Genomic DNA, 57671 nt, shown 5'->3' with positions numbered 1-57671 from the left:
TTGGCAGTGGCATAAAGGCATCCGCCAAAGGAAAGACACAGAGCACAAACGCTGCGATCCAGTTGATCGAATCAGTCTCGGTACCACCAAAACGGCCTGAAGCCCAAATGATCAAACTAACAACGATCGCTAAAAAGATAAATTGTCCCACTAGATCACGGCGACGTTCAAATTTTCGCATCTTTTCTTGCGTCGTGAGCAATTTTGCTTCATTTTCCTCGTGTCGTTTAAGATAATCATTGGCACGTTCCGAAAAGATCCAATCCGAGACCCCCAAGACATTATCGGTAAGATCAAGATACAATGCATTTTTGATCTGCTTTTCGTACTCTTGCCGGGCCCCGTTAACAATAACTGACCAAAGCGGGAGCGCAAAGATCAAAAGGCCATATAACACAAGCATCCATAAGGCAAACAGAGGTGAGATCACACCTAACCCAACAATGATAAAAACGTAAAGCCCACAGACCGTAAAATATGGGAAAAGTGTTCGCAAATATAGATTTTGGATGTGGGCAACGTCTTCTGATAACAAGCCTAAGATATCTCCTAAGCGATATTTGTTATTGAAAAAGACCGCATCCCGTTCCAAAGCATCATACATCTTGCGCCGAAACTCTGAGGTCATCTTAAAGACCCAGTTATGGCTGGTCAACCGTTCTAAATAGTGCAATAATGGGCGAAAGATCCCAAATGCTCTCGTCAAAACGATCGGAACATAAACTAATAAGATATTTTCCGGTGGTGTTGCTGATTTTGTGATCAGATAGCCACTAGTAAACATCAATCCCCCTGCACAGATAAAAGTTAAAACGCCGAGGAAGATCGCTAACCAAAGCGTTTTTTTGTAGTGCTTCAAAAACGGTTTGACCCAGCTATCATGTTGCGAAGCTTTAAAAAATGATAACTTATTTAGCATCTGTATCCCCCCTCATTTCACTTAATAACTTACAGAAGTAACCATTCTTAGCTAAGAGCTCACTATAGGTTCCACTTTCAACCAATTTACCTTCATCCATGACTAAGATATAGTCCATTTGGTGCATCCAATGCAGACGGTGTGTAGCAAAGAAAACCAACCGATCTTGCATCAGTGGCATCATTTTTTCTTTCAATTCCAATTCAGTCTCGATATCTAAGTGCGCCGTCGGTTCATCAAAGATCATGACCTTGCGTTTTTTATCCAAGAAGGCACGCGCTAAAGCGATCCGTTGCGCTTGACCACCTGAAAGTGCGCGTTTCCCGCTCCCAATCTTAGTATCCAAGCCTTCAGGTAACTCAGCGACTAAACGCTCAAGGCCGACCACTTTGATTGCTTCGTAGATCTCCTCATCCGAAACATCAGGCGTATAAAATGCGATGTTGTTTCGTAAAGTATCTGAGAAAACATAAGGCGACTGTGGGATATAAAGTACCTGTTTACGCCAGTCAGCTAGATCCAAGTTAGGTAACTTATGTCCTTGAACAGTAAACTCACCCGAATCAGGTGTATAGAACCCACTTAACAAATTGATCAAGGTCGTCTTACCTGAACCACTCATACCAATGATCCCAACTTTTTGATAGCCTTTGACTGCAAAGCTCACAGGTGCGATCCCATTTTGTTCATCGTAGCTAAACCCGATCTGTTCAGCTTTAAAACCATCTGTGGCTTGCCATGAAGTCAACTCGACCTCAGGTGCTTGAGGTAATGGCGCATGGATGATCTTAGCGATCGCATGAAATGAATTCTTACCATTCAGTGTGGCATGATAGTCATTGGCAAAATTTCTGATCGGCAAGAAATATTCAGGGGCTAAGATCAAGATCGAGAGGCCATAGAAAAGCGACATTTGCTGATCGATCAATCTCAAGCCTAAAAAGACAGCCAAAACAGCGATCGATAAAGTCGTGAAGAAATCGAGCGCAAAAGTCGATAACATAGCTACGCGCAAGGTCTGCATCGTAGTCTTACGAAAGTTTTCACTTGAGCGATAAACACTCTTAGAATATCGCTTACTTAAGCCAAAATACTTTAAGGTATCAATGCCTCGCAACGAATCGATAAAATGATTGGACAGACGTTGAAACGTCGAAAATTGACGATCAGCTTTAGCTTTAGCCGCAAAGCCTAAAATGACCATGAATAAAACGATCAAGGGATATACCAATAACATGATGACCCCAGAAGTGATATCCATCCAAAATGTCACTAACAAGATCAAGACTGGCACGATCGCCATGCTCATCATTTTACTCAATAATAATTTGATGTAATTTTCTACCTGAAAGATACCATCCAAAGTTAAAGTCACTAAATTACCTGTTCCTTGCGTTTGGACCACTCCAGGCCCTAGAATGAAGATCTTCTCTAACAATCGTTTACGCATTTCTTTGGCACTTTGCCGCGCATAGTTATCTAATAATTTGGCATCGATCAGATCTATTCCCTGACGCAGGATAAAACAGACCGAAAAAGCACAAATATTGAATACCTGACTCCTCAGTGGCTTTCCCAACCACAGATCGGTCAAAGTAGCACTTAAAAATAAAGCTTGCCCTATGATAAGTAAAGCTTGCAGAAACGAGAGTCCTGCAAGCTTTACCATGATCTGTCTTATTCCTGCTAGTTTAAATAGCAGTTTATCGACCATTATTTAACTACCTCCGCTGTTTGTACAACTGGGAGTGCAATCCGTTTTCTAAAGATCCAGTATGACCAGATCGTGTATGCCAAAACAAATGGCAACAAGCAGATCGTTGCGATCGTCATTACCGTCAATGTATATGAGGTCGACGAAGCATTTTGGATCAAGAGGTCATACTTATCACTGATGCTAGAGATCATTACCCGTGGGAACATGCCAACAAAGATCATTGCGACCAATGAGACCATTGTCAAACCACTAGAAATGAAAGCTAACATTTCGTTGCCCTTGAAAGTTGCGATATGACCTAAAACAGCAAAGCAAACGATCAAGGCTACTATGATCAAAGTTCCGACCGGACGAACTTGGAAGAAGTCTGTCTGGAAGAATAACAAGATCGCAAAGACTACTAGTCCAGCATATAAGACCCAGTAGAGAAAAGCAGCGTAATTGCGTGCACGTTCACGAATATCGCCAAGTGTCTTTAATGCAATGTAGTTAAGGCCGTGTAAGTAAGTCAATAAGACTAATGCCACACCACCAACAACTGACATCACATTGAAGTAATCAAAGAAACCAGCGCTCATGTTACCATTAGCATCGATCGGCATACCTTGGATCATCGAAACAAACATCACGCCCAAGAAAAATGGTACGATCAAACTACCTAATGCCAAAGCTGAGCTCCAAATATGTTGTTTCTTTGGATCACTAGCTGTTCTAAATTCAAAAGAGACACCACGAATGATCAAGCCAAACAAGATCATCAACAAGATCAAGTAGTAGCCACTAAACAATGTTGCATACCAATATGGGAACGAGGCAAACATGGCACCACCAGCAGTGATCAACCAAACTTCATTACCATCCCAAACTGGTCCGATCGTTTCAATAATTTGTGAGCGTTCATCTTCATTGTGAGCTAATGACCGCGTCGCCATACCGACTCCAAAGTCAAAACCATCAAGGAAGAAGAAGCCTGCAAATAGGACGCCGATCAAAATAAACCATAAAATTTGTAAGAAACTCATTTAAAACGCCCCCTTATCGAATGGATCCAAGATCTTGTCCGCATAGCCGTGGCCTTGCATTTGCGATGGATCGTTTTGCAATTGACGTTTTACCAAACCGATCATTACGATAGCAAGTGTCGTAAAGAGCGTGAAGTAAACAATATTCGAGATCAACAAGGAAGTTACAGAAACATTTGGTGAAACACTTTGTTGGATCGTGAACAGACCATAAACGGTCCATGGGTAACGACCAAATTCAGTGATAAACCAGCCCGCTGTATTAGCGATAAACGGTACAAATGTCGTTAGTGCTAAAGCCCACAACATCCAGCGCCGTTGGTACAATGTTTCTTTTTTCTTGCGTGTCATCAGTAAGCCGACAAAGGAAACTAAGATGATCCAAGCACCAAAGCCAGCCATCACTCTAAAACTCCAGAAAAGTGTATTTACTGGTGGAATATAATCCATCTTGGTCCCATCGATCGTGGTACCATATTTTTCCTTCATTTCAGCGTTGATCTCATCCATCCCTTTAACTGAACCAGATGGCTTATTGTATGACAATAAACTCAAAAGAACTGGAATATCGACCTTGTACTTGACCGTATGATTCTTAGTATCAGCGATCCCCACAGCTGTCCATGGTGCAGGGTCTTCTGTAGTTTCATAAATTGCTTCTGTTGCAGCAAATTTCATAGGTTGTTCAGTAACAAGATATTTCATTTGGAAGTCACCGACTAAGATCGTCCCAACTGAAAAGATCATTGCCATCCACAAGCCTAAACGCATTGATTTCTTATAGAGGACCTTAGCTTCTTTGGTAGTATCTTTCTTCAACATTTGGAACGCTGTTAAACCAGCGAGTACTACCCCACCCATAGTTAAAGCAGCTAGGATAACATGCCCATATTCGAACCAAAGTTGTGGGTTCTTCAATAAGGCAAAGAAGTCGATCATTTCGGCACGACCGCCTTTGATCGCATACCCAACTGGATGTTGCATAAATGAGTTAGCTGCCAGGATCCATAACGCAGACGTTAAAGTCCCAAAGCAGACCATCCACATAAAGAATAAGTGCGTGCCCTTCTTCACTCGATCCCAAGTAAACATCCAAAGACCGATAAATGTAGACTCAATGAAAAATGACAATAAAGCTTCTAAGGCTAAAGGTGCCCCAAAAATATCCCCCATGAAACGTGAGTAGTCAGACCAGTTCATCCCAAATTGGAACTCTTGGATCAAACCGGTAACAACACCGACTGCAAAGCTCAACAGGAAGATATTACCCCAGAACTTGGCTAATTTTTTATAAGCCTCATTCTTGGTACGGACGTAGAATGTTTCTAAAATTGCAACTACAAAGGCCGTCCCGATCGAAAATGGTACGAAGAAGAAGTGAAAGACCGTCGTCATCGCAAATTGGAAACGCGCTAGATCTACAATATCCATTTCTATCCCTCCATTCTAAAAATTGTTCCATAGTAAAGCCTATACACCTTAAGTTTACTCTTGCGACTAAGCGTTTTCAATTATTTAACTCTTTAAATACAGAATAATTTGGTTTTTTTTTGTATTTTTACGTTTATAAATTTAAAAAGATCCTAATAGGAAATTCCTACTAGGATCTTTTCGTTAACTAACTATTTTGCTTCGTCATCTTTTTTCTTACGCTTAGTAGCTCCAAAACCAAGAATTCCCGCGAGAACGGTCAGCATAGATCTCATATACGATCTGAGCTACTGCCGGACGATCTGGTCCTATCACACCTGCAAATCTGTATTTGCGGTACTAGAGTCCGTTTCCGTTGTTGCTGGTGGTAGCGCGGAGGCTTACTTCTGTTTCTTAGGCTGCTACGTAGCCTTTTTTGCTGGTAGCGCTTCTTGTGCTAAGAAAGTGGCTTCAGAAGCACCACTATCAGCTGAAACAACTGTATTTCCAGGATAGATGGCACATGTTGTTCCGATCAAAACAGAAATTACCCCGACCGTGAACCTTTTAATAGTAAACCGTTACTGGAGCGGTTCCATTTTTTGTGCTTGGAGATTCTTATTATTTTTTTGAAAGCATATCCTCATCTACTACGTAAAAGCGTTATGTTATTTAATTTTCCCAAAGCCTTTTTCTAATCTAAAAAAATCCTAGTAATTTATAAAACGCTCTTTTAAAAGACCATTTCATTCAATTACTAGGATCAATTATTTATATTCTATTTTTGAATCAGTAAAAACTAACTCTTATCAATGCTTCTTCTTATCGTAACTTACTCCAAAATTAAACAATCCTAACAACATTAGCAGTACTAAGCCTAATAGAGAAGTGTTCTTTGAAGTAGTTTCCCCGGTTTGTGGTAAAACTTGCTTGTTGTTTCCAACAGTAGCAACAGCATGTTGCTTATGACCTACTTGACGTGTCGAAACTACCTTCTTAACCACCTTAGCTTGCGGATGATCCACTTCATGCGTCATCTTAACAGCCTTGGTTACATCAACTACTTTCGCAGATACATTTACTTTATCTTTAGAACCGTCCGCATACATAACTTCTAACTTACCAAGTTGTGTACCAAGCTTTTCAGTATCAACTGGTACTGCCCAGTTCAATTGAGAACCAGCTGGAAGTGTTCCCGTCACTAAGTCAGCCAAAACTAATTTAGTCCCTTTAGTAACGACTAGATTTTTAACAGCCGTTGGCGTGAACTGATCGGCAACAGACTGAACTTTGACTGTCACATCCACTACATCACTAGACTTATCTGGATATACGACCTTAACTTCACCAGTCTGGTTTCCAGTTACATCCGCATCGACCGCTTTTGCCCAAACAAATTGAGTTCCTTTAGGTAGTTTGTCAGTTGCAACCAGTAGTTGTTGTGGTGCTACTTTTTCATGAAGTTTAATGACTACACCTACTTTAGCCAATAAATCGTTCAAATCTGCATCTGTGCCGACTTTCACTGAAACTTTGACTAAGTCCTGCGAGCCATCTGGGTAGGTTACTTCCAATTCACCTGTTTGATGACCTGCTTTGGTTGTATCTACTGGTGTCTTCCAGTTCAATTTAGTTCCGGTTGGCAACGTTACGCTCGGATCTAAAACTTCTTCTGGGGTCAATTTAGAGCCTAGGGATACTTCTAAGTTTGCTTTAGCTTTTGGTGTCACTGCTTGTCCATCTGTTCCTACTTTTACTGGAACCTTAACTAGGTCTTTCGAACCGTCTGGATATGTTACTTCTAACTCGCCTGTTTGGTGACCCGCTTTGGTTGTATCCACTGGTCTCTTCCAGCTTACTTTAGTCCCGGTTGGCAACGTTACGCTCGGATCTAAAACTTCTTCTGGGGTCAACTTAGAACCTAAGGACACTTCTAAGTTTACTTTAGCTTTTGGTGTCACTGCTTGTCCATCTGTACCTACCTTCACTGGAACCTTAACTAAATCTTTCGAGCCATCTGGATAGGTCACTTCTAATTCACCCGTTTGATGACCTGCTTTGGTCGTATCTACTGGCGTCTTCCAGTTTAACTTGGTCCCTGTTGGCAACGCTACACTTGGATCTAACACTTCTTCTGGTAACAACTTACCACCTAAAGCTACTTTTAAGTCCGATTTTACTTTTGGCATTGTTACCTGTGTGTCTGTACCTACCTTCACTGGAACTTTCACTACATCTTTCGAACCATCTGGGTAGGCCACTTCCAATTCGCCTGTTTGATGACCCGCTTTGGTTGTATTCACTGATGTCTTCCAGTTCAACTTAGTTCCGGTTGGCAATGCACTTGGATCTAGCACTTCTTCTGGGGTCAACTTAGAACCTAGCTTCACTTCTAGATTGTTCTTTGCTACCGGTGTTAACGCTTCGTCATCTGTGCCTACTTTTACTGGAACTTTCACTACATCTTTCGAGCCATCTGGGTAGGCCACTTCCAATTCGCCTGTTTGATGACCCGCTTTGGTTGTATCCACTGATGTCTTCCAGCTTACTTTAGCCCCGGTTGGCAACGTTACATTTGGATCTAGCACTTCTTCTGGGGTCAATTTAGAGCCTAGAGATACTTCCAAGTTTGTTTTTGCTTTCGGCGCTGTTGCTTGCGCATCTGTACCCACTTTCACTGAAACCTTGACTAAGTCTTGCGAACCATCTGGATATGTTACTTCCAATTTGCCTGTTTGATGACCTGCTTTGGTCGTGTTTACTGGCGTCTTCCAGTTCAACTTAGTTCCAGTTGGCAATGTTACACTTGGATCTAAAACTTCTTCTGGGGTCAATTTAGAGCCTAGGGATACTTCTAAGTTTGCTTTAGCTTTTGGTGTCACTGCTTGTCCATCTGTACCTACCTTCACTGGAACCTTAACTAAATCTTTCGAGCCATCTGGATAGGTCACTTCTAATTCACCCGTTTGATGACCCGCTTTGGTCGTGTTTACTGGCGTCTTCCAGTTCAACTTAGTTCCAGTTGGCAATGTTACACTTGGATCTAACACTTCTTCTGGCGTCAATTTAGAACCTAAGGAGACTTCTAAGTTTGTTTTTGCTTTCGGTGTTGTTGCTTGCGCATCTGTGCCGACTTTCACTGAAACTTCGACTAAATCCTTAGAGCCATCTGGGTAGAGCACTTCTAGCTCGTCGTTTGGGTGACCCCGCCTTTGTTGTATCTACTGGTGTCTTCCAGTTTAACTTGGTCCCAGTTGGCAATGTTACACTCGGATCTAACACTTCTTCTGGAGTTAACTTAGAACCTAATGCCACTTCCACGTTTGCCTTTGCTTTTGGTGTTAAACCTTGGGCATCCGTACCCACTTTAACTGGTACAGATACCTCGTCTTGCGAGCCATCTGGATAGGTCACTTCTAGTTCACCAATTTGATGACCCGCTTTGGTCGTATCTACTGGCATCTTCCAGCTCAACTTGGTCCCTGTCGGCAACGCTACACTTGGATCTAACACTTCTTCTGGTAACAACTTACCACCTAAAGCTACTTTTAAGTCCGATTTTGCTTTTGGCATTGTTGCTTGTGTGTCTGTACCAACTTTAACTGGAACTTTCACTTCGTCTTTTGAACCATCTGGGTAGGTCACTTCTAATTCTCCCGTTTGATGACCCGCTTTGGTCGTATCTACTGGTGTCTTCCAGCTCAGCTTAGTTCCGGTCGGTAACGCTACACTTGGATCTAACACTTCTTCTGGTAACAACTTACCACCTAAAGCTACCTTCAAGTCCGCTTTTGCTTTTGGTGTTAATGCTTGTGCATCTGTCCCGACTTTTACTGCAACTGGAACTAGATCTTTTGATCCATCAGGATACGTCACTACTAGTTCGCCAGTTTGATGCCCTGCTCTAGCCGTATCCACTGGTGTCTTCCAGCTTGCTTTAGTTCCGGTCGGCAATGATACGCTTGGATCTAATAACTTGGCTGGTTCCAATACTTCCGACACTTTGGCAGTTAGATCTTGCTTAGCTACTGGAGCATATTTTTCAGCTTGCGAAACGACTCTAACCGTCAATGGAAGCTTAGTTGTCGAACCATCGGCAAAACTTACTGTTGCAGTATAATCCTTTTCACCAACTTTACTTGTGTCAACAACTTGATCAAAGCTTGCAGCGGTGACTGAATATTTCTGCTTGGTTCCTGCCGTTAATCCTTTGGCTGCATCCGTAGCTGGAATATTTGTGTTCAGGTCTTCTTCCACCAATTGGGTTTGAAGCACTTTAGCAGCTACTTCTGCCATTGATAGAGCTACTGTTAGACTTACAGGCACCTCTTGCTTAGCCCCATCAGCAAAGGTCACTTGTAAAGTTCCCGTTGTTTGATGACTTTGTTCTGGAGTCGGTGTAGTTACCGGCGAAGCCTTCCAAGTATATGTCGGACTAAATTTAGTTAATTCTGCTGGATCAGAGACAACTGTGCTGGCATCAGGCAAAACACCCCAAGTAGTTTTAACTACTGGTTTCACTTGAGCTCCGACCACCTTAACTGGAAGCTGAGCCGTCATATTCGAGCCGTCTGTAAAGCTCAATGTAGCAGGATAATTCTTAGTCCCCAATTCCGTCGTTTGAACAGGTACTGTAAACTTAGCTGTAGCCAGCTTGAGTTGTTGTTGCATCTCAGCAGAAACTTCAGAGAGTGCCTGGGTTGGATCTACCTTAGCACCATAATTGACCGTTAGCGGAACATATACTTGCCGAGTATTTTCCATCAATTTTTCAGCAGCTGAAGGTTCCACTGCAAAGCTTACTGGCAATTGTTGTTTTGCTCCGTCACCATAAGTTACGGTAACGACCACTGAGACAGTATGATTTTGTTCTTTAGTAGGCGTTACAACCGGTTCGGATAACCACTGATACATAACTGGATGATCTTTTGACCCAAATTGAGCTAAATTATCTGCATTAGCGACTAGCTGTTTGGCAGCAACTTTAGTCCCCCACGGTGTACTTATGCCTTGTTTGGCTACAGCTCCAACTACTTCGACTGGAACATTTGTCTCTAGCGTAGAACCATCAGTAAATGATACCTGAACAGGCTGTAAACTCTCCCCAACAGTTAACGTATCGACTGCATTCTTAAAGTTAACATCAGCTACTTTCAAATTAACTTTTTCCGTCGGAGTCAAAGCTTTATTGGCGGCATCAGCCATAACTGTCGCACCATAGTTGACCGTTAATGGCTGTAATACTAAATGATCCCTAGCCGCCACAAATTCCTCACCGGCTGATTTTTTGACCGTTACCGTTACTGGCAATATTTGTTTGGCACCATCGCGGTAAGTTACCAAAAGTTGCCCCATCACTTTATGATCTTCTTTAGCTGATGGAGTTGTAACTGGAGCAAGCCCCCAACTATAAGTTGCACCAAATGGCTGTAGTTCAGCAGTATCAGCAACTACACTTGCAGCCTCCGGGACCTTACCCCATTCTGTTTCGACTGGTGACTTCACCGTAGCCCCGACTACTTTAACTGGAACAGCAGCGGTTGTCGTTGAAGTATCTGCAAAAGTTAAAGTAGCAGGTACATTTTTAGTTCCATCTGTTGTCGTTTCAACGGGTGTGGTGAATGTTGCTTAAGTCACTGCAAACTGCTTACGACTTTCAGGCGTCAGTGCTTGTAAAGCATCTGTTGTTGCCACAGTAGCTCCATGGTTGACAACTACTGGGACTATTTTTCCAGTAGTTGCTTCATCGAATACTGTTGCTTGTGATCTACCGACCTCCAATGTCACTGGAACTGCTTGAACAACTTTATCTGGATAGGTTACGTTAACGACCCCTGAAACTACATGGGGTTGATTTTTACCAGGTGTCACATTTGGCTGTGATTGCCAAGTATAAGTCGGAGTATATTGAGCTAAAGCTGACACATTATCCACTAACGCCTGAGCTGCTGGCAAAACGTTCCACGCCGTCTTGACACCTGTTTTAGCGGTTGCACCCAGAACTTGAACTGGAAGTAACATAGAAGCGGTCGAACCATCTTCAAAGGTCAAAGTTGTTGCCACTTGTTTATTGCCAAGACCTGTTGTTACGACCGGGGCATTAAAAGTAACTTTTCTTACTTTTGCTTGAGCCTTTTGCTCCGAGGTCAATACAGTAGCCGGATCTAAGTTTTGTCCATAATGAACAGTAACTTGATCCAAAGGCGCTTTGAACTTACTTGCCAATGAAGCACCGACCGTTACTGTGACTGGAACTTCTTGCATCGTTTTATCGCCATAATCCACCACGACCGTATTGTGCACAATGTGAGCTTCATTTTCAGTCGGAGTTACGTTTAATGGTGTCTTCCAAGTATAGGTAAGTGGCGTCACTTTACCAAATTGTGCTAACTCAGTTGTATTAGCGATCATATCCTGAGCTTTTACACTAGTTCCCCAAGGTGTCTTCATCCCTTGTTTGGCAGTTGCTCCAATAATATTTACCGGTACATTCGCTAAGGTAGTCTTATCATCTTTGGTAGTAACTATTACGACTCCTTGTGCCGTTCCAGCTAGCTTAGTAGATGGACTTTGACTCCAAGTTACACTCTTGACTAAGGACCATAGCGGTTCCCCACTAAGTGTCTTTTTACCACCTGTTTCCTGCCAACTTTGTAGCTCTTCTACTGGCAAAGGTCGCATATCATCATTTACTTCATTGACGTGCATCACTAATGGTTTAAGTGTAAATTTACCTGCTTTTAGATCAACATCTTCCACATTGACAGGAACATTGACTTCCATTTCGTGATGATAATTAGGATCATATTCGTCAGGGAAACTTACTTTAACGACTGCGTTTTTCATCCCACTTGTACTTAGATCTGGTTTTTTGACAAAAGTATAGGTCGCATTGGCAGGTAGTTCCTTAACATTAGCGATCAATTCTTTAGGATCTTGTAGAAAAACAGCATTTAATGGATACGTAAATCCACTCGCAGCAACCGGTCCGACCTTGACCTTCAAAACGGTTTCTTGCGGGACTTCATTTTCAGTTGATTCACCATTCCCATCAAGTTTACTTGCAACACGCACCACTAAATTACTATTAGCTGCTAAAGCATTTCCTGTTAATTCCACCTCAAACGGCAAATCTTTAGCTAAGCCATTGAAACGAACAGGTTGGACATCTGTCTCACCTAAAACTTTACCTGTCTTATCCTCAACTGTTACATGTTGTGTATTTTTTTCAACATTACTAAAGACTAATTGGCCGTGTACCCTATTTTCCGTTCCATATGCATTGGAAACATTAGGCATCGACACATGCGGATTAGTGAAAACTGATTCTTCCTTTAAATCCGGTAAAGTGTCACCATCAGAATCATTGAAAGTAAGCATACTTGTCGCTAAAGAATAATTTTGCATTGTATCACTGGAATCCCCGTAATACTGGCTAAACAGCAAGTTTCCACCTGCAGTTCCTTTTTTTAGCATATCCGTGTAGATATCTTCAGGCTTTTTGTTCAAATGATAGACTAACCGAACCATCACTGGACGACCAGCGATCGACACTGAACTGTTAAATTGAACATAGTCAGCCATATTGGTAGGATCAAACACACCCGTTCCGTCCAAATTCAGCGGAAGATCTGCCACTTTGTGCTCAAGTCTAGACAGATAAGCTATCCGCTTCCACAAAGACTTTCCGGTTTTAGGATCTGTAACTTGTTCAAAACCATAAGAACCATCTGCACCCCAACCATCTGCAGCTTTATCAAGCTCTACCGTATATGCCCCGTTATTTTTTTCAATATAAGGAAGTAGTGCACGGTCGATCGCATAATGTAATTTGAATTTCCAGTCACTATTATACGACCACATACTGCTTTTTTCGGCTTGATAATAGACAACCAAAGCACCATTTTTTCCAACACTAGGATCATAACTGACCGTCGAATTGGCCCCCATGAACTTGCCACCAAAATCACTCGTAACTGGGACCTTAGCTAATGGATCATTAGGTCCAACGATATAACCTTCATTGTTAGTCGATAACAACGCCGTACGACTTGAATTATCGTAGACATATGCATTATATACGAGCGGGCTCTTAGCGATATTTGGCAGTTTTAGGATAGATGTTATCAAGAGTATCATTTAACATGATCTTCCCATTGCGCGCCATCGTAGCCTTACCTGCGCTGGTAAATAAACCGCCAAAGATCCCACCTTGCTTATAAACAACATTAGCTTCCCAAATATTAGTTGGTTTTTGGGCATCATTGTATACCCGCTTAAAATGGACGACTTCATTTACAGTATCAGCTGGACTGATCGAGATATCGGCTACTTTATCGACTAAACGATCGTCTAATTGGATCCTAAACTTATAATCTGCTGATAGAATAGCAGTGGCATTGCTCCGGTGATTGACCGCTGTAAATGGGATCGAATTGCCTTTCATCACATCAGGTGTCAATCTTCCTGGATCGACCGACATTGAATACCACTTAGCGTTATAACTCAATTGTGGCGTATATAGCCCCGTCTTATTATCGACCGCTTTAGTTGCATCAGCTTGCCACTGCGGTGATTTTTGCGTCTGGACGGCTGGTGTTACTTGAGTTGGTGCAGTTTGGGTCGGTTGAGCCACGGCATTTTCAGTTGCTTTAGGTGCACTGCCAACAGGTGTCGTTGTTACCGTTGGTTTACTTTGTGGCTGAACATTGGCATTTTCCTGTGGTTTGCTTACAACTGCACTAGAACTCGCCGTAGTTGCAGGTTTAGCCTGTGGTTGACTTTCTACCTGAGAGTGCTCAGTTTCAGTCGCCTTAGCAGTGGACGCAGCAGCAACCGGTTCTGTACTTGATACCTCAGCTGTAGATTTGGCCGGCGTTTCCCTAGTCGTCTCTGGCTTAGCGCTATTTAAAACGACTTCTTTTTTCATATTTTGCTTGTTACTATCAGTTTTTTCACTTGCTGTATCGGACTGTGGAGCCGTTTCAGCAGCCATTGCAGTGTGTGATCCTGCATACATAGCAAAGGTCGAGCTGATCAAAACTGAGGCCACACCGATCGTTAGTTTTTTGATTGCAAAATGCTGTTGCTTGGCTTCGAGTTTTTGCGCTTGAAGTTGATAATTGTTTTTCGAAAGCATACGCTCACCCTCCATTGATTATTTGAAATCAAGTATCTATTTCAGAGATACTCAACAACTTGAACATACTTTATCCCTAAAATAAGAAATAATCAATAGATTCAATCACTTTTTATTAATTATATTCAATAAAAACTTATTTATTCATTAAAAATATTATATAAATTTAAATAGATTTTGTATTACAAAAAAACACTCCAGTCTTCACTTAAACTGGAGTGTTTTAAGACACTTAATTAATCTTTAGTTCTGATCGTAAAGCTACGTTCGCTATTTTTTTTGGAAAAACGTTCGCGCGAATCGTTTCTCCGCTTCTTTTTATTATCACGATAAGATTTTGATTTACCATAGTCGCGTTTATTATTAAATTTATTGTTACGACGACTACCGTAACGCTTATACTTACCTGTACTACTGCTCTTACGTCTTGGTAATGGACGTTCAGGCGTGATCTTGACCGGAACTGAGCTAGCATCATCTTTAGTCATGTTATTGAGTAAAGCGGCTACTAGATCAACATCGTCATATTCCGCCAATAATTCCTTAGCTTGTGTTTCATATTTAGACGTTTCTGTTTTAGCAACTAATTCTTTGACATCGTCTAAAGCTGATGAAACTTGACCAACAAAAGCTTCTTCTTCTGTTGGTGGACGCAATGGATCCATGCGTTTCTTAGTCAAACGTTCGATCACACGTAAATAATCCATCTCATTAGGTGTTACAAAAGTCACCGAAACACCGTGGCGTCCAGCGCGTCCTGTACGTCCGATCCGATGAACATAACTTTCTGGATCTTGTGGGATATCGTAGTTGTAAACATGGGTCACACCTGAGATATCTAGCCCACGAGCTGCCACATCAGTTGCAACTAAGATATCTAACTTACCTTCCTTAAAGCGCTTAAGGATACTCATTCGACGTTGTTGCGAAAGATCACCATGGATCCCAGCCGCGTTATATCCTCGTGCTTCCAAGCCCTTGGATAATTCATCGACCCGACGTTTTGTCCGCCCAAAGACGATCGTTAATTCTGGGGCTTGAACATCCAAGATCCGTGTCATGATATCAAATTTTTCATAATCACGTACTTTAACAAAATATTGATCAACTAGATCGGTCGTCAATTCTTTAGCCTTGATCTTAACAACTTCTGGTTCAGTCATGAATTTTTCGCCGATCCGCAAGATCGCTTTTGGCATGGTTGCTGAGAATAACAATGTTTGGCGTTGACCGGGCACATTAGAAATGATCTTTTCGATATCATCTAAAAAGCCCATATCTAACATTTCATCAGCTTCATCGAGGACCAACATCTTAACCTTGCTCAAATCAACAGTTTTACGGTTGATATGGTCCAATAAACGACCTGGTGTACCCACTAAAATTTGTGGTGGATTCTTCAAGAGTTTGATCTGACGACGAATATCAGCACCGCCATAGACAACTTGGACGCGTGCGCGCTTATCTTTTCCTAAGCGATAAAGTTCTTCTTGTGTTTGGATCGCCAATTCACGCGTTGGTGAAATGATGATCGCTTGAATAGCATGTTCCTTAGGATCAACATGCTCTAAGATAGGCAAACCAAAAGCTGCTGTTTTACCAGTCCCTGTTTGAGCTTGACCGATCACATCTTTACCTGCAAGAACCAGCGGGATCGTTGCCTCTTGAATTGGCGTAGCTTCCTCAAAGCCACTACGCTTAACAGCTTTCAACAGGTCTTCTGAAAGACCGAGTTCATCAAATTTCAAAAATTATTTCCTCCTAGTTTCGGTGGTCAGGCCACCTGTCTGCACAAAATAACAGACCACTAAACTTCGCCAAAGCCCGCCAGCCCGCAAAGTTCATCTCATACTTATTCATTTTGTACGTATCATAATAGCATATCACTATTATTCACTCTTAGCAATCTTAGTTAGAACTTCTTCTAAATGGATCCCATGACTAGCCTTTAATAAAACTGCATCATCAGGTGTCAATTTTGCCAATAGATCTGTAGCTAACTGTTCTTTTTGCTCTGGTGAATAGCAGTGGATCTGGTCCACATCAAATTTAGCTTGTAAAGCTGTAGCCAAACTTTCCATCAATGGACCACAAAGGTAGACCTCACTGATCTTATTTGGATCGATCGCCTCAGCTAAACTAGCATGCATTTGACGTTCATTTTCCCCTAATTCCAACATATCTCCCAAAACAGCGATCCGTTTTCCCGCAACTTTGACCTCAGCAAAGGCTTGTAAAACCTCTTTAGCTGCTGTTGGATTTGAATTGTAGACATCGCTTAAGACCATAAAACCGTTTGTCCCTGTACGCCATTCCGTACGATTTTTGGTAAGATCGAAATTTTCTAACGCTTTAGCCATTTGTGCTACATCGATCATAAATTCCTTTCCGACACTTAAAGCTGCCAAAGCATTTTTGACATTATATGCCCCGATCATTGGGATCGTAAAGTTTTCATCTGGCCATAAAGTCACTCTAAAGCTGGATTTAGTAGCATCACTTACGACGTTTACCCCTTGAAGATCATCTTTAGGTTCATTACCAAACGTGAAGGTCGCTTGTTCGATCTTAGCCGCCCGTTCGACTAAAAGTGGTTCATCTCCGTTGTAGATCAAGAGACCATCTTCTTTCAAACCGTTAACGATCTCCATCTTAGCATCAGCGATCTTGGCGCGCGTACCGAAAAATTCGATATGTGCTTCACCGATCATCGTGATCACAGCTACATCTGGTTGCGCTAAACGACTTAACTCATCTATCTGTCCAAAGCGGTCCATCCCCATCTCGACGACCAAGATCTCAGTATTAGGTTCCATTGATAAGATCGTCATTGGGACCCCGATCTCGTTATTGAAGTTAGCAAAAGTCTTTTGGACGTTGAATTGAGTGCTCAAGATCGCAGCGATCATGTCCTTAGTGGTCGTTTTACCGTTACTTCCAGTCACAGCTACGACCTTTGGATTTATCTTTTGCAAATAATAACGACCTAATGCTTGTAAAGCGACCAACGTATCCTCGACCACCAAAGCTGGAATATCAGTTGGTGTCTCAGGATGATCAGCTTGCCATAAAACTGCACTCGCTCCATTATCTAGCGCAGCTTGAACATAACGGTGACCGTCTTGTTCGCCAATAAGTGGCACAAATAAAGCCCCCGGTTCTAGCTGGCGGCTATCAAAGCTGACGCTGGTAATGGTAATATCTTCCCAAGTTTCTTTTGCTTCTATCTCTAAAGCACGAGCAATTTCGGATAATTGCATCTTCATGCGGATGTTCTTCCTTTCTGCCGATCAAATAATGATCAACATAACTTTTTTTGTCAGTTCCTATCCATTGTATCACAAACAATAATGAGCTACAAAAAAGGCACTGCTTGCACAGTACCTTCCGATTACATTTTTTGCAAACGTGCGATCCGTTCTTCGATCGGCGGGTGGGTATCAAATAAATGTGCCCACGTTTTACCCTTGAATGGATCGGCAATATACATCGAAGCGCTACTTGCATCAGCAGCTTGCATCGGTTCACTATTTGAGATCTTAGCTAGTGCATTGATCAACCCCAATGGATTTCGGGTCAATTCAACTGCTGAAGCATCAGCCAAATATTCTCGATTACGCGAAAGCGCCATTTGAGCCATTGAAGCTGCCAACGGGCCTAAAACGATGGCTAACAAAGCCAAGACCAACATGATGATCTCAAAGATCCCATTGCCACCTTCACGATCATCACGCCGTCTAGTGCCACCCCAAAAGAGTGAATGTGAACCAAAGTTAGCCAACAATGAGACAACTGCAGCTAAGGCTAATGCTGTGGTCTGCAACTTGATATCGTAATTACGAATATGTGAAACTTCATGTGCCATCACACCTTCGATCTCTTCACGATTCAAACGCGCCAATAACCCCGTTGTAGCTGCTACAGCAGCGTGTTCGGGATCACTACCTGTAGCAAAAGCATTGGGACTTGGATCATCAATGATAAAGACCCGTGGCATCGGGACCTTACCAACTAATGCCATGTCTTCTACGATATGCCACAATTCCGGTGCCTGGCTGGGATCGGTGATCTCATGTGCATTGTTCATATTCATGACTACATCAGTCGACTGACCTAACATGATGAACATGTAGACAAACCCTAAAACGATCGCAAAGATCACACCCATCGTCGCACTACCAGCAAAGGCGTAGCCGATCGCTGCTCCGATCACGCCTAATAATAATAAGAAACCAAGTACTACCAAAACGGTTTTTCGTTTATTTGAGGCGATCTGTTGATATAACATCTTGCATCCCTCTAATCAAATGAAACTTTTGGCGCTTCCTTTTGTTCTTCTGGAACAGAAAGATAGTCGACTTTCGTAAAATGATGGATCTTAGCGATCAAGTTAGATGGGAAAGTCAATAACTTTTGGTTAAAAGCAGCTGCCGAAGAGTTGAACAATTGACGTGAATAAGCGATCTTATTTTCAGTATTTGTCAATTCTTCCATCAACTTAGTAAATTCTTGATTTGCTTTTAGATCTGGATAGCTTTCAGATAATGCAAAAATAGAACGCAATGTATCTGATAATTGATTAGAGACTTCCATCTTAGCTTGATGGTCACCATCTGGGATCGCAACTAATTGATTCCGCAATTTAACGACCTCAGCAAAGGTCTCCTTTTCATGCTTAGCATAGCCCTTAGTTGTTTCAACCAAGTTAGGGATCAAGTCATTACGGCGTTTCAATTGAACATCGATCTGACTCCAAGATTCTTCTGTGTAAACTTTTGCCTTTTGCAAGCCGTTATAAAGTGTGATATAAACAACGGCTAACAATAAGACGATCACGACTAAAACGATCAAAGCCATAAAATTTCCTCCTTAAATCTCTTTACAAAAAAAGCCAAGGGTGAACCCAATCACTCTCGGCTAGCGCAGTATTCATTGCTGAATAGAAGGCCACACTCCACAATGTAGACCATTCAAGCACGCTACATCCGGTAGCTAAATGTGCCCTGCTATCGACACTGACCACTAGTCGCCGCAGCGAAACAACAAAATGTTGCCTGGTCTATCTCGACTCATCGCATATTTTAATTTTACCCTATATCAAATAGCGATTCAAGTTAAGAGTTTGTTAAGATAATAGAGACTTATCCATCCTATGATGGGCGATACCAGCCTCCATAAAGCCTTCTCCGACCACTTGATAGCCTAATTTTTTATAGAAAGCTTGCGCCTGGTCCTGTGCCCCTAAAGTCAAAGTGTTTATCTTATGGTCACGTGCGCTCACTTCGATACCATTCAACAACTCACTAGCTAGGCCTTGACCACGATGTTCTTTTTTTACAGCAACACGCTGAATATGCCAAACACCTGGCTCTTCTTCAAAGGCTCGTGCCGTAGCGACAGGGAGCTCATCTAAATAACCTGTAAAATATAATGGTCCTTTTTCGCCTGCGACTTCAAGTTCTAAACTCACACCTTGCTCCATGATAAATACTTCTTTTCTAAGAGCTAATGCATCTTTATAGACTGAACTTTCAAGTGAATTACTACTTTTGATCTCCATATTGTCCACTCCATCAATAATTTTGCTTTATTTTAGCTAAACTTATTCCATTATTCAAGTAGTAGCTTTTGCTTGAACTAATTTGAAATAGAACTATAATGTAGTTGTGAAATGATTTCACCGCTTTGTGGAGCATTTTACGGAAAGAGGCGAAGGATTATGGCTAAGAAACTAAGTAAAGAAGAACGCAAGGCTATGGCACGTAAAGCAATGGAAGCCCGTGCTAAACAACCTAAGCCAGCAGCTGGCTCAGGCTTTGCAAAACTTGATTCTGATGCTGAACACCTACGCGGCTAATTACCGTTAGATATTCACAGCGCTAGCACCTGTTTTTGGCAGGTGCTTTTTTTATGAAATTTTTTTGAGTTTTATCTTCCCGCAAAACCCACTTTTTTGTCGCTCGATCTGTCATAAAATTAAATCATTATTCATTTTTTTCGGAAGAATTTCAGATTTTTCTAGCCCCCATTGTTAAGCTTAAGAAAGCGGTTGTCAAAGATTTTCACAATTTGCATGTTTTTTGCGTATATGCTAAGGTTTTTATATCGTTTTTCTGCGCAAATACTTAAAAAACAGAAAGGAAGATTACATGACAGTCGAAATCGACGTAAGAAATGTCAGCAAAATATTTGGGCGCCAAGTTGAAAAAGCTGAAAAATTAGCTGCCCAAGGTTTAAGTAAAGAAGAAATTTTAAAGAAAACCGGAGCTACGGTCGGGGTCGACCGTGTCTCTTTCCAAATCGAAAAAGGTGAGATCTTTGTGATCATGGGACTCTCTGGGAGTGGTAAATCAACTGTTTTACGGATGTTAAACCAGTTGATCCCAACTACCTCAGGCCAGATCATCGTTGACGGTCAAGATCTCACTAAATTGACCAAAAAAGAACTACTTGATTTTAGACGTAATAAAATGAGTATGGTCTTCCAAGACTTTGCTCTTTTTCCACACTATACAGTGCTTGAAAATGTTGCTTATGGACTTGAAATCAAAAATGTATCTAAAGAAGAGCGACTAAAAAAAGCCCAGCACGCACTTGAATTAGTCGGCCTTAAGGGCTATGGTGAACAATATCCTGACCAATTATCCGGTGGGATGCAACAACGTGTTGGCCTTGCTCGGGCGCTTGCCAGTGATGCACAAGTCTTATTGATGGACGAAGCTTTCTCCGCCCTTGATCCTTTGAACCGTAAGGAAATGCAAGACGAACTTTTACGGATCCAAGCCGAGTTAAACAAAACCATCGTCTTTATCAGTCATGATCTGAATGAAGCTTTAAAATTAGGGAATCATATCATGATCATGCGCAACGCTAAACTCGTTCAAGTCGGCACCCCCGAAGAGATCTTAACTTCACCTGCCGATGACTATGTTGAAAAATTTATTGAAGATGTTGATCGCAGTCGGATCTTGACGGCTGAAAATGTGATGATCAGTCCCGCAATGGTCAACATCGAAAAAGCTGGTCCTCGGACCGCTCTTCGCGAAATGCGCGAAAATCACACTTCTTCAATTTATCTCGTCGATAGCAAATATCGCTTTAAAGGCATCGCTTCTGCCCAAGATGTGTCTCAATGCCTTAAAGCGGGCAAAACAGACCTTTACGATGTTATTCAGACAGATGTTCCAACTACTACACTTGATACAGTCTTAACTGATCTTTTGGCCGATATTTCAACAACTACGATCCCATTTGCTGTCTTAGATGACCACCAGCGCCTCCGCGGGATCATCATTCGTGGTGCTGTCTTGGCTGCACTTTCAGGAAACGAGGTTGATGCTTAATGTTTAATATTCCAAAATTACCACTTGAAGATTGGGTCAACTCAGGGGTTGACTACTTAGCCAAATTTACCGGATTTTTTGATGCGATCTCAAACTTTATTTCGATGATCGCAAATGCTTTTCAATGGTTCTTTGACCTTTTCCCAGTTTGGCTCTTTATCCTATTACTGTTATTAGTAACTTATTACTTACGCCGTGATCAAAAGAAATGGGGCTTACTGAGTCTCGAGTTAGTCGGCCTACTGTTTATTTGGAACATGGGTTACTGGCGTGATATGACACAAACTTTGACTTTAGTTTTAACTTCATGTGTGATCGTCTATTTCTTTGGGATCCCCCTTGGAATTTGGATGGCTAAAAATAAAACCGTCAAAGCGATCGTCCAACCGATCTTAGACTTTATGCAGACGATGCCCGCCTTTGTCTACCTGATCCCTGCAGTTGCTTTCTTTGGGATCGGGACAGTGCCTGGAGTCATCGCCTCGGTTATCTTTGCGATGCCACCGACAGTTCGTATGACTGATCTAGGTATCCGTCAAGTTCCAGCCGATCTGATCGAGGCCGCTGATTCTTACGGCTCGACTGCTTGGCAAAAATTATTTAAACTGCAATTACCTTTAGCTAAAAATACGATCATGTCTGGGGTAACTCAATCCTTGATGTTATCGCTATCGATGGTCGTGATCGCCTCAATGATCGGGGCTTTAGGTTTAGGAACTAAAGTATACTTTGCTGTTGGTCGTAATAATGCCGGGGCTGGTTTTACTGCTGGGTTAGCGATCGTTATCTTAGCGATCATCTTAGATCGTTTGAGCCAATCTCTCCAAAATAAGTAAGGAGGGCTAATGTATGAAATATTTAAAAAAAATACTATTACCTGTGATCTTACTTGGGGCCTTTATCCTGAGTGGTTGTAGCAGCTCGACGCAAGCTAAGTACGACGCTACTAAAGCACTCGGCCCCCAGGTAAACTATACAGTCACCGGGATCGATGCTGGGGCTGGTGTGATGGGTAACACCCAAACTGCATTAGAAAAATACGGACTAACGCAAAAAAACTGGCAGTTACAAACCAGTTCGACCGCTGCCATGACGAGTGTTTTAGATAAAGCGATCAAAAATAAGCAACCGATCGTGATCACTGGTTGGGTCCCTCACTGGATGTTTACCAAGTATGACCTAAAATTCCTAGATGACCCTAAAAAAGTTTATGGTGAAAGCGAAGGGATCCACACGATCGCCCGCTTGGGTCTCAAAAAAGAGCAACCAGGTCTTTATCAATTTTTAGAAAACTTCAACTGGACTTCAGATCAATTAGCCCAAGTCATGTTGCAAATAAATGATGGGGTCGATCCTGCTCAAGCTGCTAAAAACTATCTCAAAAAGCATCCCGATCAATTAAAGGCTTGGCTCAAAAACGTTCCTGAAGGCAATGGCAAAACGGTGACCTTAGCCTATGTTGCCTGGGACTCCGAGATCGCAAGTGCTAATGTCGCTAAAGCTGCCTTAGAAAGCCGTGGCTATAAAGTCAACATTCGCTCGATGGACGCGCAACCGATGTGGACTGCTGTAGCCACAGGTGCTGCTGATGCTTCTTTAAGTGCTTGGCTACCTGTGACCCATGATGCCTATGCTGAGCATTTTAAGGGAAAATACATTGATGTTAGAACTAACTTGAAAGGTGCTAAAACTGGTTTAGCCGTTCCCACTTACATGACAAATATCAATTCTATCTCTGATCTAAAAAATAAATAGTAGTGTGTGCAACACCGTTTGAATAACAAGGGGGCCCGCCATGATGTTTTGCATCGTGGCTGGGCCCTCTTTGTTATCAACAAAAATAACGCCCAGTGGATATGACTCTCACTAGACGTTATCGATTACTTATTTTTAACTTTGAGCTGCGATCTCATCAGCAAATTGGCTGTTGTACAGATCAGCGTAGAAGCCACCTTTAGCCATCAAGGCTTGATGATCACCAGTTTCAACGATCGAGCCGTGATCCATCACGATGATATTATCGGCATCTTTGATCGTGGATAAGCGGTGGGCGACCACAAAGCTCGTACGGGCCTGTAGTAGACGTTCCATCGCTTGTTGGATCAACACTTCAGTCCGGGTATCGACTGAACTCGTAGCTTCATCTAAGATCAAGATCTCAGGATCAGCCAAAAAGGCGCGGGCGATCGTGATCAATTGCCGTTGTCCTTGGGAAATATTGGATGCTTCTTCATTTAAGACCGTATCATAGCCTTCAGGAAGTTGGCGGACAAAGGCATCAACGTGGGCTGCCTTGGCTGCTCGAATGACATCTTCTTTAGTAGCATTCTCACGACCATACTTGATATTGTCATAGATCGTTCCCGTAAAGAGCCAAGTATCTTGTAACACCATTGAAAAATGTTCCCGTAGATCTTCACGCGTGAATTTACGTGTATCTTTTCCATCCAAACGGATCGCACCATCATTGATATCATAAAAACGCTCAAGCAAATTGATCAGAGTCGTCTTACCGGCCCCAGTTGGACCAACGATCGCGATTTTTTGTCCCGGCATTGCCTTGAAACTAAAATCATCCATCAAGATCTTATCATCGGTGTAGCCAAATTTAACGTGATCAAATTCAAGTTTGGCATTGGTTTGAATATCTGGCTTTGTTTCGGTAGCGGGATGCATCTCAGGTTCATCTAAAACTTCAAAGATCCGTTCAGCCGAGACGATCGTTGCTTGGATCGTATTGGCTAAGTTAGCTAATTGCGTGATCGGCTGGGTGAATTGGTTGACGTATTGCAAGAAAGCTTGCACGTTACCTAATGTGATCGTACCATTTGAGACTTGGATCCCACCAACAACGGCAACTAGCACATAACCGATATTTTTAACAAGGTTCATCAGTGGCATGATCAGCCCGGAAATAAATTGTGCCTTCCATGAAGCCTTGTAGTAGCGCTCATTTTCAGCTTCAAATTCAGCGATCATATCATCGGCCTTGTTGAAAGTCTTAACGACTGTATGGCCCGCATAATCTTCTTCGACAAAGTTATTCAACTGGCCCAAGCTCTTTTGTTGCGCTGCAAAATGCTTTTGTGAACGTGGAGCAACGACTGCAACTGTGACTAACCCCAGTGGGATCGTGATACAAGCGATCAGGGTCAATTTCCAACTGATCGAAAGCATCATGATCAAAACAGCGATAAAAGTCACCGAACTAGTCACTAGCTGTGTCAAACTCTGTTGAAGCGTTCCCCCGATATTATCCATATCGTTGACCGCACGTGACATGATATCCCCATTCGAGTGAGTATCATAGTATGAGATCGGCAAACGCTGCATTTTTTCTTTAAGATCTTTACGCAAACGGTAAACGATCTTTTGGGAAATATTGGCCATGATCAGCTGTTGGGCAAAACTCAAAACAGCTGCGATCGCATAAAAGCTTCCGACGATCAATAATATGTGTTTGATCGCATCGAAATCGATCGGCAAACTGGTCAAATGTTGTCCAGCTTTCATCTGCCTATAGCCCAATAAAACTCCATTGAAGATCTCTGTCGTGGCTTGACCTAAGATCTTTGGCGTGACCGTTTGGAAAATGACAGAACTGATCGCAAAGATGATCACCAAAAGCAGGCCCCACTTCCATGGATCCATATACTTGATCAATCTAAAAGTCGTCTTCCAAAAATTCTTAGCTTTCCGATTCATCGGATCTTTTGTACCATGTCCGTGCACTAGTGCTCATCTCCCTTCTTTAATTGTGACTCAACGATCTCTTGATAAGTCTGGTTGTTTTCGACTAGCTCATCATGTGTCCCTTGACCAACTACTTTACCTTCATCCAAAACGATGATCTCATCAGCAGCGGTAACTGTTGACACACGTTGGGCCACGATCACTAGTACACTCTTTTGGATCTCAGGATCGTTTTTCAAACCTTCACGTAATTTAGCATCTGTCTTAAAATCAAGCGCTGAAAAAGAATCGTCAAATACGTAGACCGCAGCTTTTTTCATCAAAGCACGAGCGATCGCTAACCGTTGCTTTTGCCCCCCAGAGAAGTTGTCGCCACCCTGTTCTACCTGAGCATCTAAACCATCTGGTAGTTCAGAGACGAATCCCTTGGCTTGCGCTAATTCTAAAGCATGCCACATCTCTTCATCCGTCGCTGTTTCATTGCCAAACTGCAAATTGCTTCGGATCGTTCCCTTAAAGAGCACGGCTTTTTGCTGTACAAATGACACATGCTCATGCAGATCACTTTGGGCCACTTCTGTGATCGGCGTTTCATTTAAGGTGATCTGCCCTGCTGTCGGATCATATAACCGTGGGATCAAGTTGACTAAGGTCGATTTACCCGAACCAGTCCCCCCGATCACAGCTAACATCTGCCCTGCTTTAGCCGAAAATGACACATTTTCTAAAGCGAGATTTTCGGCATTTTCATAGCGAAAACTGACATTATCAAAGACCAAATGACTCGGTTTATTTTGATCGATCACTTGATCACCAGTTGTTTCGACGATCGAGAGTGGCATCTCCAAAACTTCATTGATCCGCGCAGCCGCCGCTTGACCACGGGGGATAAAAACAAAGACCATCGACAACATCATAAAGCTAAATAAGATCATGCTGGCGTAAGTCATAAATGAAACTAAATTACCGATACCCATTTCTTGGTTGCCGATCAATTTAGCCCCAAACCAAACGATACCCATGTTCGTTCCGCTTAAGATCAAAGTCATGATTGGAAACATCAAGGATACGATACTAAAAACTTTGATCCCCGTGTTCGTATAATCTTTATTAGCATCATCAAAACGTTTTTGTTCAAAATCATCCCGGCGGAAAGCCCGAATGACCCGCACCCCAGTCAAACCTTCTCTGAAAGTTAAGTTGATCCGGTCGATCTTTTTTTGCAGGCCTTTGAATAAAGGAACCGCAAAATACATAATGACCGCGATCGCCACTAATAATAATGGGATCGAAACTAAAAAGACGCCCGTCAAACGTTTTTCACTTTGATACGCCATAAAACTAGCCCCGATCAGCATCAAAGGTGCCATCAACATCATTCTAAGCAACATGATCAACACATTTTGGGTCTGCAAAATATCATTGGTCGTCCGTGTGATCAAAGAGGAGGTCCCAAATTGATCGATCTCGCGCCCACTAAATTGCAATACCTTGCGAAAAACGGCTTCACGTAACTTAGCCCCAGTTTTTTGTGCCTGTGTCGAGGCAAAGTAGACATTACCCACAGCTGCCACTAAGCCAATTGCGGCAATCAATAACATTTGAAGCCCGATCTTCCAAATATAAGCTGTATCTCCCTTAGCAACCCCATTATTGATCATATCTGAGGTCAAAGCTGGTAAATTCAGATCGCAGATGACCTGAATAAATAAAAAGAATACCGCTGCCAAAACTGCACCTTTTGACAGGCGCTTTTTGACTAACTTAAACATACGATTTTCACTTCCTCAAGATTAAATTTGTATAGTTATCTTACCGCCCTCGCCCCTTAATGTCAACTTACTTTACAGATATAATCGATTTTATAACAATTATTAAGAAAAATAGCTAAAAAGGGTAAGCAATGACTTACATCATCACCTACCCTTCTAAGCTGCAAAAGCTCGTTGAAATTCCGCTAATGTAGCCGGATCTTGCCAAATATCAAAATATATCTGTTCAAAGGCTCCATCAAATTCCGCTCGCTTTAAACACGAACGGAAACTTTGCGCGACCATCTTAGGATCATTTCCTGCAGCACCACACCCAAAAGCACCTAAAATAAGAACAGTTGCTTGCGCTTGTTTAAAAGCGCGAAGTGTTTGTAAGATCTTATTTTGCACGCTCAGTTGAAGCTGCTTTTGATCTGGCTTTTGGCCTAATAATTCAGTTATCTGGTGAATATTTGGCGGACTGATCGCCGCCACATCAGCATAGCGGGCCTGTGCCAAGATCTTGTCTTGCTTAGCATCCCGCAAAAATTTGACATGTTCAACATAGATCAGTGCTTCTGAATAAAACCCCTTCTTTGGATCGAGTTTATTTCTATAATAAAAGTTACGCCAATACTTATATAATTCCGGATATAAAAAACTATTTCGACACAATAAGCGCTCTTGGCTATCAGTTTGCAATAACCGACTTCCGATCAAAACCGGATCAGCAAAGTCCATTACACCAACTTTTTTAGTTGTATTTATCTGTTGTAAACGTGACAACAAATGCTTATTTTCAATCAAGATCTGCGTAATAAAGCTATTTTGCGTCCTCGTTTCCGGCAAAAGTCGTGTGATCAACTGTGATTTTTGCTTTAAACTCGGCATCTGGATCTGATAGAGATTCATCGCTTTATGCTCAAGCGCGTCACTTGTTGATTTATCCATCTCATCCACCTCTTTTTTACCGTTATTTGGTCCAAATCGAATATGACATTTCGTATTTTGTCTCTAGGCTTTGTAAATTGACTTTAGGAGCTTGATGAGTCGTATTGAACAAGGCGATCCCCTTAGTCAAATTGAGGGGCAAGGTGACTAATCTGATCTACTAGGTCGCCACAGACAACCTGGTCGATCAGATCTCCGCCGCCAAAGAGCCAAATATTTTTCCCTTCATTGGCCCGCAATTGTGTGATCAAAGAGATCACATCACCTGAAAAACACCGCATATTAGCTCCCAGTCCTGCTAATGGGGTATGTGAAAAAACGATCACTTCTTTTTGCGTCATATTCAATAAACTATGGTAGTAACACTTATAGGTATTCTTTCCCACCAAAACTGTATCAAAATCCGGGGGAACTCGCCAATCTACCACCCCCGCAGGTAAATGATCTCGATAAAATCGTTCTAAAGCTAAAACACTTCCTTGCTCATCTGCAATGTAGCCATCCAGACTAACGAGCACTGAGATAATTAAATTTCGCGTCGTCTTCTCTGCTATATCCTTTACGTTTAATTACGATCCCTAAACACCCCAACCAAACAAAGGTTGGTAACACTAAAAATACGACCGTTGTTTTAGCTGGAACATAGGAGATCTCTAACCGATTATGTCCCCGCTCTTGTCTTAATTTTAGCGCGCCGATCCGTGTATGTCCAAATTGAGCATCTGTCAAAGTTTTTCCATTTAGCACAACTTTGGTGTTTTTATATCCGATTGCAGGCACAATGATCTCTTTAGCTTCGGCAGCATCCCATTGATAGACCAAAGCATCCTTAGTAGCCGTTTTGGTAAATTTTTGTTCTTGCATGATCACTTGTTTGCGATAATGCCGGTAACCATGGATCTCATCTTGATCGGTCAACTTGGTGTAAAGCGGTAAATAATCAGGCGTCGATTTTTGAACATAGTACAGGCCTAAAGCAAGATCCTTACTAAAGAACGCTTGCTTGATCTGCTGGGTATCATCGGTGAAATAGGTTGTATTTTTTTGATACATAAATTCTTCAGGCTCATCCCACATCGCTAAACTCTGCTCAAGCGCTTGGATAGTTTGAACAAAAGAACAGGTAACTAATACGGCTAACGCACCGATCACCACCCATCCATTTATCTTTAGTTCAGTCGCAAATAAACCTAGCGACATGAGCAAGAGCACCGTGTAAGGGACAAAGAAGCGAAATGGGAACTGTAAGATATTGACAAATTCAAAGGTCTGACTCAACCATTTCCAAGGTAATAACCGCGATGACAGGATCAAAAAGAGCAAGGCTTCTAGCGACACGATCTTATTTAAAGTGGAGATCTTTTTCCAAAATACGAGCAACAGGATAATTTGCAGCCCACCCAAGATAACGATCCCAAACGGTGCGAGCCAATTTGATAATCGATAAACACTCAAGGAGACAGCTGTTCCATAAATATTTTTATTGATAAATGGTTGTAAAACAGTATTTCCAAAGTAGACCTCGACTAAACCAGCCCAAATATTAGTTGTCAACAAGAAAAATAACCCAATTGCTAGAGCCATATGTTGTAATAATTTAATACGTTCAGGCGTTTTGATGAAAGCATAGATAAAGGCGGGAAGGTAAGCCATGACGACAAATAAACTTGTCAAAAAGTGGATCTGAAACATCAAAGCCGTGCATAAAGCCAATTCTAAAACATTGACCCGCTTTTCGACGATAAAGGTCACTAGTGGCAACAAACATAGTGGCAATAAGGCAGCAGCCCAACCGGAAAATGCCTGGGATAGCGTCCAGTACTGGACCGCATATGTTGTTAAGTAAAAAAGCGCTAAGCCTAAACTATAACTCACCCTAAGTTTGCATTTCCGCAAAAGGGCATACATCGACCCACCAGCTAATAAATAAACAGCAATATCAGAGAGAATTTGGTAGTTGAACCAAGTCTTGCCCACCAACAACAAAGCTCCATTGAAATAAGCGACCACCGGCCCATAAAGCGCATTGATGATCCGCCCCGACTGCTGAAAGCCATACATTGTAATAAAGTGGTGGAAATTCCCTTCTTTTAACTGCATTGCTGCTTCATAAAAACGATTATAGTGGAAGATCGAATCTGATCCCAAAAGCATTTTATGAGCCAACACTTGTGGTAAAACTAAGACGAGCGCACCGATCACAATAACTAACGCGATAAATAACCTTGAACGCATTAATTTAGACATCTTCACTTGAAGAACCTCTTTCAATAAAATGATAAAAATATCTCTATTTTTTAACTAATTTATTTTCATAATTTATTATACACTCTTTTTGAAATTAAACGTAAAAAAACAACAGTTTAACTAAACTGTTGCTTAAATTTAAACTTTTATTTGAATTTAGGCCAAATAGACCGCTGCTTGTTGACCTGCTTGGCGCCCAAACACCACTGTTTCAGCGATCGAGTTGCCACCGATCCGATTATTACCATGCAATCCGCCTGTGACCTCGCCGGCAGCAAAGAGTCCTGCCATGATATTACCCGATTGATCTAAAACTTGAGCTTTTTCGTTGATGTGTAAGCCCCCCATCGTGTAATGGATCGCAGGAGCAACGTGGATCGCATAATAAGGAGCTTTTTCTAGCTTGCGTTGCATCCCTGTTGTTCGACCAAATTTAACATCCCGCTTGGTTTCGACTGCTGTATTCCATTGGATCAAGGTATCTGCCAAAACAGTTGGGTCTAGCTGAAGCTTTTGTGCTAGCTCAATTGGGGTAGCCGCACTGACGACCAAACCCTTGCTAGCGTAAAAATCGATCGCTTTGACCCGTTCTTTGACACCCTGATCAAAGATCAAATAGGCAGCTTGCTCAGGTAACGCTGTGATCTGTTCGGAAACAACTTTCCGCGTCCCTAGCTCATTAGTGAAACGAACGCCTTGTTGATCAACTAAGATCGCACCTTCCCCCCGCACAGCTTCACCGATCAAGTAGGTATGTGGTGTATCTTGTTGCACGGTCGGATGGATCTGGATCATTTCCATCTGTAATACTTGCGCTCCAATATGCTCTGCTAAAATGATCCCATCCCCAGTCGCGCCGACATGATTAGTCGTCTTGTAAGCCAAGAGATCGGGACGATAGCGTTTGAGCAATTGCTTGGAAGCACCAAAACCGCCCGTTGCCAAGATGACTGCTGAGGCAAAGATCGTTTTGGGCTCACCCGCAACTTGGACATTTACCCCTTTGATCTTACCAGCATCGTCTTTTAACAGCTCTGTGACTGTTGCTTGGGTAAAGATAGGAACTCCGACTTGGTCTAACAACCACAAGAGATTATTGACTAAAAAAGCTCCGATCGGGGCAGTACTCTTAGGCCGATGGGCGCGTTTTTTCTTCATTCCTCCAGTGATCGTCAAGTCATTTAAGATGATCCCATGTGAACGTAACCAATCGATTGCTTGCCCACTATGCGTCGTGAAATAGTTCAATAATTCTGGATCATTTAAGCGCCCCCCACCTTGGTAGGTCTCTTGATAAAATTCAGCAAAGCTATCCACGATCCCTTCACGCAACTGAATGTTCGTTTCAGCTGCATTCATGCCTGAAGATGCTCGCATAGTGTTGCCCCCAACTGTAGGCATCTTCTCTAAAATAACCGGTCTTAGACCTAATTCTCGTGCTTGAAGAGCACTGACCAGTCCAGCTCCACCTGAACCGATGATCACAACATCATACTGTTCCTTTAAGTCACTTGGTGCACTTGGAGTAAATTTAAATTTTTCAGCCACGCTTTATCATAACTATACAAAATGCGGAATTATGTAGTTCATAACTAGAAAGAATATAGTTTTTCCTTTCTAAATCTCGCTTACCAGTAACACACAATACTCCCCACTAAATATCCACCCCACATTTCTCTTCCTAGTGAATATCAGTCAGCCACTACTGGTTTCTTTGCGCTAATTCTATTTTATTGTAAAACACAAAAAAAGTGTAGTTCAAATCGCAAACTACACTTCATCTTATTTTATTTTTGATCCGAGCTTTTCCCTTTAAAAATCATTTAGTGTTGTTTCTTCAGACAAAACCTCGACTAATTGACGTAAGATACGTTGAAAAACAGCCAGATCACGAACTGAAACTGTTTCTTCTAAACGGTTTTGTAAAAGTTTCCAAAATTCGGAATTGGATTCCAATGCTTCGTGATATTTATCGGTCACAGAAAGATGTGTTACACGATGGTCTACATCATCTAGCCTTTTTTGAATCAAACCAAGCTCAAGCAACTTTTTGATGTGATAGTTCGTATTTGGAGTCGATTGTCCCAACAGTTTTGAGATCGTCCCGATGGTTGGATCTTTCAACTGATAGATCGCTTCCAAATAGTAAATATCGATCGCACCGAGTTTTTCCAAACCTGGCATGTTGCTATTACGATACTCGTGCAAGCGCAAAACTTGGCATAAGTTAGTCGTCATTTTTTGTAATGAACTCATTACGTTAACCCCCTCTAAATCAATGAGCGCTGAAACTCGTAAGCTTAGCAATAAAATCTGACACGCTAATCTACTGCCATGCGCTCGCTTGCTGTAAAGGAAGGCATGACACACCCCTCGTAGATAGTATAGTCTCCACCATACTAATAGCAATTACATTGTACACTATTCTAAAATTAAAGTAAAAGATTATGATAAATTTATTTCTTCAAAAAAATCAATGCAAGTGTTTGATAAAGTCACTCAGCTCGGTTGAACTCATTTGATAGTTACTGTCGACCCATTTGAACAGCAATGTTAAAAAGGCACCAGCTATCATATCTGCGGCTAATTTTTGGTCAGTTGCATTGAGCACCGTTTCTTCTATCCAAAGAATATTATGCAAACGATTATTTAAACTTGCTTCTAAGATCTGTTCAGCAACCATATCGATCATGAGCGCATATAAGGAATTGTTGCTATTGTTGATCGAAATATTCCGGAAAATATCCTTATCGTGAACGATCATTTCGATCATCGAATCAACAACATTATTCTCATCGATCTGTTCCAACCAGATCGTTTGAAAAACATAATGCAATAGATCGTACTTATCTTGAAAATAGCGATAAAATGTACTCCGGTGCACATTTGCTTCCCGGCAAAGTTGATCGACTGTTATCTTTTCGACTGCCTCATGATGCAAAAGAGCTAATAAAGCTTGCGCAAGGGCGTCTTTTTTTCTCACTTGACTCTTACTCATAGATCTAACCTTTATCCTTATCTTATCATTAGCATATCAAAAAGGTAGCTTTCCTTTTTTGCCTTATTAAATAATATAATGGAGCCTGCAGTAATTCAAGTACACATCCAAGTAAAAAAGGCAACAGCAAAAACCCAGACTGCTTTTAGATCTTTACTGTAGCCTCTTTTGCCGCTTTTCTTAACGCACCACTAATACAGAGATCGGTGCATTTTTTGCCATATAAGCTGCTTGGGAGCCAAAGAACTTCTTGACACCCTTCTTGGAAAGCGCCCCAATGATCAATAGATCAGGTTCAACTTTCGGAATGACACGCTTGATGATAGTTTCACCAGCGTCACCTTCAGCAATTACGACTTCGACCCGTTTGATCCCAGCTTGAAGTGCGATCTTGCGGTAATTTTCAACGTGCTTTTCCAATTCCTTACGTTCACCATGAATGTAATCGGCACTCAAGGCTTGGAAAACGTTCATCTCATCTGATTCAAGGATCGAAGTGATGCATAAAGTAGCATCTAGATCCAAGGCCCGACGCATCGCCACCCGAAAAGCAAGCTGCGCATCTTCAGAATCATCGACCCCAACGAGGATCTTTTTGATGTTTTTGATCGGTTCTTTGTCCATATCAACCATCCTAACTATAAATATTTTTTAACGTTCTTAGTATAACACATTTTTTAATATCCGAAAGAATAAATTAGGCGCTCCTAAATAAGATAAATTCATTTACATTGTTGGCAACCTACTCGATGAAATTCTGCCGGAATACAGTCACACTCCAATTTCTCGGGTGCACTACTTTTTTTATCTTCAAGTTTGGCAGTTATTTTAGCGATATCACCCTGCGTTAAATTGAGATTTTCCACTAAATAAGCTAAAGTCTTGCCCACATGCATCTGACAAATATTGCTAAAATTTTGCATCAACTGGGCATCGATCGTTGCTTGTTCTTGGACTAAAGGCGAATAGATAAAGCCACGCCCTTCTTTTTTAGTTTCAAGTACATCTTTAGCGACTAACCGGCCTAAAAGAGTTTTAGTCGTTGCTGGTTTCCAGTTTTGCTTTACTTCCATGATCTCGATCAGCTGGCGACTAGTTGCTTGCCCCAAGGTCCAGATCACACGCATTACTTCCCACTCAGCGTTACTGATTTCGATTTGTTCTGTCATTTGATCACCCTGTCACTTTATTAACTATAATTATACCACGTACGCGTAATATCTCCTTGTTTTAACTCTTAGCTGCCTCTAAAAATTACTCTACTTGTCACTTAAAAAAACTTATCTTATAATGAATAAGATTCTTAATACTGAGAAAGGAATTTTCACTAAATGTTACTTGAACTCTTAAAGGCTTTCTTATTCGGGGTCGTTGAAGGGATCACCGAATGGTTGCCGATCAGCAGTACTGGACATATGATCTTACTTGATCAATTTGTCCAACTTGGTGTCTCAGAAGATTTTTACAGCATGTTTGAAGTGGTGATCCAACTTGGGGCGATCTTAGCCGTAGTTGTGATCTACTGGCACAAGATCTGGCCGTTCCACCAAGCCGATAAAAGCGCACATGCTCAAGGTATCTGGCGTTATGTCGACAAAGATATCATGGTCATGTGGCTCAAGATCTTCATTGCTTGTTTACCTGCTGGGATCATCGGTGTAGCTTTCAATGATACTTTTGAACGTCTCTTTTATAACCCGACCTGCGTAGCTATCGCCTTGATCGTTTTTGGTATTGCTTTTATTTTGATCGAAGATATACATAAAAATAAGCAACCTAAGATCACCTCGATCGCTGAACTTTCGTATTATACCGTAGTTTTGATCGGCTTTTTCCAATTGATTGCAGCCGTATTTCCCGGGACATCTCGTTCAGGGGCCACGATCGTAGGGGCTTTGATCTTGGGTGTTTCGCGGACAGTTGCGACTGAATTTACTTTCTTCTTGGCAATTCCGGTCATGTTTGGGGCTGCGCTATTCAAATTAGTAAAATTTGGGTTTAGCTTTACACCTTTAGAAATTTGGATCTTAGTTGTTGGTCTAGTCACAGCCTTCATCACTTCGATCATTGCGATCAAGTTCTTGATGCAATATATCAAAAAGCATACTTTCAAAGCTTTCGGGTGGTATCGCATCATCTTAGGACTTTTGGTCATTGCCTATTTCTGGTTTGTAAAATAACTTTATTGAATATTTACCGATACAAAACAAGGCTCTACCACGATACAGTGTGGTGGGGCCTTATTTGTATGTCTTACTTTAAAAGTAGTAGCCATTATTTTTTAAGGAATTTCAAAATTTGATATGAATTTGCTTAATTCAGTTGTCTTTTTGGAGCGTCTCCAGTAGAATCATATTTACTAACTTAAGAGGAGAATTTTAATGGACACAACAGTTTTGACCGAACTTATCGGACAGTATGGGTATCTCGGGATCGCACTGCTGATCGCCCTTGAAAATATTTTTCCCCCGATCCCTTCAGAAGTCGTTTTGACATTTACCGGATTTTTGACTCTGACTGCCGGCCTAAATGTTTTAGGTGCGATCACCGCAGCTACGATCGGCGCCGTTTTAGGGGCAGTGATCTTATATGCGGTGGGCCATTTCTTATCTGTCGAACGCCTTGAAAAGATCTTAAACGGTAAAATTGGCCAAACATTGCGTTTCAAAGCAGAGGATCTAAATAAAGCGACTAATTTCTTCCAAAAAAATGGCGTCTTAGCCTTATTCTTTGGCAGATTCGTCCCCGTAGTTCGCTCTTTGATCTCCGTTCCTGCAGGTATGACCCATTACAAATTTACAAGTTTTATCATTTTGACGACGCTTGGTACTTTGATCTGGAATACCGTCTTGATCATCGTTGGTCGTATGGCTGGTTCAGCTTGGCCTCAGATCGTTGCCATGATCGAGACCTATTCGTTAGCGACCGTGATCGTCTTAGCCCTCGCATTTGTAGGCGGTGGCTTTTACTTCTTTAATCGTAAAAAAGCATAAAAAAATGGAGATCATTGCTACGTGATCTCCTATTTTTTATGCTTGATACATATATTCACGTGTCATTGGTAAATTGCTACCACTTGGTCCTTTCGAGATCAAGTACTGGATCACATCGATGTTGCCCGATTCAAATGAAGCTGCACAAGCTTGCAGATACAGATCCCACATGCGAATAAAACGTTCATCTTCGATTTTTTTGATCTCAGGTAGTGCCCGGCGGAAATTTTGATCCCATAATTCCAAAGTCTTTTGGTAATGACGCCGCAAAGTTTCAATATCAGCCACTTGCATCCCTGCATCAATGATATGTTCGATATTTTCAGTCAAACCAGGGACATAACCACCTGGGAAGATATATTTATCGATCCACGCATTGACTGCACCACCCTGTTGCCGTGTGATCCCGTGGATCAAAGCTGCGCCGTTTGGCTTTAAATATTCGGAGATCTTTTGGAAATATTCACCTAGATTTTCCTTACCGACATGTTCAAACATCCCTACACTAGTGATATAGTCAAATGGTTCATGTTTGAGCTCACGGTAGTCTTCCAAAATGACTTTAGCCCGATCTTCGAGGCCTTCAGCTTTGATCCGTTCGTTAACTAGATCGTATTGTTCCTTACTCAACGTGATCCCAACAACATTTAGATCGTATTCTTTGCAAGCAGTCAGCATCAAAGTGCCCCACCCGCAACCGATATCAAGCAAAGTTTTCCCGGGTTTAGGGTCTAACTTATTGATGATATGATGCACTTTATTTAGTTGCGCTTCTTCCAGCGTATCTTGTGGTCGCTTGAAATAGGCACACGAATAGGTCAGTGTCTTATCGAGCCACAAACGATAAAAATCATTACCGATATCGTAATGGCTTTGCACATCTGACTTACTTTTTCGCTCAGTATGTGATTGTTTGGGTAAAAAGTGTTTGAGCTTATTATTGTTCAAAAAGCTATCAGCTGATTCATAGGCTGAGGTTATCAAGTCTTGGATCGAGCCTTCGATTTCAATCTCTTTATCCATATATGCTTCACCTAAAGTCAATGAAGCATTATGAACTAACTCTCGCATCGAAAAATCTCGGTGGAAGGTTATTTTTACTTGCGGTTCACCATCTCCGTACCGTTCTGTCTTACCATTGGCATAAGTCACTTGTACTGGAATATTGAATGAATGTTCGAGCACTTTTTTTAACAAGAAATTATTAAACATCTAAATTCCGCCGCCCTTCTAAAAATAAATATAGTAACAAGTACATTCTAGCACTAGTCTTTACTAAATTGTAAGCAAATAGATCTATTTATTTTTATCATCCATAAAATTTAGCAAGTTTTTCTTTTTCGGAGTCTCTGTCTGCACTCCTTCCAAGAGTTGCGTTCGTGTGACCCCAACAAAAAACAATTCCTGCTTAGCCCGTGAGACCGCTGTATACGCCAGACCCTGATCTTCTGGTTCTAGGACGTAGACTCGCTTAGATCCACTACCTTGAGCTTTGTGGATCGTTAAGGCGTACGCTAAGAGAAGATCTTTTTTAGCCCGATACAGGGGCAACTTATACTTTCCGACTTCAGTTTGGACTGTTACCGTACTATCTTCATCATCATTTTTGAGCTCAAGTCCTATGACCTCACCAAATTCACTATTCGTGTAGCCGTAATTTTGAAAACTGTCATCGTTATGATAGAAAACGACTTTTGCCCCGATAAAAAAGCCACCCCGACCAAGCCCATTTTGAAAGTAAAATGGCACAACTTTTTGCTTACCCTTTGATAAAATGCGGTAAAATTGCTGATTGATCAAACCAACCGTCTTATTGCGATAAGCCAAGATCATACACTCTTCCAAAGCTTCGTGTTGATATTTGGCTAAGACCATTTCTTTACCAGTTGCCGTCTTAAATGCCTGACTGCGGGCTAAATACCTGATGTCGCCAGCCCGACAAGCAGCGATCAACTCACCCGTGGCTTTATCTTTACAGCGCAGATTAGCTCTAAAATAAAAGCATGCTCCCCTAGCTTTTATCAAGTCCATGGGATCACCACAAACACTCAATGCGTCTTCGTCTTGTGAGACTGGCGGTAACTGTTTTTCATCTCCGACCAACAGATAACGGACTTTCGTACTAAAAGTCTGGGTCAATTTAGCTAGTAATTCCAGAGGCGCCATTGATACCTCATCGATAATGATCACTTCATAATCATTCACCAGTTCTTCATTACCATTTTCGATCTCATAGATCACATGCTGCAAAGTATCATTGTTAAAGAAACCGTGTTGCGCTAAATTCAGCCGTGCCTTATGTGTCGGGGCTAAGGCTAAAGTCTTTTTAGGATCAAGGATCTGGCCCAAAGTGTAAGTTTTTCCCGAACCCCCAACACCTAGTAAATTGATGATGACGTGCTTATTTTGCGCGAGCCACTTTAAGAAAGCAAATTGCTCTTTAGTCGGACGATAAGTTTTAGGCGGATGAACTAAGGGTAATTTACGCCGCGAGTGCTGGCCCAATAACTGACTAAAGTTACGTTCATATTGGCATTTATCCACTAAATGTAGCGTATGACCACAATTCTGCTTGCATAAATAGCCAAATTCCTTGAGCAAATTTAATTCTGAAAGGTCAGCCGCTTGACTTTCGGGCAAGACTTCACCTACCTGCTTTAAATAGACGAGATCATCGCACCCTTTTAAATGCCGGTCAGCTGTTTCATCCAAAAGATCATTTAACTCCAGTAATTCAGTGATCTTAGGCCGGTCAAAAGCTGGGATCTGTAAGAGTGAAAATACGCGGGATCGTTCCCATTTTGACTTGAAGAACTCGTCTTCTTCCAGATGATCATTGAAAACCGAACGCAAAAAAAGATCGGGAAACTTCGGTAGATATTTACGATAATACGTCCGTTCATCCCTGATCGAACACGACATGTAGCCTTTGAACTCTAGGAATTTAGGCTTCGTGACCGCTAATTCTTGCCATTTCCCAGCCGCAAAGCGTTGTTTTTGGAGCTCACTCATCCCGTTGATAAAAAATTTATACGCCCGATATTTGGGATGAGAAGTTTTAGCGATCGGGGTCTTATTTTTAGCAAACTGAATAAATTTAAAGCGCATATGCGTGGGGGCTTTGCCGGTCCACTTAGTCAAGATTTCAGCAAAAGGCTCCAGTTTGGTGACCGCATCGATTTTTGCTTGCTCTAAAAATTCAGCTAACTGGGTCTCATTTTTGAACTTGACTGCTGTTTTTAACGCTAACTGATAAGCTGCCTCACGATTTTTAGTTGTCTCTGTGGCTAAATGGGCTTTGACTAAGGGATAAATATTTTCCTCAGCTTCATTGAGCACAAATGCACATTTAGCTAAAAAGTAGTTGACCGAACGATATGTCGGTTCACTTTGCCGGACCTCATCAAAATAAAAGCGCGCCTTTTGGTATTGCTTTTGGCGCATTGCTTCACATGCTACTTGGTATGTTTTTTTTATTGTTTTCTTAAGCATCTTATCACCACCTTCAAAGTCTTAATAAAAATTTATATTACTTTTACAGACAAATAAAAAATTCTGTGTTATGCTTTTCTAAACAGTCAAGAAAGGGAATACATTGCACACAGCTAAGAAAGGATGGATTCGATGTTCAAACACATTAAACGCTTTTTATGGTTGCTTCTTGCGATCATCAGTTTTATCTTTGGAGTGATCGGAATCTTACTTCCAGTTGTCCCCCAAGTGCCCTTCTTTATTTTAGGCTTTTTCAGCCTCTCTAAGTTTTCACCGCGCTTCCACAACTGGATGGTGAATACTAAGATCTACCGTAAACTCCAAAAATTTCTGGACGAAAAAATAGCTGAAGCCGAGGCTAGATCAGAACATATCAAGCAAACTTGGTATCAAGTCCTTTGGCTAAAATTCTTATTACTCGCGAAAAATTAATGATTAACGCCCACAAGCAACGTCGACTCTTGCAGTTTGCGTTACTTATGGGCGTTATTTATTTTAAGCGTTATTGTCACCTAACGCAGCTTTTAGAGCTTGAGCTAGTGCACTTTCTTGTGGTTCATCATCTTGATTGATCTTCTTTAGCAGCCGTCTTTCTTCGTGTTTGGTCATCTTCTTGTTCTTCTTTTTGCCCCCAGTTAATTTTTCAGTCGTCCCATCATATTTACATCTGAAATAATCACCGTTCTTGCCACTGATGATCAACATTTTCTTATGACAGACTGGGCAGCGATGATTGGAGACTTTTGCCTCAGCTCGGCGCTTGTAATCACAATTTTCACTGGTGCAGACCAGCAATTTACCGTCCCAGACCTTCTTTTCCTTCAAAAAGGCACCACATTTAGGACATTTTTTCTTGGTCAATGAAAAGTCCTGATATTTTTGTTGACTGTTCTTCACTTCACGAACCAAACGTTTAGTATCAGCTTCGATCTCGCGTAAGAATTTTTTGCCATCATAATTTCCCTTAGCGATCTGTTCGAGTTGTTGTTCCCACTTTTCAGTCAATTGTGGGCTAACGAGCTCTTCATTGACTAATTCCAGCAATTGTTGGCCTTTTTTAGTCACTCGTAAACTGTTGTTAGTCCGCTCCATCAGTTCCGATTTGACTAATTTTTCGATGATCTCAGCTCGTGTTGCCGGTGTCCCTAAACTATAGCGCTCCATTTGAGTTAGCAGTGAACCTTCACTCAAAGGCTTAGGTGGGGTCGTTAAGGCTTCTTTGACCGTGAAATGTGGCGCAACTTGCATACCTTCGCTAAACTTAGCAGCTGCCTTTTCTGGTGTCGTGTTCTTTTTCCAGCCAGCTTCAATGACTTTTGTTTGGGTCAGTTTAAAGCGTTCCTTACCAAAAGCAAATACGATCTTTTCTTGGCGTTCTTTGTGAGGTGCTGCAAATAAACCTATAAATCTTTCGGCGATCAAAGTATAGATCCGATGTTCATCACTGCTGAGCTTATTATACTGTGGTAACTGTTCCGTTGGGATCAAGGCATGGTGGTCTGTCACCTTAGCGTCGTTAAAAGCTTTATTTTGAACGACTTTTGCGCCCTTGACCGCATATTGTTTAGCTTCCGGAAATAGCCCTGCGATCGCATGTAATCGATCTTTTAATGTCGCCTTTAAGTCATTAGATAGATATTTACTATCAGTCCGAGGATAAGATACGATCTTATGCACTTCATATAAACTTTGGACTAATGACAAGGTCTTTTTAGCGGAATAGCCGTACTTTTCGTTGGCAACGCGCTGTAATTCTGTTAGATCGTATGGTAAAGGTGCAGGGATCGTCTTATCTTTAGCCGTGATCTGTTCGACTTTACCATTTTGAGAACTCATCTTTTTGACGAGTTCATCTGCTTCTTTGCGCTCCTTTAATGCATGCGGATCTTTTTGGACCCGTGTTGCTCTTTGACCGGCAACTTCAAGACTGATCGTAAAATATTTTTGTGGGATAAATTTGCTGATCTTCTCTTCTTGCTTAGCCACTAAAGCTAAAGTTGGCGTTTGGACCCGCCCCGCCGATAAATTATCCTGGTACTTGACCGTTAAAGCACGCGTCACATTCAACCCGATCAGCCAATCAGCTTTAGCCCGGGCCAAGGCCGAATAATAAAGATCATCGTAAGCTTTAGCTGGCTTTAGTGAAGCAAAGCCTTCTTTGATCGCTTTATTAGTTTGTGAAGATATCCATAAACGCTTGACTGGCTTATTGAAACGAATATATTCCAAGATCCAGCGCGCCACTAACTCACCCTCACGCCCAGCATCGGTAGCGATGATCGCTTCTGAGATATCTTTTCGTTTAGCTAAGTTAGCGATCGCTTTTAATTGGGCTCGCGTTTTAGGTAATGGCTTGGTCCCGATATACTTAGGGATCATTGGCAAAGTTTCCATTTGCCAAGTTTGCCATTCATTTTTTAAATCTTCCGGCATCTTCAAAGTCAACAAGTGACCAAGCGCCCAAGTAACAACATAATTTTTACCTTCATAATAATTCTTGTGCTTTTGGTCTGCGCCCAAGATCTTGCTCAGATCACGGGCAACACTTGGTTTTTCTGCCAACACTAATCGTTTCATATTTTTCTTCCTTTAAGTTTGATAATTTTTATTATCTAATTTAATCTACTTTTTTGCAAATTTTTCAGGCCAATGAAAAAAGTGGCTCAAATGAACCACTTTTCTGACTAATCTTTAACTACTTTGATCGGTAATAAGAATTTTTGCCACAGTCCTAGGCATTGTGCCATTAACTCTGGATAAGCTTGGGGTCTGATCTTTTGTCCATTTTGGGTCAAGAATTCAAACTCCACGCCACCTTTTTCAGCTGTATAAAAATCAGTCGGTAAAAACTCATTTTTAGCATAAAATTTTAAACGGCGTAAACGCTCGTGGTTGTTAGCCTCAGCTTCATCAGGCCTTTCAGCACTTAAGCCGATCACTTGCCCTTGATAACGCTCTTTTATCAGCTTCATCAAACCACTGCCATACCCCTTAGAGCGTTCAGTCGCTTTGATCGCCAAAAAGAACACATAGACTAGTTCGGCATTTTTGACCGTATAGATAAAACCGACCCAGTTATCATCGTCATAGAGACTACAAAATTCGGCTATCTCAGTCTTAGTGCGCTTTTTTAACAGCCAAAATGGGATCCGTTCTACGGCTGGAAAAGCACTCAAATACAATTCCTTTATCTTAGGTAGATCAGCTGGAGTTGCTGTAACTAATTTCAAAGTCATAAATATCCTCCTCATTGCTACTTCTCAACTATAGCAGACCTCTCCTAATAACTCTAGCCTTGATAGAGAGCTTTTACAGCTTCGATATCTTTAGGTTGGATCGAATAATACGATCCAGCCGACTGCATCACTGAGACATTTTCATCATCATGCGCCAAACCGATCGCATGCCCTAATTCATGTTCTGCGGTATTAGTTATCCGTAATTGGGAATAACCATACTGCGCATTTAATAAATAATAGGAATTGAGATAGACATCTGCACTGGTCAGACGATTCGTCAATTGATTTATCATGGTATGCGTCACCCCAGCTGCACTGGTATTGGCATCATTTTGTTGTTTTAAAATGATCTGGGCTCGTTTTTTATCATCAGTCAAATCAAAGTTAAAAGCCCCAGTTTGGTTCCAATTTTCGATTGCCCTTAAATAGGCGGTGCGGAAGCGTTCATCACTTGCTTCAAGATAAACAGTCGCTGTGTTTTTGCTCCAACGTGCGCCATTTGCCGCCTGCGCATTGGTATCCTCAGAATAACTTTGCGCCGTTGGATCACTTGGGGATATGCTTTCAGTTTTGACATTCAGCAGCTTTCCTTGATCGGGAACGATCTTAGTTACCAAAGTCTGTATCTCACGCACAACTGGGAGAGCGTAAGGACTAGTCATAAACCACAACAAGCCTAAACTTAAGCTAGCAGTGATAAAAAGGGTCAAAAATAGATTCCAAATGAAACGTAAAAATCTGATTTTGCGTCACCTCGCAATTATTTTTTGCTCCCTGTACTTACTAATTGTACACAACTTTCGGCTTAAAACTTTTAAAGAATTCTTTAAGTTTACCTATGCTTGTTCCAAAGCTTGCTCTAGATCTTGTAGCAGATCTTCTTTAGCTTCGATCCCCACTGATAGTCGGATCAATTCATCGCTGATCCCATCTTTTAGCCGGATCTCACGTGGGATAGCTCCATGTGTCATGATCGCAGGTACTTCGATCAAACTTTCCACTGAGCCTAAACTTTCGGCTAACGTGATCAAGCGCAGGTATTCGATAAAGGCTTTTACATCGGCCCCAGCTATCAACTCAAATGAGATCATCCCCCCAAAATCACGCATTTGCTTTTTAGCAAGTTCATGCTCTGGCGCACTTGGATCACCAGGGTAGTAGATCTTAGCAACTTTTTCATGCTTTTGCAAAAATTCAAAGATAGCTCGCGTATTTTCATTATGCGCACGCATCCGGACCGCTAATGTCTTGATCCCCCGTTGTAGTAACCAACTATCTTGTGGACCTAAAATAGCCCCGATCGCATTTTGTAAGTAAGCTAATTGATCCCCGAGTGCTTGGCTCTTAGTGACCGCTAAGCCTGCCACAAGGTCGCTATGTCCCCCGAGATATTTTGAAGCACTGTGGACCACGATATCAGCGCCTAGATCTAACGGCTGTTGCAAATACGGAGTCGCAAAAGTATTATCCACGATCACCAAGAGATCGTTAACATGGGCTAAGTCAGATAATGAACTCAGATCAGAGACATGTAACAAGGGATTAGTTGGGGTCTCTAAATACAGCGCCTTTGTATTCGGCTGGATCGCTTGTTTGACCGCTTTTAAATCACGGGTATCGACTGCGGTAAATTCCAGACCAAGACGATTTAAAACTGTATTCAACAGCCGAAAAGTTCCGCCATATACATCATTTCCTACGACAACATGATCACCCTTAGAAAATAAATTAAACACGGTATGGATCGCTGCCGAACCCGAAGCAAAGGCTAGCCCGCGCTTCCCATTTTCTAGCTCTGCGATCAATTGTTCAAGTGCATGGCGCGTTGGATTACCAGTTCGGGAATATTCATACGCTAGTGTCCCCCCCAACTCGGCTTGCTTATAGGTCGAGACCTGATAGATCGGTACACTTACTGCACCTGTTGTCTTATCATTACTGATACCACCGTGGATCAACTTTGAATCAAATTTCATTTAAATCTCCTCCTCAAATCGATAAATATGTTTACTTAAATAACGTTCTGAACTATCGGGAAAAATCGTGACGATATTACTGTTTTGGGGCAGCTTTTGTGCTAATTTCAAGCTAGCTGCCGACGCCGCTCCGCTCGAACTTCCGACAAACAAACCATTTGTCAGTGCCAGTTGCTTGACTTGCGCAGACGCCTCACGATCACCTATCGTATAGATCGCATCGGGCTTAGTTTGAGCGAAAAAGGGCGGTATAAATTCAACCCCGATCCCTTCCGTCAAATGACTATGGGGCGCACCACCATTTAGGATCGAGCCCTCTGGTTCAACCACGGCAGCTGTTAACCCAGGAAATTTTTGCTTTAAAGCTTGCGTGGTCCCAGCAAAAGTCCCGCCACTGCCAGCCCCAGCTACAAAAGCAGCTAAACTCAACTTATTTTTTTCAAATTCAGCAATGATCTCTGGCGCCAGACTAGTCGCATATGCAGCTGGATTGGCCGAATTTTCAAATTGTAGCGGCAAGTAGCTATCCGTGATCTGGGCAGCTAATTTCTTAGCTTGGGCGATCGCACCTTTGATCCCTAATTCACTTGGCGTATGTACTATTTTTGCACCTAAGGCACGCATCAAGATCTGTTTTTCCTGGCTAAATTTCTCGGGCACGACTAAGATCGTTTTTAAGCCACGTTTTTGTGCTGCTAAAGCTAGACCGATCCCAGTATTGCCCGCTGTAGGTTCAATGATCGTCGTTTCTGCTGTCAACAAGCCTTTTGCCTGCGCATCATCCATGAGATACTCGCCTAAACGATCTTTAATACTGCCACCTGGATTAAACATCTCTAACTTGGCATAGATCGATACATTATTTGGCGTTTTGACTGCAAGTTTTATCAACGGTGTCTGACCGATCAGCTGTGATACGTCTTGATATATCATGTTCTTCCCTTCTTTCTGCGATCTGAGTAGAAAAAAAGGGCGCAAACTTTAAAAAGTCTGCGCCCTCTTACGTTGAAGAAGCCTCCTAGTTACGTTAAAAAACTCAACGCAAATGAACCTTCTTCGCTAGCTGGCGCGAAGAAGGACAACATGTATGAGCCATATTGTTGATAACTAAAGTCTTCATCGTAATTCCTCTTTTCAAATCGTTATCAATACAATAACACTCACTTTTCGTAAATGCAATCTCTCTTGCAAAAAAATTTTTCTTTGCTAGAATTAAGCTAAATATTTTAACGAGGAGGAATAAATTTGACGATCCGCTTAGCCACTACCGCAGATTTACCCGCGATCAGTGCGATCTATGCATTTGCTCGTACTCAGATGGCAAAAGACAACAATCCAGATCAATGGGGCAAAAGTCATCCAGCATTGGAGCTCTTAGAAGCTGATATTGCTGCTAAACACCTCTATGTCATTGAAGAAGCAGGAAACATCGGTGGCGTTTTTGCCTTTATTCTAGGTGAAGACCCAACTTATCAGCAAATAGAAGGGTCTTGGCTAAACGACCAGCCCTATGGTACGATCCATCGTATTGCCGGCAACGGGAAAGTCAAAGGTGTCTTTAATAAGGCATTAGCTTTTTGTGAACAGCTCGAACCAAATATCCGGATCGACACTCATCAAAACAATAAACGCATGCAACACCTGATCGAAAAAAATGGCTTTACTTATTGTGGGATCATCCTGACTGATGACAACACTCCACGCCTTGCCTATCAAAAAAAGCGCCCGTAAAAGGCGCTTTTTTGCTATCTAAATATCATCTAAAACATAGCCCGCTGCACTTAGATGTCCACTGTCATCCCATTCAAGATAGATACCTTGGATCTCCGGTTCAAAACCCGGGAAATTTTCCATTGCCCCAAGCAGTACCTTGAAATATTCAGCATCTAGTGCTTGCCATCTTTCACCCGGTGCGACGATAAAGACTCCAGGCGGATAGGGCAAGGCCCCTTCAAGTGCGACTTTACCTTCGATCTCATCGAGTGGGACCAACTTGCCTTGTCCCCGCATAAACGCAAGATCTGCCGTGCGTGGTAAACAACTATAGGCTTGCAGCTCTGGTTTGATAAATAAGGCTTGTTGTAAATGGTATATCTCTTGTTCTTTAAAATACTCATGCATTTCTTGACATAACTGTCTTAAAGTATAGCCAGCATAACGTTCTTTATTTTGCCGATAAAAACGGGGGAGAGCTTTTTCTAACGGGGCATCTGTCAAATAGAGTCGTTCAAATTCTAATAGTGCCGTCAGCAATGTCTGTAAACTGAGCTCATCTTCACCGGGAGTCAAAAAGAAAAGTGTTGAATAAAGATCGGCTTTACCCGGAATGATCCGTTTTTCCAATAAAAATTCGCCGACTAATGGGCTCGGGATCCCCGTTTCAGTATATTTACCTGTCTTTAGCTCGACTCCCGGAGAGGTGATCGTCAACTTCAAAGGACTGATGATCGCTTCTCCTAAAGCAACTTTACTAAAGCCATGCCAGGTATCTTTAGGATCAAGTTGCCATAAGCTTAGGTCAGCCGCTAGCTTTTCAGTCGGGATATTTTCCCAGGAAATACCGTTTATCTTTGTGGGAACGAGTGGTTTAAACAGCTTGCTTTGACGCAACAATGTCTTTCTAAATTCGATCCCTTTGACCAGTGTTTCTTCCCACCACGCATGATTAGCCGAACTAGCTGCCATCGCTGCATTGACTGCTAAAGACGCATAGATCGGATAAGAGTAACTCGTTGTAACGTATTTAAGGTAGGCATTATTGAAGTGTTTATGATCGATATAACGTTTTTGCCCTTTTAAGTGTGCATCTTTTTTCAAGATCTGAGAAGTTTGGGCTACCCCAGCTTGCTGTTTATGCACAGATTGGGTCACTAAGATCCCTGGATCAGCTGGACCGTATTCCAAACTCAGCGGAGATAATTCTTTCATCAGATCGACAAATTGTTCATAACCGCCCCAAGCACAATCAAATAGAATATAGTCACACAGTGGTCCGAGCTTTTTAATGAGATACCGTGCATCATAAAAGACGCCATCATATGTTTCCAGTTGTAAGACCGCTAGTCTAAAAGGCCGTTTAGCTTTGGCTTTTTTAGGATCGACCAATGCGATCTGTTGGCGGATCTTTTTTTCATCTAACTCTTCACCTACCAAAGGACCGATCAACCCTAAAGGATCACGATCAGTCTTTAAATAGACCGGTTTAGCCCCTGTCATCACTAGGGCACTGTTGTAGAGCGATTTATGGTTATTTCGATCAAAGAGCACGAGATCGCCCTCGGTCAATGCAGCGGTCGCACAGATCGTATTTGAACTAGTAGTCCCATTTGTACAAAAATATACTTTATCGGCGTTAAAAGCTTTAGCCGCCTGTTTTTCAGCTGTCAACGGCGTTCCACCATGGGTCAAGGTATCGCCCAATTCAGGGATCGTGTCACTGACGTCAGCATATAAAAAATTATCGCCGAAAAAGTTTTTAAAGACTTCACCAGCTGGATGCCGCGTGTAAAAATTTCCATTATGGTGTCCCGGTGTGGTAAAGCTGACTGCTTTTTCATCGGCAAAATTGATCAGATCTAATAAAAAGGTGGGCACATTTTCTTTTTCATAAGCCGTGGCTGATTCCAACACTCTTTTCATATCGGCATCGATATTTTCCGCCGTGACTTCGATCAGCGGTATTTTTAGCCCAGAACGCTGACAGATCAATTCAGCGAGCGCACGTTGTTTGAGATCACCTGCTTCGATCACTAGTGCGGCTAATTTAGCGCCAGATACTTCAGGTGTCAATTCTACAGTTGGCCACTTCTTAGCTACGTCTGCCTGCAACTTGGCGGGAGTAGCTATCTTTAGATATTTCTTCATTTTTTCACCTACTCACTTTTTCAAAACAATTTTATATTTTTTCATAAGAAAAAACAAATTTATGGTAGTAATTTCATAAAGGATTCTTTAAAATGGAAAAAGTAATTATTTTCATAAAGGAGAAATTCGCGTGCATTCGAATAAGCATCCCGGTGTTAATGCAAAATAAACTCAAATTTTGCATTAATTAAAGGAGATAAAATTGAATACTTTAAACCAAAACTCACTCAACCAAAAGAAATATACCCCCTGGCTCGTCTTAACTTTACTTGATTTTGTTACGATCATCAGTTTTGAAAATATCTTTTATCCTTTTCAAAATCAAGGGCTATCGGTAGTTATTTCTTGGATCTTCATGTTGTTTGTCTATGTCATTCCCTACGAATTGATCGTCAGCCAATTAGGTTTGACCTTCGACCAACAAGCAGGTGGACTTGCTTCGTGGATCAGACGTGGGACTGGCAGTGATCTCTTTGGTTACGCTACTTCCTGGATGTATTGGGTCCAAACTATCCCATACTTAGTCGATGTCTCTAACTCAATCATCGTATCCTTTAGTTGGATCATCTTGGGTGATGCTACATTGAGCAGTCACATGTCCACCTTTACTTTTGGCTTACTGACATTTGTTATCATTTTAGCTTTCATTCTTTTGGAAAATATTTTCAAAAACGCCTTAGAGATCTTATCCTTGATCGGTGGGGGCGCAATGTTTATCATGTCAATGCTCTTTGTTTTAATGACAGGTTATGCCTTGACACATGGAGCACATATCGCAACACAACCATTTGATTGGTCGGCATTCAAACCTAATTTCAGTTTGCACTATTTTTCAACGACCGGTTTGTTGATCTTTGCGATGTCTGGGGCTGAACTTGCAGCACCTTACATCAGTCGCATGAAAAATCCTAAACGTGATTTCCCACGCTCTATGTGGATGCTCGCCTTGATGACTGGGGCGTTGACGATCTTTGGAACGCTAGCTTTGGCAGTCTTCTTTGATGCCAATAATATCCCTAACGACTTCAAGATGAACGGTCCTTATTACGCTTTCAAACTTTTAAGCCAACAATTAGGCTGGGACAATAGTTTGATGTATGTCTTTGCTGTTGTCCAATCATTTTTCATGTTAGCTCAGCTTGCAGTCTTGATCGATGCTGCCAGTCGCGTCTTTGCCGGCGATGTCAATCAAAAATACATGCCAACTTGGCTCACGAAGACCAACAAAAACGGGCGTCCTGTCCACAGTTATACTTTGACCGCTGGGATCGCCTTGGTCCTCTTACTTTTGAGTGGGACTTTACCTGATATCAACTCCATTTATAACTGGTTGCTTAACTTAAATGGGATCGTTTCCCCTTATAAGACCTGTTTAGTCTTTGTTGCGTTCATCGCCGTTAGATGGCAACAGGATAAATTTAGCTCAGACTATATCTTCATCAAAAACCGTACCGGGGCTTTGCTCGTTGGTTTCTGGTGTTTCTTATTCACATTTGTCTGTGCGACAATGGGATTCATTCCGCAAAATGCACACTTTGGAACAAAGCAATTCACGCATGAATTGATGATGAATTTCTTCTTTGTCTTCTTGATCTTTGGAATGGGTGTTATTTTACCATTCTTACGTAAACTAGAGATCAAACGTAAACAAAAATAAACATAACGGGCTAGAGATTTACTACTGATCTCTAGCCCGTTATATTTATTTTTCGTATAATTCTTTTTTAGCTTCAACGACCCAGCGTGCATTTGTATCAAATACATGAGCTTCCAAGATCAGATCAGCTTGTTTTGTTTCTAAAATGTACTCACACAACTTTGAATCAAGTAGCATCCCTGGAACTGCGATTGGTAAGTTGACTGCCTTTTTCATTGCTGTTGCATATGGAACTTGCCAGCCTTCATAAATATGGTCTGGCTTTTTATCAAATAGCCCACCAGTCGTGATACTCAAGCAATCGATCCCATCACGCTCGAGCCATTGACTGATAGTTTGCCACTCAGTTAGCTTATTTTGCTCATCTTCTTTAGCATAATCATCTAACGACAAGCGGACCCACAATGGCCCCGTATAAAAGTCTCTGATCTGAGTAATGATCTCTTGCACGAAGCGATAACGCCCTGCAAGTTCACCACCATACTCATCATCTCGCCGATTGATGACTGGCGAAAAGAACTCATCGATCAAAAAGCCCTCAGCTCCCTGGAGCTCGATCAGATCAACTCCAGCCTGTATAGCTCGTTTAGCTGCAGTTACAAAAGCACTTTGGATGCGTTTGATCTCAGCGATATTCAAGGCTCTTGGTTCATTGTAATCATCACTGTAGGCTTCAACAAGACTCGGTGCAACTGGTACCGACTCAGCTTTAGCTTTACGGCCTGCATGTCCGAGTTCGATCCCAACTTTTGTGCCCAAACTATGCAAAAAATCGACCAAACGCTTTAACTCTTCTGCCTGTTCGTCGTTCCACAAGCCTAAATCGTGCTCAGTCGTGCGCCCTTCAGGTTCAACAGCGGTCATCTCAAGGATAACTAACCCAACTTGCTCGACCGCACGTGCTCCATAATGAGCAAAATGCAACGGATTTAAGACACCATCACCTTTTTGGACACTATACGTCCGCATGGGCGACATCACTACTCGATTCTTTAGATTTAATGACGCTACTTTAGCTGTTGAAAACAGCATCGACATAAGCTTTACACCCTCTTTTGTGAATTATTATCCACCTAAGTTTAACGATAAAAGCTAAATTTGTAAAGATTTTGCTTAGTTAAAGTCTCGCCCATAAAGGTAATAAGTCTCGGCGGTCTCTTCGTTGCCTTCATCCCAATAAAAACGCTTTTCCACCAATTTTTCTAAGCCATTATGTTCATAGAAGCCATAATCCGATGAATCATCTGTATATAAATAGAATGATCTGACACCATTTTTTTGTAAATATTCACAGAAGTTGTTGTATAATTTTTTCCCTAAACCTAGACCACGATATTTTCCATTGACCAACAATAAATTGAGACTCCCTTCAAATTCACGTTTACTTTGAAGTAACAGCTCCTGATCTAATGCCATCGTTTGAATATATTTTTCAAAGATCGAATCAGGTTCGGTCTGCTTTAAGATTGCACCTAAAGCAGCAGTCTTTTTCCGCAAACAAAAGCGCTGGATCTTCGTATAGTCTAAAACGTCGCCGGCACAGATCCCGGCAGGCTTACCGTCGACCGTTACCACAACGATATAATCTGATTTTTGCAAAAGATCACTCAAAAAGTATTCTGCCATCGGTTCAACCAGGTCTTTGGGGACCCAAGAGCGATAATCCCAAGTTGTGATCACCATCTTTAAGATCTCATCATAGTCACTTGCCCGCATCAGCCTTAAATCAATTTCCATTTTTCACACTCACTTTACTGAAATACACCTAAATTTTAGCGTATTTGAGCCAAAAACAAAAGAGAGACGCAAATAACGTCTCTCTAATATTAATTTTCCCCACGTTCATAACTCAAATTCCCCTGACTGACTAAAGTATCAGCTGTTAGATCTAATAGCTCTTTTTTTGCCACTAGATCAGTAGTCTTTTTGATATATTCTTTAAAATGTGGAGTCTCCCGGTGCTTGGCATAAGCTTGTTTATCTTGATAGAATTCTAAAAAGATCCATTCATCCGGCTTATTCTGGACCGTTGCTGCATACATCGCTAAAACACCGGGTTCAAGTACGATCGCTTGGTGCATTTCACTAAAGACGGCAGCTTTAAAGGCAGCAGCACTGGATTTTTCTAATTGTAATTTAGCTAATTTTACCGTCACATTATCTGGCGTCCCTTTACCTAAAAAATCAAACTTTTCCAATAATAATTCTGGGATCAGATCGATCACCTTGCGATTGACGATCGCATTTTTAGCAAAAGTCGCGTACTTTTGAAATTGCGGTGAGGCTTGATGTCGTTTTTGTGCCGCAGTATCTTGATAGAGCTCAAAAACTAGATTCTCCAGCCCCTTTTCATCAATATGAGTTGCATGCATCGCTAATGTCTGCGGTTCAGTTTTGATCGATAAATTCAAATTTCTCTGTCCTAAAGCTAAAAATTCCGCTTTCTTTTCTGGTTTGATCTCAAGTTCATACAATCTAAACAAAGGCGGATATTCCAAATTGGTCACTTCATATCACCTGCCATTAATTTTTCAAAGTTTAAATACATGATCTGCTCGCGCTCTTTAGGTGTCAAAATTGCCTCGAGGACCGTCATAACAGCCCCAACAATCAACTCTGGCGCTAACTGTAATAATTACTGATAAAATTTAGGAGGCAAGACATGGGCAAAGATATCGATTGCCGGCTTTGACACTCCGATCACTCCTTTTGATTAATATTCTAAATTTTTTCTGTAAAAATCACGGCTAATTCTTAATTTTACTATTCGAGCCTTTCTGCTTTATTATAACAAAATCTTTAACAAAACGGCACTTATATATCACACAAGTTATTTTCAATTTTAAGTTATAGCAACCTTAATTTCCCTAAATTACTTAAAAAATATACTTTAAATCTTTCATTAATAGGTTTATAATACACGTAATCTTTTTTTAAGAAAAAGAAATGAGGTGCTACTATGGCAAAAAATGATGAATTACTTCACCAAGAAGCCCGCAGTTTAGCTTCGCAATCACGGATCAAGTACTTTGATCTCGTGATCGCACAAGGAAACGGCGCCCTATTGACTGATGCTGACGGCAAAGAATATATCGACCTCTTAGCCTCCGCCTCATCGACCAACACTGGGCACTGTCATCCATCGGTGGTCCAAGCGATCACCCAGCAAGCTCAAAAGTTGATCCAATACACACCAGCCTATTTTGCTAATCAGATCGCAGCCCAATTGAGCACCAGATTAACAAAACTTGCACCAATGTCAGGGCCTGTCAAGTTAGCCTGGGGAAATTCTGGCTCAGATGCCAATGATGCGATCATCAAATTTGCGCGCGCCTATACTGGGCGGCAATACATCGTGACTTTTACCGGAGCTTATCACGGTTCGACCTATGGCTCTCTGACTGCTTCGGGTGTCAGTTTGAACATGACCCGCAAGCTCGGTCCCTTACTTCCCGGGATCATCAAAGTACCTTATCCCGACCCCTGGCAAAAAGCGTCGCAAGAGACTGAAGAGCAATTTGTAGAGCGAATGTTTGCAGCCTTTAAGTTACCATTTGAGACCTATCTTCCTCCTGATGAAGTCGCCTGCATCTTGATCGAGCCGATCCAAGGTGATGGTGGGATCATCAAAGCACCGACAAAGTATCTCCAAAAAGTCTATGAATTTGCTCATGAACACGGGATCTTATTTGCAGTCGATGAAGTCAATCAGGGCATGGGACGAACCGGTAAATGGTGGTCGATCCAACATTTCGAGCTTGAACCCGATCTCATGAGCGTCGGCAAATCACTAGCATCTGGGCTTCCACTAAGTGCAGTGATCGGACGAGCTGAGATCATGGGAGCGTTGGACGCTCCGGCTCATATTTTTACTACTGCAGGAAATCCCCTCACTGCAGCAGCTGCTCTAGCTACTATTGAAATCATCGAAAAAGAAGAGCTTTTACGTCGCTCGACAGAACTAGGCAGATCAGCGGCGACCTTTTTCCAACAAGCTCAAGCAAAATACGATTTTATCGGTGATGTCAGAATGTATGGCCTCAATGGTGGGATCGATATCGTTGACCCTAAGACTAAACAGCCTTCCACCGAGATTGCGACCAAGATCATCCACCGTGCCTTTGAACTAGGTGTGATCATGATCAGTCTACGGGGCAATATCTTACGCTTCCAACCACCACTTGTGATCACCACAGCTCAGTTAGAACAAGCCTTTGCGATCTTAGAGCAAGTCTTTAGCGAAGAAGCAGCAGGAAAACTCCAACTGCCTAAAAATGCGGCTGAATTAGGGTGGTAAAAATTAATAGCCAAAAAGCGGTTTTGTGGTTTAAAATGATATATGCAATTTAAATCGAAAGGACCGCAATTATCATGAAATATCGCTTACAGGCATGTTTGTTTATTTTTATCGCTTTTATGCTCGGATGTAATGAGTATATTATCGTCGGGGTCTTACCAGACATTTCGAGTGAATTTGGGACTGGGTTATCACAACTTGGGCTGTTAGTCACCATTTTTGCACTTGTCTATGCGCTGAGCACTCCGCTTATAACCTCATTTGGCAATCGTTTTTTACGGCATCGTGTCTTACTAGCACTAATCTTGATCTTTTTTATCGGCAATACTTGGACCGCTTTAGCCACTAACTTTACTTCGCTTCTATTGTCGCGGATCTTGACCGCCAGTGTAGCTGGGGCGATCATTTCGATCGTTTTGGTCATGGCCAACTACATTGCACCGCGGCATAAACGAGCTAGCCTAGTTTCTTGGGTCTTTGCCGGTTTTAGTTTAGCTTCGATCATCGGGATCCCCCTTGGAACTTTGATCAGTACGACTTTTTCCTGGCACGATAGCTTTTGGATGATCAGTGCGATCACCTTTATCGTCTTATGCCTACTGCTTTGGCTCGTGCCTAAAGATACCCCTCAGTTTAAAGGGACACTCAAACATCAATTTGCGCTACTCAAAGAAAAGCAAGTTCTCTTAGGTGTCGCCTTTGTCGTAGCTGTGTGCGCCGCTGACTATACGATCTATACCTATATCCGTCCACTTTTCACTAATGAAATGGGCTTTAATAACACTTGGCTCAACTGGTTATTGTTTGGGATGGGGATCTTCTTTATCATTGGCAATAAGTTTGGTGGCTATTTAGCCGATAATGGTGGCTTAAAGCCACTCCGCTACGTCTATATCACGATGACACTATTGATGTTGCTCTTAGGACCAGCAATTCAGCTTCCGTGGCTAGGTGCAGCAACGATCGCTCTACTTTGCGTTTGCTTTGCTAGCTATGGTGCCTCAACTCAGCTGATGTTTTTAGATATCGCTGAGAAAAAATATCCCCAATCCCTTGATCTAGCATCATCGCTCAATTCGATCTTTGCTAACCTAGGGATCTCACTGGGTTCATTGACTGCAGCCCAAGCCGTCAGTGTTACTTCACTGGGAAATATCGGCTATATCGGTTCCATCTATGGGATCCTAGCCACTTTCCTCGTTTTCATCCTTTACGCTCAAAACAAAAAAATTTAGTCTAATAAAAAAACACGCCTCAGCGCGTGTTTTTTTATACATTCTCTTTTTGATACTGCTCAAAGTACGTTGCGATCTGACTGATCTGGGGACTCGTCGTCATGCAACAGCCACCAATGATGCTCGCACCAGCTTGATACCATTTTTCAGTCAGCTGCGTAAAATCTAACTGTTGCTCACTTTTGGCCCATGTCTTAGTCTCAGGATCATATTGAGCTCCGAGATTAGGGTAGACGATGAGCTTTTTAGTCGTTGCTTGCCGCATAACTTTAAGCGCTCCACTCACAAGCTCAGGTACGATACAATTGACACCGATCGCAAATACTTGCTCAAATTTACTGATCGCTGCAACCGCCCGCTTAAGTTCGGTCCCATCGCTAAGTGTCATTTCATCTCGGAGTGTAAATGAAACGTAGACTGGCATCTGAGGCACATTTTTTTCCAGCCATCTCAATAAAGCTAGTGGTTCTGAGAGTTTTGGCTGGGTCTCTAAAGCTAAACAATCCGGTGCTTGCGCAAGTACGGCCGTCAAACGTGGCAAATGAAAATTAAGATATTGCGCATCATTCAACAAATAATCCCCCCGATACTCACTGCCATCGGCAAGATAGGCTCCATATGGTCCGATCGAGGCAGCCACTAAAGCATGTTTTCCGGTCTGTTCTTCATAGTCATCTCGAGCTTTTTGAGCCACTAATACCGCCATCCCTACCAAGTTTTCAGCCTGCTGTTTGGAATGACCAGCTTTTTCAAAAGCTTGCAGATTAGCTTGATACGTATCGGTCAAGATCATCTGGGCTCCAGCTGCTAAATAACTGTAATGCGCATCATAAACAGCTTCGATATTGTCGCTTAACGCTTGGGCTGTCCACAGCTCACCCGTACTATCTATTCCTTGTTCTTTCAAGGCAGCCGCCATTGATCCATCTAAAACGTGGATATTTTCAGTAAATTTTTCGTTCATTCACTCACTTCCCTTTGCTAAGTTTTAACCTATATTACCACTCTTCTTACTCAAATGTACGTTTTTACACTCAAACTAAAAAATAAGCTGGTGTTACCACCAACTTATTTACTGATCAGATCGAGCGTGGTAAAACGATAAAGATCGCCGTGATCAAGACTTCCCACATCATTGCAGGCGGAAAGATCGTTAAAGTCAAGATCAGACCGATCACTTTTCCTGCAACATCAAACATGCCACGACCATCTAGGATACTAAAATCTGCCTCGACTGATTTTCCCTTATTTATGCGTTTTAGTTCCACATACATCCAAATATTGCAAGCTGTAACAGCTAAAACAATGATTCCATACATCGTTTGAGCAACGGGACTGTCAAAATTATCAGCTACGATACTTGTTGTACAGGGGAAAATGAAGAAAAGAATAACAAGATCAAAGAGTTCCATACTAGTTCATTATTGATCTTTTCAACATTATGCCAAGCTCGGTGCATATTGACCCACATCGTTCCTAACCAGAAAAATGAAACAGTGTAGGCAAAGAAACTCTCACGTAGATCCCAAACGGCAGCCCAAGTTATCGCTTCAGGTTTATTCAACTCTAAAACTAAGATCGTCATAATGATCGCTAATACTGCATCAGTGAAGGCAGTCAGGCGTTCTTTTGACATTTCCATAATTTTATATTGCCTCCTAGACATTTTTTATTACCTGAATTGTCAAATCAAGTTAGAAAAAACTACATGCTCATTTGTAATGTACT

Annotated in this window: 46 protein-coding genes and 2 pseudogenes (1 of these 48 running past the window's edge); 11 read left to right on the top strand and 37 right to left on the bottom strand. The window is 41.8% G+C overall.

Annotated features, from left to right (window positions below):
• The 14 genes and pseudogenes from cydC to FC30_RS06320 all read right to left on the bottom strand — a co-directional run.
• Positions 1–919: the 5' portion of a thiol reductant ABC exporter subunit CydC gene (cydC, locus tag FC30_RS06380; protein ID WP_010688112.1), read on the bottom strand. It extends 827 nt beyond the left edge of the window; the window shows 919 of its 1746 coding nt (coding positions 1–919); the start codon lies at positions 917–919; the stop codon falls past the left edge of the window.
• On the bottom strand, positions 909–2633 hold the full coding sequence (cydD, locus tag FC30_RS06375) for a thiol reductant ABC exporter subunit CydD (RefSeq protein WP_010688113.1): 1725 nt from the start codon (positions 2631–2633) through the stop codon (positions 909–911). The genes cydC and cydD overlap by 11 nt, the downstream gene beginning before the upstream one ends.
• On the bottom strand, positions 2633–3658 hold the full coding sequence (gene cydB / locus FC30_RS06370) for a cytochrome d ubiquinol oxidase subunit II (protein WP_010688114.1): 1026 nt from the start codon (positions 3656–3658) through the stop codon (positions 2633–2635). The genes cydD and cydB overlap by 1 nt, the downstream gene beginning before the upstream one ends.
• Positions 3659–5089 (bottom strand): cytochrome ubiquinol oxidase subunit I, encoded by a 1431-nt coding sequence (locus tag FC30_RS06365; protein WP_010688115.1) that lies wholly within the window; start codon positions 5087–5089, stop codon positions 3659–3661.
• 401 nt (positions 5090–5490) lie between these two features.
• Positions 5491–5649 (bottom strand): annotated as a pseudogene (locus tag FC30_RS09840) (YSIRK-type signal peptide-containing protein); the annotation flags it as partial.
• Positions 5650–5877: 228 nt separating this feature from the next.
• A complete protein-coding gene (locus FC30_RS06360) occupies positions 5878–8250 on the bottom strand; it encodes a Rib/alpha-like domain-containing protein (protein ID WP_010688117.1) in 2373 nt (790 codons plus the stop codon).
• Positions 8228–10573: a Rib/alpha-like domain-containing protein gene (locus tag FC30_RS06355; RefSeq protein WP_010688118.1), complete on the bottom strand. Its 2346-nt coding sequence runs from the start codon at positions 10571–10573 to the stop codon at positions 8228–8230. The genes FC30_RS06360 and FC30_RS06355 overlap by 23 nt, the downstream gene beginning before the upstream one ends.
• A 123-nt stretch (positions 10574–10696) precedes the next feature.
• Positions 10697–13207 (bottom strand): Rib/alpha-like domain-containing protein, encoded by a 2511-nt coding sequence (locus tag FC30_RS06350; protein WP_029507266.1) that lies wholly within the window; start codon positions 13205–13207, stop codon positions 10697–10699.
• The gene (locus tag FC30_RS06345) at positions 13161–14207 is read right to left on the bottom strand and encodes a YSIRK-type signal peptide-containing protein (RefSeq protein WP_029507267.1); all 1047 of its coding nucleotides are present in this window, start codon (positions 14205–14207) and stop codon (positions 13161–13163) included. Before FC30_RS06345 ends, FC30_RS06350 begins: the two co-directional genes overlap by 47 nt.
• A gap of 236 nt (positions 14208–14443) precedes the next feature.
• On the bottom strand, positions 14444–15955 hold the full coding sequence (gene cshA / locus FC30_RS06340) for a degradosome RNA helicase CshA (protein WP_010688119.1): 1512 nt from the start codon (positions 15953–15955) through the stop codon (positions 14444–14446).
• 141 nt (positions 15956–16096) lie between these two features.
• Complete coding sequence (locus FC30_RS06335; protein WP_005919072.1) at positions 16097–17473, bottom strand: UDP-N-acetylmuramoyl-tripeptide--D-alanyl-D-alanine ligase; 1377 nt, start codon at positions 17471–17473, stop codon at positions 16097–16099.
• Positions 17474–17598: 125 nt separating this feature from the next.
• Positions 17599–18495 (bottom strand): zinc metalloprotease HtpX, encoded by an 897-nt coding sequence (gene htpX, locus FC30_RS06330; RefSeq protein WP_010688120.1) that lies wholly within the window; start codon positions 18493–18495, stop codon positions 17599–17601.
• Between the two features lie 11 nt (positions 18496–18506).
• Positions 18507–19064 carry a LemA family protein gene (locus tag FC30_RS06325; protein ID WP_010688121.1) on the bottom strand — a complete coding sequence of 186 codons (558 nt, stop codon included), beginning with the start codon at positions 19062–19064 and terminating at the stop codon, positions 18507–18509.
• 268 nt (positions 19065–19332) lie between these two features.
• Positions 19333–19767: a GNAT family N-acetyltransferase gene (locus tag FC30_RS06320; RefSeq protein ID WP_010688122.1), complete on the bottom strand. Its 435-nt coding sequence runs from the start codon at positions 19765–19767 to the stop codon at positions 19333–19335.
• 159 nt (positions 19768–19926) lie between these two features.
• Here FC30_RS06320 and FC30_RS09605 point away from each other — a divergent pair, with 159 nt between their 5' ends.
• The 4 genes from FC30_RS09605 to FC30_RS06305 all read left to right on the top strand — a co-directional run bounded on the left by FC30_RS09605 (position 19927) and on the right by FC30_RS06305 (position 23305).
• On the top strand, positions 19927–20064 hold the full coding sequence (locus FC30_RS09605) for a hypothetical protein (RefSeq protein ID WP_004051144.1): 138 nt from the start codon (positions 19927–19929) through the stop codon (positions 20062–20064).
• 292 nt (positions 20065–20356) lie between these two features.
• Positions 20357–21550: a quaternary amine ABC transporter ATP-binding protein gene (locus FC30_RS06315; protein ID WP_010688123.1), complete on the top strand. Its 1194-nt coding sequence runs from the start codon at positions 20357–20359 to the stop codon at positions 21548–21550.
• Positions 21550–22386: an ABC transporter permease gene (locus FC30_RS06310; protein WP_010688124.1), complete on the top strand. Its 837-nt coding sequence runs from the start codon at positions 21550–21552 to the stop codon at positions 22384–22386. Before FC30_RS06315 ends, FC30_RS06310 begins: the two co-directional genes overlap by 1 nt.
• Positions 22387–22399: 13 nt before the next feature.
• On the top strand, positions 22400–23305 hold the full coding sequence (locus FC30_RS06305; protein ID WP_010688125.1) for a glycine betaine ABC transporter substrate-binding protein: 906 nt from the start codon (positions 22400–22402) through the stop codon (positions 23303–23305).
• A gap of 135 nt (positions 23306–23440) precedes the next feature.
• Here the strand turns inward: FC30_RS06305 and FC30_RS06300 are convergent, their stop codons facing one another.
• The 10 genes from FC30_RS06300 to FC30_RS06255 all read right to left on the bottom strand — a co-directional run bounded on the left by FC30_RS06300 (position 23441) and on the right by FC30_RS06255 (position 34359).
• Positions 23441–25255: an ABC transporter ATP-binding protein gene (locus tag FC30_RS06300; RefSeq protein WP_029507268.1), complete on the bottom strand. Its 1815-nt coding sequence runs from the start codon at positions 25253–25255 to the stop codon at positions 23441–23443.
• Positions 25256–25281: 26 nt separating this feature from the next.
• Positions 25282–27015, bottom strand: coding sequence for an ABC transporter ATP-binding protein (locus FC30_RS06295; RefSeq protein ID WP_010688127.1), 1734 nt, complete (start codon positions 27013–27015; stop codon positions 25282–25284).
• Between the two features lie 156 nt (positions 27016–27171).
• Complete coding sequence (locus FC30_RS06290; RefSeq protein WP_010688128.1) at positions 27172–27945, bottom strand: TIGR02452 family protein; 774 nt, start codon at positions 27943–27945, stop codon at positions 27172–27174.
• A 122-nt stretch (positions 27946–28067) separates the two neighbouring features.
• Positions 28068–28373, bottom strand: a complete 306-nt coding sequence (locus FC30_RS06285; protein ID WP_156400134.1) for a dihydrofolate reductase family protein — start codon at positions 28371–28373, stop codon at positions 28068–28070.
• 79 nt (positions 28374–28452) lie between these two features.
• The gene (locus FC30_RS06280) at positions 28453–30192 is read right to left on the bottom strand and encodes a hypothetical protein (RefSeq protein ID WP_235804182.1); all 1740 of its coding nucleotides are present in this window, start codon (positions 30190–30192) and stop codon (positions 28453–28455) included.
• A 156-nt stretch (positions 30193–30348) separates the two neighbouring features.
• Positions 30349–31740, bottom strand: a complete 1392-nt coding sequence (locus tag FC30_RS06275) for a flavocytochrome c (protein ID WP_010688131.1) — start codon at positions 31738–31740, stop codon at positions 30349–30351.
• Between the two features lie 264 nt (positions 31741–32004).
• Positions 32005–32448, bottom strand: coding sequence for a MarR family winged helix-turn-helix transcriptional regulator (locus tag FC30_RS06270; protein ID WP_010688132.1), 444 nt, complete (start codon positions 32446–32448; stop codon positions 32005–32007).
• A gap of 217 nt (positions 32449–32665) precedes the next feature.
• Positions 32666–33190: a TetR/AcrR family transcriptional regulator gene (locus tag FC30_RS06265; protein ID WP_010688133.1), complete on the bottom strand. Its 525-nt coding sequence runs from the start codon at positions 33188–33190 to the stop codon at positions 32666–32668.
• Between the two features lie 180 nt (positions 33191–33370).
• A complete protein-coding gene (locus FC30_RS06260; RefSeq protein ID WP_010688134.1) occupies positions 33371–33814 on the bottom strand; it encodes a universal stress protein in 444 nt (147 codons plus the stop codon).
• Between the two features lie 98 nt (positions 33815–33912).
• Positions 33913–34359, bottom strand: a complete 447-nt coding sequence (locus FC30_RS06255) for a CopY/TcrY family copper transport repressor (protein WP_010688135.1) — start codon at positions 34357–34359, stop codon at positions 33913–33915.
• A 162-nt stretch (positions 34360–34521) separates the two neighbouring features.
• On the opposite strand from FC30_RS06255, the gene FC30_RS06250 reads away from it, so the two are divergent.
• Together FC30_RS06250 and FC30_RS06245 are read left to right on the top strand one after the other, a co-directional pair.
• Positions 34522–35370 (top strand): undecaprenyl-diphosphate phosphatase, encoded by an 849-nt coding sequence (locus FC30_RS06250; protein ID WP_010688136.1) that lies wholly within the window; start codon positions 34522–34524, stop codon positions 35368–35370.
• Between the two features lie 201 nt (positions 35371–35571).
• Positions 35572–36183: a DedA family protein gene (locus FC30_RS06245; RefSeq protein WP_010688137.1), complete on the top strand. Its 612-nt coding sequence runs from the start codon at positions 35572–35574 to the stop codon at positions 36181–36183.
• 36 nt (positions 36184–36219) lie between these two features.
• On the opposite strand, the gene FC30_RS06240 is transcribed toward FC30_RS06245, so the two are convergent.
• Together FC30_RS06240 and FC30_RS06235 are read right to left on the bottom strand one after the other, a co-directional pair.
• Positions 36220–37395, bottom strand: coding sequence for an SAM-dependent methyltransferase (locus FC30_RS06240; protein ID WP_010688138.1), 1176 nt, complete (start codon positions 37393–37395; stop codon positions 36220–36222).
• Positions 37396–37479: 84 nt separating this feature from the next.
• Positions 37480–39675 carry an ATP-dependent DNA helicase gene (locus tag FC30_RS06235; RefSeq protein WP_056938490.1) on the bottom strand — a complete coding sequence of 732 codons (2196 nt, stop codon included), beginning with the start codon at positions 39673–39675 and terminating at the stop codon, positions 37480–37482.
• Between the two features lie 132 nt (positions 39676–39807).
• On the opposite strand from FC30_RS06235, the gene FC30_RS06230 reads away from it, so the two are divergent.
• Positions 39808–40107, top strand: coding sequence for a DUF454 family protein (locus tag FC30_RS06230; protein ID WP_010688140.1), 300 nt, complete (start codon positions 39808–39810; stop codon positions 40105–40107).
• 63 nt (positions 40108–40170) lie between these two features.
• Here FC30_RS06230 and FC30_RS06225 read toward each other — a convergent pair whose 3' ends face one another.
• From FC30_RS06225 to FC30_RS06205, 5 genes are all read right to left on the bottom strand, one after another.
• Positions 40171–42252 carry a DNA topoisomerase 3 gene (locus tag FC30_RS06225; protein ID WP_010688141.1) on the bottom strand — a complete coding sequence of 694 codons (2082 nt, stop codon included), beginning with the start codon at positions 42250–42252 and terminating at the stop codon, positions 40171–40173.
• Positions 42253–42359: 107 nt separating this feature from the next.
• Positions 42360–42911 carry a GNAT family N-acetyltransferase gene (locus FC30_RS06220; protein WP_010688142.1) on the bottom strand — a complete coding sequence of 184 codons (552 nt, stop codon included), beginning with the start codon at positions 42909–42911 and terminating at the stop codon, positions 42360–42362.
• A gap of 53 nt (positions 42912–42964) precedes the next feature.
• The gene (locus FC30_RS06215) at positions 42965–43576 is read right to left on the bottom strand and encodes a matrixin family metalloprotease (RefSeq protein ID WP_225361412.1); all 612 of its coding nucleotides are present in this window, start codon (positions 43574–43576) and stop codon (positions 42965–42967) included.
• Positions 43577–43750: 174 nt separating this feature from the next.
• Entirely contained in the window at positions 43751–44890 is a 1140-nt protein-coding gene (locus tag FC30_RS06210) for a trans-sulfuration enzyme family protein (RefSeq protein ID WP_010688144.1), read from the bottom strand.
• A complete protein-coding gene (locus FC30_RS06205) occupies positions 44891–45823 on the bottom strand; it encodes a PLP-dependent cysteine synthase family protein (protein WP_010688145.1) in 933 nt (310 codons plus the stop codon).
• A gap of 312 nt (positions 45824–46135) precedes the next feature.
• Here FC30_RS06205 and FC30_RS06200 point away from each other — a divergent pair, with 312 nt between their 5' ends.
• Positions 46136–46621: a GNAT family N-acetyltransferase gene (locus tag FC30_RS06200; RefSeq protein ID WP_010688146.1), complete on the top strand. Its 486-nt coding sequence runs from the start codon at positions 46136–46138 to the stop codon at positions 46619–46621.
• A gap of 18 nt (positions 46622–46639) precedes the next feature.
• Here FC30_RS06200 and FC30_RS06195 read toward each other — a convergent pair whose 3' ends face one another.
• The gene (locus FC30_RS06195; protein WP_010688147.1) at positions 46640–48754 is read right to left on the bottom strand and encodes a putative ornithine decarboxylase; all 2115 of its coding nucleotides are present in this window, start codon (positions 48752–48754) and stop codon (positions 46640–46642) included.
• Positions 48755–48956: 202 nt separating this feature from the next.
• Between FC30_RS06195 and FC30_RS06190 the strand changes: the two genes are divergently transcribed.
• Positions 48957–50411 carry an APC family permease gene (locus FC30_RS06190; protein ID WP_010688148.1) on the top strand — a complete coding sequence of 485 codons (1455 nt, stop codon included), beginning with the start codon at positions 48957–48959 and terminating at the stop codon, positions 50409–50411.
• Positions 50412–50456: 45 nt separating this feature from the next.
• Here the strand turns inward: FC30_RS06190 and FC30_RS06185 are convergent, their stop codons facing one another.
• The 3 genes from FC30_RS06185 to FC30_RS06175 all read right to left on the bottom strand — a co-directional run bounded on the left by FC30_RS06185 (position 50457) and on the right by FC30_RS06175 (position 52918).
• Positions 50457–51449 (bottom strand): oxidoreductase, encoded by a 993-nt coding sequence (locus FC30_RS06185; RefSeq protein WP_010688149.1) that lies wholly within the window; start codon positions 51447–51449, stop codon positions 50457–50459.
• A 75-nt stretch (positions 51450–51524) separates the two neighbouring features.
• Positions 51525–52148, bottom strand: a complete 624-nt coding sequence (locus tag FC30_RS06180) for a GNAT family N-acetyltransferase (protein ID WP_010688150.1) — start codon at positions 52146–52148, stop codon at positions 51525–51527.
• 89 nt (positions 52149–52237) lie between these two features.
• On the bottom strand, positions 52238–52918 hold the full coding sequence (locus FC30_RS06175) for a putative quinol monooxygenase (protein ID WP_010688151.1): 681 nt from the start codon (positions 52916–52918) through the stop codon (positions 52238–52240).
• Positions 52919–53370: 452 nt separating this feature from the next.
• Here FC30_RS06175 and FC30_RS06170 point away from each other — a divergent pair, with 452 nt between their 5' ends.
• Both FC30_RS06170 and FC30_RS06165 read left to right on the top strand, forming a co-directional pair.
• Complete coding sequence (locus FC30_RS06170; protein WP_010688153.1) at positions 53371–54708, top strand: aspartate aminotransferase family protein; 1338 nt, start codon at positions 53371–53373, stop codon at positions 54706–54708.
• Positions 54709–54782: 74 nt separating this feature from the next.
• Positions 54783–55943: an MFS transporter gene (locus tag FC30_RS06165; protein ID WP_010688154.1), complete on the top strand. Its 1161-nt coding sequence runs from the start codon at positions 54783–54785 to the stop codon at positions 55941–55943.
• A gap of 34 nt (positions 55944–55977) precedes the next feature.
• On the opposite strand, the gene mmuM is transcribed toward FC30_RS06165, so the two are convergent.
• Both mmuM and FC30_RS06155 read right to left on the bottom strand, forming a co-directional pair.
• Entirely contained in the window at positions 55978–56907 is a 930-nt protein-coding gene (gene mmuM / locus FC30_RS06160; RefSeq protein ID WP_010688155.1) for a homocysteine S-methyltransferase, read from the bottom strand.
• A gap of 115 nt (positions 56908–57022) precedes the next feature.
• Positions 57023–57579: pseudogene (locus FC30_RS06155) on the bottom strand (TMEM175 family protein).
• Between the last annotated feature and the right edge of the window lie 92 nt (positions 57580–57671).

The sequence above is a fragment of the Ligilactobacillus animalis KCTC 3501 = DSM 20602 genome, from assembly GCF_001434535.1.
Classification (GTDB): domain Bacteria; phylum Bacillota; class Bacilli; order Lactobacillales; family Lactobacillaceae; genus Ligilactobacillus; species Ligilactobacillus animalis.
This window is presented reverse-complemented; position numbering and strand designations above follow the sequence as displayed.

Bases quoted from the DNA above. Each gene is read 5' to 3' on its own strand.
- FC30_RS06255 (WP_010688135.1), bottom strand. From the start codon at position 34,359: ATGACAGAACAAATCGAAATCAGTAACGCTGAGTGGGAAGTAATGCGT.
- FC30_RS06365 (WP_010688115.1), bottom strand. From the start codon at position 5,089: ATGGATATTGTAGATCTAGCGCGTTTCCAATTTGCGATGACGACGGTC.
- cydB (WP_010688114.1), bottom strand. From the start codon at position 3,658: ATGAGTTTCTTACAAATTTTATGGTTTATTTTGATCGGCGTCCTATTT.
- FC30_RS06165 (WP_010688154.1), top strand. From the start codon at position 54,783: ATGAAATATCGCTTACAGGCATGTTTGTTTATTTTTATCGCTTTTATG.
- FC30_RS06290 (WP_010688128.1), bottom strand. From the start codon at position 27,945: ATGGATAAATCAACAAGTGACGCGCTTGAGCATAAAGCGATGAATCTC.
- FC30_RS06325 (WP_010688121.1), bottom strand. From the start codon at position 19,064: ATGGCTTTGATCGTTTTAGTCGTGATCGTCTTATTGTTAGCCGTTGTT.
- FC30_RS06180 (WP_010688150.1), bottom strand. From the start codon at position 52,148: ATGGAAATTGATTTAAGGCTGATGCGGGCAAGTGACTATGATGAGATC.
- FC30_RS06345 (WP_029507267.1), bottom strand. From the start codon at position 14,207: ATGCTTTCGAAAAACAATTATCAACTTCAAGCGCAAAAACTCGAAGCC.
- FC30_RS06305 (WP_010688125.1), top strand. From the start codon at position 22,400: ATGAAATATTTAAAAAAAATACTATTACCTGTGATCTTACTTGGGGCC.
- FC30_RS06215 (WP_225361412.1), bottom strand. From the start codon at position 43,576: ATGACTAGTCCTTACGCTCTCCCAGTTGTGCGTGAGATACAGACTTTG.
- FC30_RS06240 (WP_010688138.1), bottom strand. From the start codon at position 37,395: ATGTTTAATAATTTCTTGTTAAAAAAAGTGCTCGAACATTCATTCAAT.
- cydD (WP_010688113.1), bottom strand. From the start codon at position 2,633: ATGGTCGATAAACTGCTATTTAAACTAGCAGGAATAAGACAGATCATG.
- FC30_RS06245 (WP_010688137.1), top strand. From the start codon at position 35,572: ATGGACACAACAGTTTTGACCGAACTTATCGGACAGTATGGGTATCTC.
- mmuM (WP_010688155.1), bottom strand. From the start codon at position 56,907: ATGAACGAAAAATTTACTGAAAATATCCACGTTTTAGATGGATCAATG.
- FC30_RS06295 (WP_010688127.1), bottom strand. From the start codon at position 27,015: ATGTTTAAGTTAGTCAAAAAGCGCCTGTCAAAAGGTGCAGTTTTGGCA.
- htpX (WP_010688120.1), bottom strand. From the start codon at position 18,495: ATGTTATATCAACAGATCGCCTCAAATAAACGAAAAACCGTTTTGGTA.
- FC30_RS06210 (WP_010688144.1), bottom strand. From the start codon at position 44,890: ATGAAATTTGATTCAAAGTTGATCCACGGTGGTATCAGTAATGATAAG.
- FC30_RS06220 (WP_010688142.1), bottom strand. From the start codon at position 42,911: ATGACTTTGAAATTAGTTACAGCAACTCCAGCTGATCTACCTAAGATA.
- FC30_RS06350 (WP_029507266.1), bottom strand. From the start codon at position 13,207: ATGATACTCTTGATAACATCTATCCTAAAACTGCCAAATATCGCTAAG.
- FC30_RS06235 (WP_056938490.1), bottom strand. From the start codon at position 39,675: ATGCTTAAGAAAACAATAAAAAAAACATACCAAGTAGCATGTGAAGCA.
- FC30_RS06310 (WP_010688124.1), top strand. From the start codon at position 21,550: ATGTTTAATATTCCAAAATTACCACTTGAAGATTGGGTCAACTCAGGG.
- FC30_RS09605 (WP_004051144.1), top strand. From the start codon at position 19,927: ATGGCTAAGAAACTAAGTAAAGAAGAACGCAAGGCTATGGCACGTAAA.
- FC30_RS06250 (WP_010688136.1), top strand. From the start codon at position 34,522: ATGTTACTTGAACTCTTAAAGGCTTTCTTATTCGGGGTCGTTGAAGGG.
- FC30_RS06300 (WP_029507268.1), bottom strand. From the start codon at position 25,255: ATGAATCGGAAAGCTAAGAATTTTTGGAAGACGACTTTTAGATTGATC.
- FC30_RS06320 (WP_010688122.1), bottom strand. From the start codon at position 19,767: ATGGAGATCAAAAGTAGTAATTCACTTGAAAGTTCAGTCTATAAAGAT.
- FC30_RS06315 (WP_010688123.1), top strand. From the start codon at position 20,357: ATGACAGTCGAAATCGACGTAAGAAATGTCAGCAAAATATTTGGGCGC.
- FC30_RS06225 (WP_010688141.1), bottom strand. From the start codon at position 42,252: ATGAAACGATTAGTGTTGGCAGAAAAACCAAGTGTTGCCCGTGATCTG.
- FC30_RS06195 (WP_010688147.1), bottom strand. From the start codon at position 48,754: ATGAAGAAATATCTAAAGATAGCTACTCCCGCCAAGTTGCAGGCAGAC.
- FC30_RS06185 (WP_010688149.1), bottom strand. From the start codon at position 51,449: ATGTCGATGCTGTTTTCAACAGCTAAAGTAGCGTCATTAAATCTAAAG.
- FC30_RS06280 (WP_235804182.1), bottom strand. From the start codon at position 30,192: ATGTCTAAATTAATGCGTTCAAGGTTATTTATCGCGTTAGTTATTGTG.
- FC30_RS06335 (WP_005919072.1), bottom strand. From the start codon at position 17,473: ATGAAGATGCAATTATCCGAAATTGCTCGTGCTTTAGAGATAGAAGCA.
- FC30_RS06170 (WP_010688153.1), top strand. From the start codon at position 53,371: ATGGCAAAAAATGATGAATTACTTCACCAAGAAGCCCGCAGTTTAGCT.
- FC30_RS06270 (WP_010688132.1), bottom strand. From the start codon at position 32,448: ATGAGTTCATTACAAAAAATGACGACTAACTTATGCCAAGTTTTGCGC.
- FC30_RS06230 (WP_010688140.1), top strand. From the start codon at position 39,808: ATGTTCAAACACATTAAACGCTTTTTATGGTTGCTTCTTGCGATCATC.
- FC30_RS06205 (WP_010688145.1), bottom strand. From the start codon at position 45,823: ATGATATATCAAGACGTATCACAGCTGATCGGTCAGACACCGTTGATA.
- FC30_RS06260 (WP_010688134.1), bottom strand. From the start codon at position 33,814: ATGGACAAAGAACCGATCAAAAACATCAAAAAGATCCTCGTTGGGGTC.
- FC30_RS06265 (WP_010688133.1), bottom strand. From the start codon at position 33,190: ATGAGTAAGAGTCAAGTGAGAAAAAAAGACGCCCTTGCGCAAGCTTTA.